Source organism: Lysinibacillus sp. NPDC098008 (assembly GCF_044760715.1).
Lineage (GTDB): Bacteria > Bacillota > Bacilli > Bacillales_A > Planococcaceae > Lysinibacillus.
Genome location: NZ_JBIWBA010000014.1, coordinates 1 through 57,671, shown reverse-complemented (window position 1 = coordinate 57,671; position 57,671 = coordinate 1). Strand labels below are relative to the sequence as shown.

59 protein-coding genes (1 of these 59 running past the window's edge) are annotated in these 57,671 nt (G+C 40.2%); 55 read left to right on the top strand and 4 right to left on the bottom strand.

Going from position 1 to position 57,671, the window contains the following annotated elements; all coding sequences use genetic code 11:
• A protein-coding gene (locus ACIQVU_RS12815; protein ID WP_402895873.1) for a DNA polymerase crosses the window boundary here: on the top strand, positions 1-1,220 show its 3' portion. The gene continues 715 nt to the left of window position 1, outside the view; 1,220 of the gene's 1,935 nt are visible here — the last part of the coding sequence; its start codon lies off the left edge, out of view; it ends in the stop codon at positions 1,218-1,220.
• A 286-nt stretch (positions 1,221-1,506) separates the two neighbouring features.
• On the opposite strand, the gene ACIQVU_RS12810 is transcribed toward ACIQVU_RS12815, so the two are convergent.
• Positions 1,507-2,106, bottom strand: a complete 600-nt coding sequence (locus tag ACIQVU_RS12810; protein WP_340807665.1) for a TetR/AcrR family transcriptional regulator — start codon at positions 2,104-2,106, stop codon at positions 1,507-1,509.
• Positions 2,107-2,209: 103 nt separating this feature from the next.
• On the opposite strand from ACIQVU_RS12810, the gene ACIQVU_RS12805 reads away from it, so the two are divergent.
• The 9 genes from ACIQVU_RS12805 (at position 2,210) to ACIQVU_RS12765 (ending at position 9,571) form a co-directional block, all read left to right on the top strand.
• Positions 2,210-2,923 carry a GAP family protein gene (locus ACIQVU_RS12805; RefSeq protein ID WP_015926217.1) on the top strand — a complete coding sequence of 238 codons (714 nt, stop codon included), beginning with the start codon at positions 2,210-2,212 and terminating at the stop codon, positions 2,921-2,923.
• 25 nt (positions 2,924-2,948) lie between these two features.
• A complete protein-coding gene (locus ACIQVU_RS12800; RefSeq protein ID WP_000658732.1) occupies positions 2,949-3,167 on the top strand; it encodes a hypothetical protein in 219 nt (72 codons plus the stop codon).
• Between the two features lie 384 nt (positions 3,168-3,551).
• Positions 3,552-4,304 (top strand): phage antirepressor KilAC domain-containing protein, encoded by a 753-nt coding sequence (locus ACIQVU_RS12795; RefSeq protein ID WP_074050011.1) that lies wholly within the window; start codon positions 3,552-3,554, stop codon positions 4,302-4,304.
• Positions 4,304-4,738, top strand: a complete 435-nt coding sequence (locus ACIQVU_RS12790) for a DUF7768 domain-containing protein (protein WP_340807661.1) — start codon at positions 4,304-4,306, stop codon at positions 4,736-4,738. Before ACIQVU_RS12795 ends, ACIQVU_RS12790 begins: the two co-directional genes overlap by 1 nt.
• A complete protein-coding gene (locus ACIQVU_RS12785; RefSeq protein WP_402895867.1) occupies positions 4,735-7,101 on the top strand; it encodes a virulence-associated E family protein in 2,367 nt (788 codons plus the stop codon). Before ACIQVU_RS12790 ends, ACIQVU_RS12785 begins: the two co-directional genes overlap by 4 nt.
• Positions 7,102-7,319: 218 nt before the next feature.
• Entirely contained in the window at positions 7,320-7,601 is a 282-nt protein-coding gene (locus ACIQVU_RS12780) for a VRR-NUC domain-containing protein (RefSeq protein ID WP_402895865.1), read from the top strand.
• Complete coding sequence (locus ACIQVU_RS12775) at positions 7,582-8,943, top strand: SNF2-related protein (RefSeq protein ID WP_402895863.1); 1,362 nt, start codon at positions 7,582-7,584, stop codon at positions 8,941-8,943. Before ACIQVU_RS12780 ends, ACIQVU_RS12775 begins: the two co-directional genes overlap by 20 nt.
• Entirely contained in the window at positions 8,940-9,161 is a 222-nt protein-coding gene (locus tag ACIQVU_RS12770) for a hypothetical protein (RefSeq protein WP_264371224.1), read from the top strand. Before ACIQVU_RS12775 ends, ACIQVU_RS12770 begins: the two co-directional genes overlap by 4 nt.
• On the top strand, positions 9,158-9,571 hold the full coding sequence (locus tag ACIQVU_RS12765; protein ID WP_340807655.1) for a DUF1492 domain-containing protein: 414 nt from the start codon (positions 9,158-9,160) through the stop codon (positions 9,569-9,571). Before ACIQVU_RS12770 ends, ACIQVU_RS12765 begins: the two co-directional genes overlap by 4 nt.
• Before the next feature lie 94 nt (positions 9,572-9,665).
• Here the strand turns inward: ACIQVU_RS12765 and ACIQVU_RS12760 are convergent, their stop codons facing one another.
• Together ACIQVU_RS12760 and ACIQVU_RS12755 are read right to left on the bottom strand one after the other, a co-directional pair.
• Positions 9,666-10,058 carry a DUF2178 domain-containing protein gene (locus ACIQVU_RS12760; protein WP_340807654.1) on the bottom strand — a complete coding sequence of 131 codons (393 nt, stop codon included), beginning with the start codon at positions 10,056-10,058 and terminating at the stop codon, positions 9,666-9,668.
• Complete coding sequence (locus ACIQVU_RS12755; protein WP_340807652.1) at positions 10,055-10,264, bottom strand: helix-turn-helix transcriptional regulator; 210 nt, start codon at positions 10,262-10,264, stop codon at positions 10,055-10,057. Before ACIQVU_RS12755 ends, ACIQVU_RS12760 begins: the two co-directional genes overlap by 4 nt.
• Before the next feature lie 390 nt (positions 10,265-10,654).
• Here ACIQVU_RS12755 and ACIQVU_RS12750 point away from each other — a divergent pair, with 390 nt between their 5' ends.
• The 41 genes from ACIQVU_RS12750 to ACIQVU_RS12550 all read left to right on the top strand — a co-directional run bounded on the left by ACIQVU_RS12750 (position 10,655) and on the right by ACIQVU_RS12550 (position 51,969).
• Positions 10,655-11,035 carry an HNH endonuclease gene (locus ACIQVU_RS12750; protein WP_445299983.1) on the top strand — a complete coding sequence of 127 codons (381 nt, stop codon included), beginning with the start codon at positions 10,655-10,657 and terminating at the stop codon, positions 11,033-11,035.
• A gap of 113 nt (positions 11,036-11,148) precedes the next feature.
• On the top strand, positions 11,149-11,700 hold the full coding sequence (locus ACIQVU_RS12745) for a P27 family phage terminase small subunit (protein ID WP_326172803.1): 552 nt from the start codon (positions 11,149-11,151) through the stop codon (positions 11,698-11,700).
• Between the two features lie 20 nt (positions 11,701-11,720).
• Complete coding sequence (metK, locus tag ACIQVU_RS12740) at positions 11,721-12,896, top strand: methionine adenosyltransferase (protein WP_402895858.1); 1,176 nt, start codon at positions 11,721-11,723, stop codon at positions 12,894-12,896.
• Positions 12,877-14,118, top strand: a complete 1,242-nt coding sequence (locus ACIQVU_RS12735; protein ID WP_402895856.1) for a site-specific DNA-methyltransferase — start codon at positions 12,877-12,879, stop codon at positions 14,116-14,118. Before metK ends, ACIQVU_RS12735 begins: the two co-directional genes overlap by 20 nt.
• Positions 14,111-16,270, top strand: a complete 2,160-nt coding sequence (locus tag ACIQVU_RS12730) for a DNA cytosine methyltransferase (protein WP_402895854.1) — start codon at positions 14,111-14,113, stop codon at positions 16,268-16,270. The genes ACIQVU_RS12735 and ACIQVU_RS12730 overlap by 8 nt, the downstream gene beginning before the upstream one ends.
• 100 nt (positions 16,271-16,370) lie before the next feature.
• Positions 16,371-17,063, top strand: coding sequence for a virulence protein (locus ACIQVU_RS12725; RefSeq protein WP_402895852.1), 693 nt, complete (start codon positions 16,371-16,373; stop codon positions 17,061-17,063).
• On the top strand, positions 17,060-17,287 hold the full coding sequence (locus tag ACIQVU_RS12720; RefSeq protein ID WP_055742201.1) for a DUF4314 domain-containing protein: 228 nt from the start codon (positions 17,060-17,062) through the stop codon (positions 17,285-17,287). The genes ACIQVU_RS12725 and ACIQVU_RS12720 overlap by 4 nt, the downstream gene beginning before the upstream one ends.
• Before the next feature lie 23 nt (positions 17,288-17,310).
• Positions 17,311-17,499 carry a DUF5049 domain-containing protein gene (locus ACIQVU_RS12715; protein ID WP_015926203.1) on the top strand — a complete coding sequence of 63 codons (189 nt, stop codon included), beginning with the start codon at positions 17,311-17,313 and terminating at the stop codon, positions 17,497-17,499.
• A 90-nt stretch (positions 17,500-17,589) separates the two neighbouring features.
• Positions 17,590-19,194, top strand: coding sequence for a terminase large subunit (locus ACIQVU_RS12710; protein ID WP_402895848.1), 1,605 nt, complete (start codon positions 17,590-17,592; stop codon positions 19,192-19,194).
• Positions 19,195-19,237: 43 nt separating this feature from the next.
• A complete protein-coding gene (locus ACIQVU_RS12705) occupies positions 19,238-20,482 on the top strand; it encodes a phage portal protein (RefSeq protein ID WP_402895846.1) in 1,245 nt (414 codons plus the stop codon).
• On the top strand, positions 20,483-21,172 hold the full coding sequence (locus tag ACIQVU_RS12700; RefSeq protein WP_402895844.1) for a head maturation protease, ClpP-related: 690 nt from the start codon (positions 20,483-20,485) through the stop codon (positions 21,170-21,172).
• A 19-nt stretch (positions 21,173-21,191) separates the two neighbouring features.
• Entirely contained in the window at positions 21,192-22,385 is a 1,194-nt protein-coding gene (locus tag ACIQVU_RS12695; protein ID WP_402895842.1) for a phage major capsid protein, read from the top strand.
• A 12-nt stretch (positions 22,386-22,397) separates the two neighbouring features.
• Positions 22,398-22,610 carry a head fiber protein gene (locus tag ACIQVU_RS12690; protein ID WP_053995422.1) on the top strand — a complete coding sequence of 71 codons (213 nt, stop codon included), beginning with the start codon at positions 22,398-22,400 and terminating at the stop codon, positions 22,608-22,610.
• Positions 22,611-22,636: 26 nt separating this feature from the next.
• Positions 22,637-22,957: a head-tail connector protein gene (locus ACIQVU_RS12685; RefSeq protein ID WP_039236518.1), complete on the top strand. Its 321-nt coding sequence runs from the start codon at positions 22,637-22,639 to the stop codon at positions 22,955-22,957.
• Position 22,958: 1 nt separating this feature from the next.
• Complete coding sequence (locus ACIQVU_RS12680) at positions 22,959-23,294, top strand: head-tail adaptor protein (RefSeq protein WP_039236515.1); 336 nt, start codon at positions 22,959-22,961, stop codon at positions 23,292-23,294.
• A gap of 5 nt (positions 23,295-23,299) precedes the next feature.
• Positions 23,300-23,731 carry an HK97-gp10 family putative phage morphogenesis protein gene (locus ACIQVU_RS12675; RefSeq protein WP_053995424.1) on the top strand — a complete coding sequence of 144 codons (432 nt, stop codon included), beginning with the start codon at positions 23,300-23,302 and terminating at the stop codon, positions 23,729-23,731.
• Positions 23,728-24,069, top strand: coding sequence for a hypothetical protein (locus ACIQVU_RS12670; RefSeq protein ID WP_402895837.1), 342 nt, complete (start codon positions 23,728-23,730; stop codon positions 24,067-24,069). Before ACIQVU_RS12675 ends, ACIQVU_RS12670 begins: the two co-directional genes overlap by 4 nt.
• 3 nt (positions 24,070-24,072) lie before the next feature.
• Positions 24,073-24,663, top strand: a complete 591-nt coding sequence (locus tag ACIQVU_RS12665; RefSeq protein ID WP_136832098.1) for a major tail protein — start codon at positions 24,073-24,075, stop codon at positions 24,661-24,663.
• 11 nt (positions 24,664-24,674) lie between these two features.
• Positions 24,675-25,061 carry a hypothetical protein gene (locus ACIQVU_RS12660; protein WP_402895835.1) on the top strand — a complete coding sequence of 129 codons (387 nt, stop codon included), beginning with the start codon at positions 24,675-24,677 and terminating at the stop codon, positions 25,059-25,061.
• Positions 25,062-25,108: 47 nt separating this feature from the next.
• On the top strand, positions 25,109-25,249 hold the full coding sequence (locus tag ACIQVU_RS12655; RefSeq protein WP_349204185.1) for a hypothetical protein: 141 nt from the start codon (positions 25,109-25,111) through the stop codon (positions 25,247-25,249).
• A 14-nt stretch (positions 25,250-25,263) separates the two neighbouring features.
• Positions 25,264-27,684: a phage tail protein gene (locus tag ACIQVU_RS12650; protein ID WP_402895831.1), complete on the top strand. Its 2,421-nt coding sequence runs from the start codon at positions 25,264-25,266 to the stop codon at positions 27,682-27,684.
• A gap of 13 nt (positions 27,685-27,697) precedes the next feature.
• Entirely contained in the window at positions 27,698-28,549 is an 852-nt protein-coding gene (locus tag ACIQVU_RS12645; RefSeq protein ID WP_402895830.1) for a phage tail family protein, read from the top strand.
• A gap of 2 nt (positions 28,550-28,551) precedes the next feature.
• Positions 28,552-30,489 carry a siphovirus ReqiPepy6 Gp37-like family protein gene (locus ACIQVU_RS12640; protein ID WP_402895827.1) on the top strand — a complete coding sequence of 646 codons (1,938 nt, stop codon included), beginning with the start codon at positions 28,552-28,554 and terminating at the stop codon, positions 30,487-30,489.
• Between the two features lie 17 nt (positions 30,490-30,506).
• The gene (locus tag ACIQVU_RS12635) at positions 30,507-31,010 is read left to right on the top strand and encodes a hypothetical protein (RefSeq protein WP_018664403.1); all 504 of its coding nucleotides are present in this window, start codon (positions 30,507-30,509) and stop codon (positions 31,008-31,010) included.
• Positions 31,011-31,026: 16 nt separating this feature from the next.
• On the top strand, positions 31,027-33,381 hold the full coding sequence (locus ACIQVU_RS12630) for a hypothetical protein (RefSeq protein WP_402895822.1): 2,355 nt from the start codon (positions 31,027-31,029) through the stop codon (positions 33,379-33,381).
• Between the two features lie 75 nt (positions 33,382-33,456).
• On the top strand, positions 33,457-33,897 hold the full coding sequence (locus tag ACIQVU_RS12625; protein ID WP_027625352.1) for a phage holin family protein: 441 nt from the start codon (positions 33,457-33,459) through the stop codon (positions 33,895-33,897).
• A gap of 31 nt (positions 33,898-33,928) precedes the next feature.
• Entirely contained in the window at positions 33,929-34,630 is a 702-nt protein-coding gene (locus ACIQVU_RS12620; protein ID WP_402895818.1) for an N-acetylmuramoyl-L-alanine amidase, read from the top strand.
• Between the two features lie 178 nt (positions 34,631-34,808).
• The gene (locus ACIQVU_RS12615) at positions 34,809-35,048 is read left to right on the top strand and encodes an SHOCT domain-containing protein (protein WP_079421704.1); all 240 of its coding nucleotides are present in this window, start codon (positions 34,809-34,811) and stop codon (positions 35,046-35,048) included.
• A gap of 61 nt (positions 35,049-35,109) precedes the next feature.
• Complete coding sequence (locus ACIQVU_RS12610) at positions 35,110-36,672, top strand: recombinase family protein (protein WP_402895815.1); 1,563 nt, start codon at positions 35,110-35,112, stop codon at positions 36,670-36,672.
• Positions 36,673-37,086, top strand: a complete 414-nt coding sequence (locus ACIQVU_RS12605; RefSeq protein ID WP_402895812.1) for a recombinase family protein — start codon at positions 36,673-36,675, stop codon at positions 37,084-37,086. It abuts the gene before it with no gap.
• 3 nt (positions 37,087-37,089) lie between these two features.
• A complete protein-coding gene (locus ACIQVU_RS12600; RefSeq protein ID WP_402895809.1) occupies positions 37,090-38,661 on the top strand; it encodes a recombinase family protein in 1,572 nt (523 codons plus the stop codon).
• Positions 38,662-38,813: 152 nt separating this feature from the next.
• Positions 38,814-39,326 (top strand): hypothetical protein, encoded by a 513-nt coding sequence (locus ACIQVU_RS12595; protein WP_402895806.1) that lies wholly within the window; start codon positions 38,814-38,816, stop codon positions 39,324-39,326.
• Between the two features lie 15 nt (positions 39,327-39,341).
• On the top strand, positions 39,342-39,917 hold the full coding sequence (locus ACIQVU_RS12590; protein WP_402895803.1) for a hypothetical protein: 576 nt from the start codon (positions 39,342-39,344) through the stop codon (positions 39,915-39,917).
• 22 nt (positions 39,918-39,939) lie between these two features.
• A complete protein-coding gene (locus ACIQVU_RS12585; protein WP_402895800.1) occupies positions 39,940-41,007 on the top strand; it encodes a hypothetical protein in 1,068 nt (355 codons plus the stop codon).
• Between the two features lie 72 nt (positions 41,008-41,079).
• Positions 41,080-41,985 carry an AbiJ-NTD4 domain-containing protein gene (locus ACIQVU_RS12580; protein ID WP_191708030.1) on the top strand — a complete coding sequence of 302 codons (906 nt, stop codon included), beginning with the start codon at positions 41,080-41,082 and terminating at the stop codon, positions 41,983-41,985.
• Between the two features lie 290 nt (positions 41,986-42,275).
• Positions 42,276-43,715, top strand: a complete 1,440-nt coding sequence (locus ACIQVU_RS12575; protein ID WP_402895795.1) for a hypothetical protein — start codon at positions 42,276-42,278, stop codon at positions 43,713-43,715.
• Positions 43,712-44,812 (top strand): hypothetical protein, encoded by a 1,101-nt coding sequence (locus tag ACIQVU_RS12570; RefSeq protein WP_342471848.1) that lies wholly within the window; start codon positions 43,712-43,714, stop codon positions 44,810-44,812. The genes ACIQVU_RS12575 and ACIQVU_RS12570 overlap by 4 nt, the downstream gene beginning before the upstream one ends.
• Before the next feature lie 424 nt (positions 44,813-45,236).
• A complete protein-coding gene (locus ACIQVU_RS12565; protein WP_340807620.1) occupies positions 45,237-46,532 on the top strand; it encodes a DUF262 domain-containing protein in 1,296 nt (431 codons plus the stop codon).
• Between the two features lie 14 nt (positions 46,533-46,546).
• Positions 46,547-48,343: a DUF262 domain-containing protein gene (locus tag ACIQVU_RS12560; protein WP_402895790.1), complete on the top strand. Its 1,797-nt coding sequence runs from the start codon at positions 46,547-46,549 to the stop codon at positions 48,341-48,343.
• 445 nt (positions 48,344-48,788) lie between these two features.
• Entirely contained in the window at positions 48,789-50,786 is a 1,998-nt protein-coding gene (locus ACIQVU_RS12555; RefSeq protein ID WP_340807617.1) for a methyl-accepting chemotaxis protein, read from the top strand.
• Between the two features lie 214 nt (positions 50,787-51,000).
• On the top strand, positions 51,001-51,969 hold the full coding sequence (locus ACIQVU_RS12550) for a tRNA dihydrouridine synthase (RefSeq protein WP_340807615.1): 969 nt from the start codon (positions 51,001-51,003) through the stop codon (positions 51,967-51,969).
• An 89-nt stretch (positions 51,970-52,058) separates the two neighbouring features.
• On the opposite strand, the gene ACIQVU_RS12545 is transcribed toward ACIQVU_RS12550, so the two are convergent.
• Positions 52,059-52,253: a hypothetical protein gene (locus ACIQVU_RS12545; RefSeq protein WP_340807613.1), complete on the bottom strand. Its 195-nt coding sequence runs from the start codon at positions 52,251-52,253 to the stop codon at positions 52,059-52,061.
• A 301-nt stretch (positions 52,254-52,554) separates the two neighbouring features.
• Here ACIQVU_RS12545 and ACIQVU_RS12540 point away from each other — a divergent pair, with 301 nt between their 5' ends.
• The 4 genes from ACIQVU_RS12540 (at position 52,555) to glpK (ending at position 57,284) form a co-directional block, all read left to right on the top strand.
• Positions 52,555-54,198, top strand: coding sequence for a glycerol-3-phosphate dehydrogenase/oxidase (locus ACIQVU_RS12540; protein ID WP_340807611.1), 1,644 nt, complete (start codon positions 52,555-52,557; stop codon positions 54,196-54,198).
• A 46-nt stretch (positions 54,199-54,244) separates the two neighbouring features.
• Positions 54,245-54,802, top strand: coding sequence for a glycerol-3-phosphate responsive antiterminator (locus tag ACIQVU_RS12535; protein ID WP_340807609.1), 558 nt, complete (start codon positions 54,245-54,247; stop codon positions 54,800-54,802).
• Between the two features lie 162 nt (positions 54,803-54,964).
• A complete protein-coding gene (locus ACIQVU_RS12530; protein ID WP_340807608.1) occupies positions 54,965-55,768 on the top strand; it encodes an MIP/aquaporin family protein in 804 nt (267 codons plus the stop codon).
• A 19-nt stretch (positions 55,769-55,787) separates the two neighbouring features.
• The gene (gene glpK, locus ACIQVU_RS12525; RefSeq protein ID WP_340807607.1) at positions 55,788-57,284 is read left to right on the top strand and encodes a glycerol kinase GlpK; all 1,497 of its coding nucleotides are present in this window, start codon (positions 55,788-55,790) and stop codon (positions 57,282-57,284) included.
• Positions 57,285-57,671 lie beyond the last annotated feature (387 nt).

The window sequence follows — 57,671 nt, the reverse complement described above, 5'->3', positions numbered from 1 at the left end:
AGAATCCGAACTCTGTACAACAAATGAAAGACTGGCTTGCCGATAACGGGCTAGAAACAGATACCCTTGGTAAAAAAGCGGTTGCTGAGATGTTAAAGACAGCACCTGAACCACTAGGCACTGTTTTGGAACTTCGGCAACAACTTGCAAAATCATCGGTGAAAAAATACACAGCAATGGAGAATGCGGTATGTAGTGACGGTCGTGCAAGAGGAATGTTTCAGTTTTACGGAGCCAACAGAACCGGCAGATTCTCTGGCAGGCTGATTCAGTTGCAAAATCTACCCCAAAACCATATGTCCGATTTGGAACAGGCTCGTGCTTTAGTTCGAAGCGGAAACTTTGATGCTCTTACTTTACTATATGATTCAATCCCAGAGGTACTGTCGGAGCTTATCCGTACTGCTTTTATACCACGAGAAGGTATGAAGTTCATTGTGGCAGATTTTTCAGCGATTGAGGCTCGCGTCATTGCTTGGCTTGCAGGTGAAAAATGGAGATTAGATGTATTCCAAAACGGCGGTGACATCTACTGTGCCAGTGCCTCTCAGATGTTTAATGTACCTGTTGAAAAGCATGGTGTAAACGGGCACCTTCGTCAAAAAGGGAAAATTGCTGAACTTGCTCTCGGTTACGGAGGATCTATTGGAGCATTAAAATCAATGGGTGCTTTAGAGATGGGAATTGAAGAAGAGGAACTTCAGCCTCTTGTAACGGCTTGGAGACAGTCCAATCCCAATATCACAAAATTGTGGTGGGATGTTGACCGTGCAGTAAAAACTTGTGTTAAGCAAAAAACTCCCACAGCGACACACGGCATTAAATTTATCTATCAAAGTGGAATGCTCTTCATTGTCCTTCCTTCTGGTAGACGGCTTGCCTATGTGAAACCCCGTATGGGAGAGAACGTGTTCGGCGGTGAGTCGGTTACTTATGAAGGTGTCGGTGGGACGAAGAAATGGGAAAGAATCGATAGCTATGGACCCAAATTTGTAGAGAATATTGTTCAGGCAATCAGTCGTGACATTTTGTGTCATGCCATGCAGACATTAAAGAATTGTTCTATTGTGGCTCATGTACACGATGAAATTATCATCGAGGCAGATATGGGAATGTCACTTTCCGCTATCTGTGAACAGATGGCTAAGATACCAACATGGGCAAATGGCCTGTTGCTTAGTGCTGATGGCTATGAGTGTCTGTTTTATCAAAAAGATTAAATTAATTAGTATTCGGATTATCGTGTGGGAGGAGGTTAAAAGACCTTCAATTTTTAAATAATGAAAACAGGATAGCACTTATTTTATGACCGGTACGTGCTATCTTGTTTGTTTAATAAACGCTCCATTTTTGTGGAATATAAAGGGTTAAAATTCGAATCTTGAAGAAATATAGTGAAAGAACCGATTTTGACTCCTCTCTCTATAAAGTTAATAATAAATCAAGGCGTAAGACTAAATCTATTAAAAACACATGGGACAATAATTGATACATCGACCGATTAGCTTAATTGATTTTATTGCAGAGTGTCTCTAAATGATAACGAATAACTTCCTTCACCTTTTCTGGAGAGTATACATCAGGTCTTAATAAAGCATGAATTGACAATCCCTCTATTAATGCCGTTAACCTACTCTTTTCTAATTCTGCATTCATTGAATCTGATAATACGCCTTTTAGAGCTAAGATTTCAATCATTGAATTTGCTAATTCATATGTACCGTCCGTCATTTCATCTTTTTTGTCCTTTATTGTATCACTTGTAAGTGAACGTAATGCAAGAATCCACCAAACACTCGTTTCAATTTTCTTTTCTTCATCTATTGGTACTAGCTCTAATAAAACTTCTTCTACTGCCTGCACTGGGTTTTCTGACCATTCTTTATTTTGAGAACGTTTTTTCCCTTCTTCTAAGTAGTAATTCATAATAAATAATAACATTTCATCTTGAGTTGAAAAATAATGTCTTAACGCACCAGAAGACATCCCTGCCTCAGCTGCAACTCTTCGTATAGACGCTTTCTCAACCCCTTCTTCCCTAATAATATTCCATGCAGCCTCAGCAATTTGTTTGCGCTTTTCATCATGATCAACAATTTTTGGCATTATAAAAATCACTTCCTTTATTTAGCACAGTGTGTTATTATCTTTTTATAGCACGGTGTGTTAAATAGATAATACCACAACATTTAAAGGAGGACTAGTTTGTTTGATCGAAACTATTGAAGCATTGATGCCTTCTTCATCATTAGACATTTCTTCAGCATTAATGATTATTTCTTTGTGTGCTTTAATTGATATTTTAAGTCCCGGTGTACTGACTGTAACAGCCTATTTATTACTGACACAACCGAATCAGTTATCTTCTCGTTTATTTGTGTTTTTATTCATCACGCAGTTAGGCTATTTCATCACGGGTTTATTACTCTACTTTGGTGGAAATTCATTATTGAAGAGAATAGAACAATTGTCTCAGTTTGACTTTATCAATTGGTTTTATATCCTACTTGGAGCAGTTCTTGTTCTAATAAGCTTCAGTAAACCAAAAGAGACTACAAAAAAACGTTTAATTTCATTTATCCCCAAAAATACAACAATTAAAGGGATGATTATACTAGGAATCATTGTTTTCCTAATTGAATTTGTAACGGCATTGCCTTACTTTTATTCAATCTTTTTAATGAATCATCAAACAATTGAGACTACACCTGCTATCTTAATAATAATTGGATACAATCTAGTAATGGTGCTTCCTTCTCTATTACTGTTAGGGGTTAATATTATATTTAAAGAAAGATTGCAACAATTTCTTATTAAAATCAGGTCAAAATTAAATGAAGCTCCAATCTCTTCACTCTTGGTAGCGACAGGAGTCATAGGTGCAGTTTTTTTTAATATCGGTCTTAGAGGCATATTAAATTAGAAAAAATATTAAAGAGGTGTTCATCATGAAAGAAATTATCAGTGGTCTCAGTCTACTTTTTATTATTCAGGGAATAGGCGGATTAATCAATCATTTGACTAATGGGGGAAAAAGTTGGTTTTTAGTAAATTATATTGATGCGTTTCAAGGGTTTGAAATCGTTTTGGACATTGTATTTATTGCAGTTGGTGGAATCATAGCTTTAGCCACTCGTAAAATAACATCAAGTAAAAGCAATAAGTGAATGATGTAAAATAAAAAATACAGAGTGAGAATTTCTCGCTCTGTATTTTTTATTTTAATTGATTCTCCTCGAGGCTCTACCAACCTTACTCATCCAGGTCATAGATAAAATATGATACCAAAATGATTGTTTTCCTCTTCTCTTATTAGCTCCAAATCCTATAGGCCTATTACAGTTTACGTTACCATTTTTTGTTCATCAATCTAGTCCGTTTGTAAAAGTAGAAAATTACTGAATCAGCTTTTAAATCTATTTTACATACACAAATTTCGAACAAAAATCCGGATGTATAATTTATTTTTTCAAAATCCTCAACAATCATTACCTCCTGTGGCTATTAGGTAGAGGAACTTTCCTCTGACTATATTGCAGGAGGTAATTCGTATGGACGAATTAGTAAAAATCAATTATGAAAATCAACGACCAACCGTACTCGGTCGTGATTTACATGAAGCCTTGGAAGTAAAGACCGCTTATAAAGATTGGTTTCCAAGAATGTGTGAGTACGGATTTGAGGAAGGGTCAGACTTTAGCTCATTTTTGAGCGAAAGTACTGGAGGCAGACCAAGCATAGACCATCAGTTAACAATTGATATGGCAAAAGAGCTATGTATGATACAGCGTACTCCAAAAGGAAAACAATGCCGTCAATACTTTCTTGAAATAGAAAGACGATGGAATTCCCCTGAGGCGATCATGGCAAGGGCATTACAGTTTGCCAATCAACAACTAACTCAAGTAAGGAATCAAAATAAAGTGCTTGAAGGTACGGTTGCTGTTCAGAATCAGCAAATTGCAGAAATGAAACCGAAAGTGTCTTATTACGATGTGGTTTTAAATTGCAAAGACCTCATTTCCACATCAGCAATCGCCAAAGATTACGGTAAGTCAGCTATTTGGATGAACCGCTATCTTAATAAAAAGGGCATCCAATTTAAACAAGGAGGCATTTGGCTCTTATATCAGAAGTATGCGGAAAAAGGCTACACCAGCACCAAGACACATAGCTATCTTGGCAGTAACGGCCAGCAACATACAAAGGTCCATACATACTGGACTCAAAAAGGCAGACTCTTCATTTACGAACTGATGAAGGCAGACGGTATTTTGCCACAGATAGAAATGGAGGGTGTGTAATGGGAATCAACAAATTCAATCACGAAGGATACCATGACCCAACTCCCCATGAAGCACTGACCAACATAATGAAAAAGGAAAAGGCAGAGAAAAAATCTGCCTTTAAGCCGCTTGTATATATCTGTTCTCCCTATTCCGGTGATGTAGAAGGAAACATTAAAAAGGCTCGCAGTTTTTGCAGGTTTGCTCTAGACCAAAACTGTATCCCGATTGCTCCCCATCTTATGTTTCCTCAGTTTATGGATGATGAAAATCCCGAAGAACGGGAGCTTGCCATATTTATGGACATCGTGCTTATGGGCAAATGCTCCGAGGTGTGGGTGCTGGGCAATACCATCTCAAAAGGTATGGCGAGGGAAATTGAAGTAGCCAAGAAACGCAGACAAACAGTCAGATATTTTAGTCCGGAGCATGAGGAGGTTGATAGCTTATGAAAATTGCAGTGGGCAATAGCCGGATGGACAGGAAATGGAAAAACAAAGATATCTCCTGGGAGGATTTTTGTTCCCGTGTAAAGACAACCCAACGTACTACAGAAACGGTAGAAGAATATCGAAAACTTAAAAAAGGTCAACAAGATGATATCAAAGATGTCGGTGGCTTTGTCGGAGGGCATTTAAAAGAAGGAAGGCGAAAGAAGGGCAATGTTCTCTGCCGCTCTTTACTTACCCTTGATATGGATTACGGTAGGCCCGATATTTGGGAGCAAATCAGTATGCTTTTCGATTTCAAATGCTGCGTTTACTCCACCCATAAGCACACACCGGAAAATCCAAGACTTAGACTTATCGTTCCACTTGCTCGTGAGATCAGCGAAGAAGAATACGCAGCCGTTGGACGTATGGTGGCAAAAGAAATCGGTATTGACCTTTTTGATGATACGACATATGAAGCGCATCGCCTAATGTATTGGCCATCCACTTCATCTAACGGTGAATTTGTCTATGAAGAGCAGGATGGAGTATTACTTGACCCGGATATTTATCTTGCAAAATATGAAAACTGGCGAGATACATCAACTTGGCCTGTATCAAGCAGGCAGTCTGAGGTTATTAATCGCAGTCTTAAAGAGCAAGCAGACCCGCTTTTAAAGGAAGGTGTGGTAGGAACATTCTGTCGTGCCTACTCCGTTCGTGAAGCAATTGATAAATTTTTAGGCGCAGTTTATGAACCCTCTGCTATGGAAGGACGCTATGACTATATTCCAGCTGACAGTAGTGCGGGTGTGATTATCTATGATGATAAATTTGCATACAGCCACCATGCTACTGACCCAGCAAGCGGCCTGCTTCTTAATGCTTTTGATCTCGTTCGTATTCATAAATTCGGTACTTTAGATGATAGAGCTTCCACTACTATAGCTCCTGGAAAGATGCCGTCTTTTGTGGCAATGTGCGAGTTTGCTATAAAAGATGAAGCGGTAAAAGCTGAGTTCGCAAAGAAGAGACAGGCTCAGGCTGAAGAGGAGTTTAGTGATGAGGATTGGCAGACAGGTTTGGAACTGGATAAGCAAGGTCGGATAAAAGACACTTTAGACAACATTGTCTTGATTATTCGGCATGATGAGGAATTACAACATATCGCTTTCAATTGCCACCGTGATGGGATTGATGCCAAAGGTGGTCTGCCTTGGGAACAGATCAAGGCTGGTTGGAATGATTCGGATAACGCGCTTCTTAAGGTGTACTTAAGCAGTAAATACGGAGTCTATTCTCCTACCAAGACCAAAGATGCTGTGTTAGCTGTAGCGTCAGAACGAGCCTACCACCCTGTTAAGGAGTATCTCGACTCACTGCCAAAATGGGATGGTATTAGTCGAGTAGAAAATCTACTCATTGATTATTTCGGTGCAACAGATAATTCCTACACAAAGGCAATTATTCGCAAAACGATGGTTGCAGCGGTAGCCCGTATTTATAGACCAGGCACAAAGTTTGATAGTGTTCTTATCTTAAATGGTCCTCAAGGCATCGGTAAATCAACTTTCTTTGCCAAGCTTGCCGGAGATTGGTTTTCAGACAGTTTAACTCTCACGGACATGAAAGATAAATCTGGGGCTGAAAAACTTCAGGGATATTGGTTGTTGGAACTCGGTGAGCTTGCTGGTATGCGTAAGACGGATGTGGAGATTGTGAAGTCCTTTATTTCTAGGGCGGATGATAAGTACCGTGCCAGTTATGGGGTCAACGTGGAAAGCCATCCCCGTCAATGCGTGATTGTAGGTTCTACCAATGCGGAAAGCGGTTTTCTTCGTGATATTACGGGCAACCGCAGATTTTGGCCAGTCCGCATTAGTGGTAACAGTAGAAAGAAAGCTTGGCAGATGACTAAAGAAGAAGTACAGCAGATTTGGGCAGAGGCACTAGTATTATATGAGAAGGGCGAAAAACTCTACCTTGAAGGTGATGATGTAACCATGGCAACTAGTGAACAGGCAGATGCTATGGAAGCAGATGAACGAGAAGGACTAGTTCGTACTTACTTGGATACGCTCTTGCCGGATGATTGGGACACGATGTCTTTGTACGAGCGTAGAAATTTCCTCGGCGGTAGCGAATTTGGTGGCGGCACCCGTGTTGGAACAGTAAAAAGGACTCTTGTCTGCAATATGGAGATTTGGTGTGAGTGTTTCGGTAAAGAGGCATCAATGCTAAAGCCTTCAGATTCCTATGCCATCGGTGCCATTATGAGAAAGATCAGTGAGTGGAACAAGTACACTGGGAACAAGAATGGTGTTGTGACGTTTCCTGTCTACGGAAAGCAACGAGCTTATTCCCGAGTCGAGGAACAAAACTAAGTTGTACCTTACCTTGTTCCCATACTGGTTCTTTCCCTAAAGCTAGTAACGATAAGGAAAATCAACGGTTCGGAACAAGTGGAACAAGAAGTATCCTATTTATTTATAAATAGTAAAAAGAAGTAATAGTAGCCTGTGCATACACGCATACGCGCGCGTATAGGAAAAATGGGTCAAAGTTGTTTTCTTGTTCCGATCCTTTTATATGGGAGGTATTTATGCTTGAAAAATATATCGAAAAGAAACTGGTGGCTGAGGTAAAAAAGATGGAAGGCATTGCGGTGAAGTTTGTTAGCCCAGGTTTAGATGGGATGCCAGACCGCATAGTGCTTTTACCACATGGGAAGATGGCTTTTGTAGAATTAAAGGCTTCCGGAAAGAAACCTCGTCCGTTACAGAATAGAAGAATAAAGCAATTACAGAAGTTAGGCTTTACTTGTTATGTCATTGATGATGTTAAGCAGATTGGAGTGATACTGGGTGAAATACAATCCTCATAAATATCAGACTTATGCAACGAACTTCATACTTGAGCATCCCATCGCTGCGGTGTTTTTAGAAATGGGTCTTGGCAAAAGTGTCATTACTCTAACGGCTATATTTGACCTATGTCTTGATCGTTTTGAAATTGGAAAGGTTCTGGTCATTGCTCCACTTCGGGTGGCGAGGGATACTTGGCCAGCTGAGATAAATAAGTGGGAGCATTTAAAAGGACTGGAGTTTTCGGTAGCCATCGGAACAGAACAGGAGCGGTTGGCAGCTCTTAGGAAACCTGCAAGTGTCTATCTTATAAACAGAGAAAATGTGGACTGGTTAGTAAATAAAAGTGGCATCCCTTTTGATTATGACATGGTGGTCATCGATGAACTATCATCCTTTAAGTCCTATGGTGCAAAAAGATTTAAAAGTTTACTAAAAGTAAGGCCGAGGGCAAAACGAATTGTGGGTCTTACGGGTACACCTTCCAGTAATGGGTTAATGGATTTGTGGGCAGAGTTTTGTATCCTTGACATGGGTAAAAGACTCGGCAGGTACATCACTCACTACCGCAATTCCTTCTTTACACCGGATAAACGTAATCAGCAGATTGTATTTTCATATAAACCATTGCCAGGTGCTGAAGATGCCATATATCGGCTCATTTCGGATATCACCATTTCCATGAAATCAGTGGATTTTCTGAAAATGCCAGAATGCATGATCAATGAAGTGCCTGTGTATCTAAATGACAAAGAACAATCAGTATATGATCACTTTCGTGAAGAGATGGTTCTTGAATTTGCTGATGAAGAAATAGATGCCATGAATGCAGCCGTCCTTTCAGGCAAACTCCTGCAAATGGCAAATGGTGCGATCTATGATGATGATAAAAATCCTCATATTATCCACGACCGCAAGCTAGATGCTCTTGAGGATTTAATTGAAGGTACTAACGGAAAACCTGTGCTTATTGCCTATTGGTATAATCACGATTTAGAGCGTATTAAGGCAAAATTCAATGTACGAGAAATTAAGACTTCCAAGGATATTAAGGATTGGAACAACGGCGATATTTCTGTAGCGGTTATCCATCCTGCATCAGCGGGACACGGCCTTAACTTACAAAGTGGTGGTTCAACGCTTATCTGGTTTGGACTTACTTGGAGTCTGGAACTCTATCAGCAAACCAATGCGAGACTTTGGAGACAAGGACAAAATGAAACCGTGGTTATCCATCACATTATTACTAAAGGCACGATTGATGAAGATGTTATGAATGCTTTGAAGAAAAAGGAAAAGACACAGTCCGACCTTATCAATGCTGTCAAAGCAAATCTTGGGAAAGAGAGGGATGCTGTATGATGGATGCATTTGAAAAACTGGCGAATGCCATTATTCTACAGGCAGTTAAAGATTATCGTTTTGCACTGAAAAGACTAGCAAAACACCCTCGCAATGATTCTGCTTTATATACAAAACGTGAGGTTGAGTGCTTCTTTCATTCTGAATTGTTCAATGTCCTCACCTCTCTAAACCCTGACATGTTAATTCAACAACTACAAGAGGAGGTGGTGCGATGATGACAGCTAAGGAATTCTTAAAACAGGCTTACCGTTTGAATGAATTGATTAACTCCGACCTTGAAGAGTTGCAAAACTTAAGGGATTTATCAAGAAGTGTTTCATCCCCTGTGCTTGATGAGAAAGTCAGTCGAACCAAGAGTACTGACCCACCCTTTGAAAAGTATGTGATTAGAATAGTAGATTTGGAGCAACAGATACAACAAGAGGTTGAACGGCTAGTAAAGCTTAAATCAGATATCCGTGAAGCAATTAACCAGATGGAAAACGTAGATGAGAAGCTGATTCTTCGCTACCGATACATTAACTTTCTTAACTGGGAAGAAATCTGTGTCAACCTTAATGTTTCTATGAGAACCGTGCATAGACTCCATTCATCCGCTTTGCAACATCTAAAGGTTCCAAAATAATCGGAAAATGAAAAGGCATTACATATTTCTGCTACCATGTAATGCCTTTTTTGTTTAAACAATTGCGCCCGATTGTTTAATATAAACATTATTATTACTTGTACTTCTTTGAATAAATAAATTCTGTAATTGGGACCGTAACAAATGTTAGACCTACCACTATAACCAGTGGATAATTATCAATATTATTGAAATTACCGGTTCCTTCAGAAATAAATAATATTAAACCAGATAGAATCATCAGTACATAATAACCTATTTTGGCACTTTGAGTTTCAATATGTCTATCTAATTCATCTTTCTCGCCACCGCCTTCATGATGCCCCCAATTAAGCCAATTAAAAAAATAGCTTAAAGCTAGAAAACTAAAGAATATACCAGCTGCATCTATAGTTCCAAAACTAACCCATTTGTATAAGGAAAACCCTACAATTGATAGAAAGGCAATAAAGACTAAAATAGCTACAATACTTTTAGTTTTATTCATTCCGTTCCCCCCCCATTCTCAGAGATAAATAAATCTTCCATAGTGACTCCCAAAGTCCTTGCTATATCAAATGCTAACTGCAAACTTGGGTCATATTTATTGTTCTCAATAGCGTTAATCGTTTGTCTACTTACATTGCATAATTCTGCTAATTTCCCTTGTGAAAGACTGCTTTTTTCTCTGTACTCCTTAATTCTATTTTCCATTTACTAAGCCACCTTTAGATTTAATAAGGTGTAAAAGGTTTTTTACATCTTAATTATAAAAAAAAGACAAATGAGATGTCAAACATATTTTACACTTCATTTGTCTTATAGTCTTATTCATTAGAATAAATATCTAATCCTTCCTCCACAATCTGGCCTGATTGTTGAAAACCAACTTCATAAATTTATTATTCTCAATTCTATTTTAACACACGTTTAAAGCAAGAGTTCCACAAGTCAATCGCGATAATTATAAAAAGTTGGCACACTTTGGCATAGTTTGGCATACGGTGACACTGTTTGTCCGTAGTGAAAGTTATATAATGGTAGTATGGAATATTAATAAACAGAAGCCTTCACGGGAGCATTTCTCCTGCGAGGGCTTTTTCTATGGGTAAAAGGAGGTGCCGTATGCCAAAGAAACCTAAGCGACCGTGCTCTTACCCTGGTTGCCCAGAGCTAACCGACAAGCGCTTTTGTGAAGAGCATGGCAAGAAGGAAGCTGCACGGTATGAGAAGTATGACCGTGACCCAGCAACCCGTAAGCGTTATGGTCGTGCTTGGAAAAGAATTCGTGACCGTTACATTGCAGCTCATCCTCTTTGTGAGGAATGCCATCGACAAGGAAAGCTGACCCCAGCAAATGAAGTCCATCACATTCTTCCTCTTGCAAGAGGAGGGACTCACGATAGGAGTAATCTGATGGCTCTTTGTACTCCTTGCCACTCTGCTATCACAGCAAGAGATGGAGACCGTTGGGGAAACCGGTAGGGGGAGTCAAATCTCTACAGCTTTTTCTTTGTGTAACGGGCGTGGGGCAACGCGTGAAAATTCGCGGTTTCAAACAGGGTAATAGGCGCCCATCGATGAAAAGAGGTGAGTGAATGGCCAAAGACGGAACAAATCGTGGAGGTGCCCGTATAGGCTCCGGTCAAAAGAAGAAACCGCTTGCTGACAAAATTGCAGAGGGAAATCCCGGTAAGAGAAAAATTGAAGTCGTTGAGTTCCAAAATACCGCTGACCTGAAGGGGCAAGAAATGCCAAAGCCAATGGCCATGCTCTCCGCAGTGCAAAAGGATGGGAAAACCCTAGTAGCAAGTGAAATCTATGAAATTACATGGAAATGGCTTGAGGAACGTGGCTGTGCCCATTTGGTACTTCCACAGCTTCTAGAGCGATATGCCATGAGTGCGGCCAGATGGATACAGTGTGAGGAAGCAGTAACTGAGTTTGGCTTTCTAGCCAAGCACCCAACCACCGGCAATGCTATTCAAAGTCCCTATGTAGCGATGAGTCAGAACTTTATGAGTCAGACAAATAGGCTATGGATGGAGATATATCAAATCGTTCGAGAGAATTGTGCTACAGAGTATTCAGGTTTAAATCCACAGGACGACGTGATGGAGCGACTGCTATCTGCCCGCAGAGGAAAATAAAGATGAGGAGATATGATGTAATGAGTAAAAGATATTTAACAGCCGAAAGTGTATGTGCTGGACATCCTGACAAACTATGCGACATCATAGCAGATAGCATTTTGGAAGCTTGCCTACGTAAAGATAGGGCATCACGTGTCGCTTGTGAGGTAATGGCAACCAAGGGGAAAATTATCGTGGCGGGCGAGATCTCCTGCAGCGAGAAAGTGAACATTAGAGACATTGTAAAAACTGTACTGAAAGATGTGGGATACAATCCTCTAAAATTTTTGATTTATGTATATGTACATAATCAAAGTGTAGATATTGCGGCTGGTGTGAATACCGCACTAGAAGCACGAAATGGCATAAACGAACAGTACGGTTCAATAGGTGCCGGAGACCAGGGAACAATGTATGGCTTTGCTACAAAGGAAACAAGAGAAATGCTTCCCCTACCCCTTGTACTATCTCACAGAATCGTAAAGAGACTGGATGATTGTCGCAAAGGAAAGCTGATCAAAGGGATTCTTCCTGATGGTAAAGCACAGGTAACGGTGGAATATGAGGATGACACTCCAGTGAGAATAAAGACGATTGTGATTTCTGTGCAGCATGATAAGAATAAAACACAGGAAGAACTTAAGGCGGATATTCTTAACAATGTCTTATGGCAATGCTTTGAGGATTTCCCTTTTGATGATGAAACAGAATTTCTCTTCAATCCCTCTGGTCAGTTTGTTCTTGGTGGTCCCGCTGCTGATACGGGTTTGACCGGTAGAAAAATCATGGTCGATACCTACGGAGGGCTTACATCTCATGGAGGTGGTGCTCTTTGTGGTAAAGACCCAACCAAAGTTGACCGAAGCGGTGCTTACATGGCTCGCTATATTGCCAAGCATATCGTTTGGTGTGGTTATGCAAAGAAATGTGAAGTGAGTATTTCCTATGCCATTGGTAAGGCAAATCCAGTAGCTTTTACTGTAAATACCCTTGGTACTGGCACTGTTTCTGATGAAATATTAACTCTTGCTGCCCAGGAGACTTTCAACTTAAGACCCGCGGCCATCATTGAAAAGCTACGTCTTAGAAATGTCATTTACTCTGACACCGCGGCTTATGGTCACTTTAACAGTTGTCTGTTCCCGTGGGAGGATGTAAATAAATACAGTGAATTTAGAAAGGCGGTGGAAAAGTATGTTGATAGAGAAGATTAAAACGAAACAACTCATCCCCGCTGAATATAACCCAAGGAAAGATTTAAAACCAGGTGATCCGGAATATGAGAAACTTAAACGCTCCCTTGAGGAGTTTGGATATGTAGAACCCGTAATATGGAATAAGACCACAGGCAGAGTCATTGGAGGTCATCAGCGTTTGAAAATCCTGCTGAGTATGGGCATGGATGAGATAGAATGCGTAGTTGTTGAAATGGATGAGCAAAAGGAGAAGGCGCTGAACATTGCACTAAATAAAATTAGTGGTGATTGGGATAAAGACAAATTAGCACTTCTTATCACGGACTTAAATGCTTCAGACTTTGATGTGTCTTTGACAGGTTTTGACCCAGGAGAGTTGGAGGATCTTTTCAAAGATTCCCTTAAGGATAATATAAAAGAAGATGATTTCGATGTGGACAGCGAGCTGAAAAAGCCCGCTGTTTCGCATTTAGGGGATGTTTGGCTACTTGGACAACATCGATTGGTCTGCGGAGACAGTACAAGGAAAGACACCTTTAATGTCTTGATGGATGGGAAAACTGCCAATCTGGTAGTTATGGACCCTCCATATAATGTTAACTATGAAGGCACTGCTGGAAAAATCAAAAATGACAATATGGCTAACGAAGCGTTCTACGATTTCCTGCTTGCAGCATTTCAGAACACCGAAGCAGCGATGGCAAAGGACGCTTCTATTTATGTATTCCATGCGGATACCGAAGGACTCAATTTTAGAAGAGCATTCTCCGATGCAGGATTTTATCTTTCAGGTACTTGTATTTGGAAAAAGCAGTCCCTTGTTCTCGGTCGCTCCCCTTATCAATGGCAGCATGAACCTATTCTCTTTGGGTGGAAAAAGAAAGGCAAGCATAACTGGTATTCCGATAGAAAGCAGACCACCATCTGGGAATTTGAGAAACCGAAGAAAAACAGTGATCATCCTACGATGAAGCCAGTTGCACTTGTGGCCTACCCTATTTTGAATTCAAGCCTTTCTAATTGTATCGTGCTTGATCCTTTTGGTGGTTCAGGAAGCACACTGATTGCCTGTGAGCAGACAGATAGAATCTGCTACACCATTGAACTGGATGAAAAGTACTGCGATGTTATTGTGAAAAGATATATTGAGCAAGTGGGAAACTCTGATGGTGTATTTCTATTAAGAGATGGCTTGAAATTCAGATATTGTGACCTGCCAGAGGTGAATGAGGATGAGTAAATTGACACTTGGTTCCCTCTTTGATGGCAGTGGTGGTTTTCCTTTGGGTGGTTTGCTTTGTGGCATCGAACCTTTATGGGCATCTGAAATTGAGCCGTTTCCTATACGGGTTACGACTAAACGTATCCCTCAGATGAAGCATTATGGAGATATAAACAAATTAAATGGTGCGGAGCTTCCGCCTGTAGATATCATAACCTTCGGCTCTCCATGCACGGATATGAGTGTGGCGGGTAAAAGAGCTGGTTTGGACGGGGAGCAATCCGTCCTTTTTTATGAAGCAATCCGAATTATTAAGGAAATGAGGTGTAAGACCAATGGACAATATCCAAGGTACGCAGTCTGGGAAAATGTCCCCGGTGCATTCTCGTCGAATAAAGGAGAAGACTTCAAAGCAGTTCTCGAAACGGTCATCAGTGTCAAAGAACCGAATACCTCGGTGCCTTTACCTGAAAAAGGACGATGGCCATACGCTGACATCTATATGGGAGACGGATGGAGCGTGTCTTATCGAACTATCGATGCGCAATATTTCGGAGTCCCCCAACGTCGTCGTAGAATCTACCTTGTCGCAGATTTTGCAGACGGATGTGCCGGAGAAATACTGTTTGAGTCCGAAGGCTTGTCAAGGGATTTTACGCCGAGCGGCAGCCCGTGGCAAAGAACTGCCGGAAATGCTAAAAACCGCTCTGGAAAAACAGGCGATAGCATAACTTGCCTAAATGACCAAGGCGGAAGAGTGATGTCTGTTTCGAAGGATATTACAGCAACACTTCGAGCAGAGGAACATGGACATCAGCCTTGCGTAATGCAGTCAAGCGGATTTTGTACTGAACACAGTGCCAAGAGCAGAAGTGTAGGATATGAGGAAGAACGTTCCCCTACACTTAGAGCAGGCGTTGTCCCGGGTACAGTCATGTCCTTTGAACCTGGTGCGGCTTCTCGCATTGGGGGACATACTGACGAAAACTTAAGTGGATCACTTCGTGCAAACATGGGAGATAATCAAACAGCTGTTGTAATAGAAAACCATCCAACCGATAGCCGTGTGAAACTCTCGGAGGATAATAAAGTACAGACGCTAACCTCTCGGATGGGAACTGGTGGCGGGAATGTACCCCTTATTATGAACACTCCTAAAACGTTAAAAATCCGCTCTGGCTGTGAAGGCGGTGGTAAGGGTGCATTGATACAAGATGATAAGTCTGCAACTCTTGGATGCAATAATGATCAAACCGTTTTTGTGCCTACCGCATATGGCATCTGTTCTGATAAAAGCAATTCCATGCAGTCAAGCAATCCACATAGCGGTATATATGAAGCAGATACTTCTCGAACCATTGATGCTAATGGAGGAAATCCAGGATGTAATCAAGGTGGTATTGCAGTAGTTGCTCTGCAAGGCTCGATGATTGGAAGAGAGGATAAAAACGGTCCCCAAGGAAGCGGTATAGATGAAGATGTTTCTTTTACGCTTAATACCGCTGATCGTCATGCTGTTGCCTATGCCATGACTACTGGAGCCTATGCACAGGTTGAAGAAGATAAAGCACCAACTCTATTGTCGAGAGATTATAAGGATGCCCCTGTAGTGACTCAGCCTTCTTACGGTATTGATAGAGCGGCTTTTAATCAAGGAAAGAATGCTCTATATAAACCTACTGTAGATGAAGAACAGCAACCTACGCTCACAGCAAAAGGTCCTGGAGCAGTGGCGCACCCAGCTTCGTTTTATCCTCAGATGAAAGCTGAAAGTCAATGCTACAGACAGGACGGTACATCAAATACGATTATCAATGGTACCAATCCAGGCTATCAAAATGGATTGGTTGAGCCGGACTATATTGTTCGAAGGCTTACACCAACCGAATGTGCAAGATTGCAAGGTTTTCCCGATGATTGGTGCGATGATCTTGGTACGGAAAATCCTACAGAAGATGAAATTTCATTCTGGACGGAGGTTTGGGAAACCCACCGCAAAATTATAGGTAAAAGTAAAAAGCCAAAAACAAGAAATCAGATTATAAAATGGCTTAACAATCCTCATTCTGATTCAGCTGAATACAAAATGTGGGGTAATGGTGTAGCACTTCCATGCGTTTGTTTTGTGCTGACTGGCATTGTGTTATCTACACAAAATACCGCCGATTAATGGAAACGTATTTTCTACAGAAAGATGCTCTAAATGACTTGATAATAACAGCTTTTAGAGTGATATATGTACGTACCGAAAGTAGAAAGGCGGTATGAAAATGCAGATTAACTATAATGTTACAGGACCAAAAAGAAAAGCACTGGTTAACGCAATCAGCCAAGAACTAAATGCCCCTGTAAAATATCTCGGAGCACCTACATTTGCATATGAGGTGGCAGACTACAATGTTAACAAAAACGGAGTTCTAAGTGGACCAGACAATAAGGAACTGGTCGATGATCTATTGAGATTTCACGATCTCAAAGCAATTTCAGAAGAATTTGACACACCACTTCCGAAAGCAGAAGTAAATGAAAGGGAAGAATCTATCAATCTGATAATTCAAATGCCACGGGCGGATTTTACCGACACGGCAATCGAGAACCTAAAAGGATTAGTAGAAAGTAAAGCTACTCTTATAAAGAAAGCACTTGATACGGACTCCATTCCCATCATTGAAGATGAGGAATATGTCACCTTCCCTTGGTTTCAAAGTAAGTGCGCCTCAGAGGAGGTTAAGGCATACACCCATTTTGTCACGGCACTTTGCGAAATGGCGAAAAAACACACCCGTGTCAATTCCACCGAGAAATCAGTAGAGAATGAAAAGTACGCTTTCCGTTGCTTCCTGCTAAGGCTCGGCTTTATCGGACCAGAATATAAGAGGGAACGAAAGATTCTCCTCTCGAGGCTTTCAGGTAGCTCCGCTTTCAAAAGCGGAACGGCCAAGCAGGAGGTGAGTGAACAATGAATATCATTCACCCAGAAATGCTAAAGCAACTTAGAAGCTATTACACTCCAGGAACACGTGTGATGCTACTTAAAATGAACGACCCTTATACTAAACTTCAGCCTGGATCTAAAGGTACGGTTACTAGTGTTGATGACATAGGAACGATTCATGTCAGTTGGGATTCGGGTGGTTCCCTTGGAGTAGCCTTTGGTGAGGATTTATGCAAGAGAATCGAAGAGTAAACATGAATCGGGGGAGGTAATAAATGAATGAGATAATCAAAGAACAAATCCTTTCCATCCGAGAAAGTGGAGTCACAAATATGTTTGATGCAAATCGAGTCCAGTATGAAGCAAATGAACGAGGGTTTTATGAATTGGTAGTCTATTTAATAGACCATAAAACGGAATATGCTCATTTCATACTGACGGGGGAAGTGGATGAAAAGAAGTAAAAAAAAATTTAACTAGGATAAGGAGAAGGGCTTCATCTATAGGATTGAGGCTCTTTTCTTTTGTCCTTTTTCATAAAAGGGGCGGTGTTTATGCGGAAACTGAAGAAATATAAGCCGACCGCCTTTATAGCTGATGGGTCATATTACGATAAGGATGCTGCTGATTACGCTGTAGCTTTTATCGAAGCACTCTCCCATACGAAAGGTTTATGGGCAGGTAAGCCTTTTGAACTTATCGATTGGCAGGAGCAAATAATCCGTGATTTATTCGGAATTTTAAAGCCAGATGGATATCGGCAGTTTAATACTGCTTATGTAGAGATACCTAAAAAGATGGGAAAAAGCGAGCTTGCCGCAGCAATTGCACTTCTCCTCACTTGCGGTGATGGTGAAGAACGGGCAGAGGTGTACGGTTGTGCCGCTGACCGCCAGCAGGCATCAATTGTATTTGAAGTAGCAGCCGATATGGTGCGGATGTGTCCGGCACTGAATAAACGAGTAAAGTTGCTGGCTTCAACTAAGCGATTGGTGTACCTGCCGACCAACAGCTTCTATCAGGTATTGTCGGCTGAAGCCTACTCCAAACACGGCTTCAATATACATGGTGTTGTTTTCGATGAACTTCATACTCAGCCAAACCGGAAACTATTTGACGTTATGACGAAAGGATCTGGGGATGCAAGGACCCAACCGCTGTATTTTCTTATCACCACAGCGGGAACGGATACTCAAAGTATCTGCTACGAAACACACCAAAAAGCGGTTGATATTATTGAGGGCAGAAAATACGATCCTACCTTTTACCCCGTAATCTATGGGGCGAAAGAAGAGGATGATTGGACAGACCCAAAAGTGTGGAAAAAAGCAAATCCAAGCTTAGGAATTACAGTGGGGATTGACAAGGTAAAGGCTGCTTGTGAAAGTGCAAAGCAGAACCCAGCTGAGGAGAACAGCTTCCGGCAATTGCGCTTGAATCAGTGGGTTAAACAGTCTGTCCGTTGGATGCCAATGGCAAAATGGGATGCCTGTGCATTTCCAGTTACACCAGAAAGTCTTGAAGGGCGGGTATGTTATGGGGGTCTTGACCTATCTTCTACAACAGACATTACAGCCTTTGTGTTGGTGTTCCCACCAGAGGATGAAACAGATAAATACATTGTTCTTCCGTATTTTTGGATGCCAGAGGACAACATTGACCTCCGAGTCCGAAGAGACCATGTGCAATACGATCTTTGGGAGAAGCAAGGGTATATTCTAACCACAGAAGGCAATGTAGTGCATTACGGCTACATTGAGCGGTTTATTGAAGAACTGGGCGAAAAGTATAACATTCGAGAAATTGCGTTTGACCGTTGGGGAGCTGTTCAAATGGTTCAGAACCTTGAAGGATTAGGCTTTACTGTCGTTCCTTTCGGTCAAGGCTTTAAAGATATGTCACCACCAACCAAAGAACTGATGAAATTGACATTAGAAGAAAGAATAGCACACGGTGGGCATCCAGTGCTTCGTTGGATGATGGACAACATCTTTATAAAAACTGATCCGGCGGGCAACGTGAAGCCGGATAAAGAAAAAAGTACAGAAAAAATAGATGGCGCGGTGGCAACTATCATGGCACTTGATCGTGCTATTCGTTGTGGCTCAGGTAATAGTGGAGATTCGGTGTATGACGAGCGAGGTTTGATTGTCTTTTAAACCTTAATGGTTAGCACAATGTTTATATTCGGAGGTGATGCCTATGAATCTAATAAAAGGACTGTTTCGTTCAAGAGACAAACCGCAAAATCGTGTGGGTAGTGCGTTCTCCTTCCTGTTTGGCGGTACGTCATCTGGCAAAATGGTTAATGAACGTACTGCAATGCAGGCAACAGCAGTGTATGCCTGCGTAAGGATATTAGCTGAAGCGATTGCCGGACTTCCACTTCATGTATATAGATATCGTTCTGATGGAGGTAAAGAAAGGATTCCTTTCCACCCGTTGTATTACCTTCTTCATGATGAACCAAATCCAGAGATGACTTCATTCGTGTTTCGAGAAACACTGATGAGTCATCTTTTACTTTGGGGAAATGCCTATGCACAGGTGGTCAGAAACGGTCGTGGGCAGGCAGTTGCACTTTATCCCCTACTTCCTAACAAGATGGAAGTTAGTCGAGCAACAAACGGAGAGCTGGTCTATACCTACTATCGTGATACTGATGAAAGTGGCCTAAACCCAAAAGGTGGCTATGTCACACTCCGTAAAGATGAAGTTCTACACATACCTGGCTTAGGTTTTGATGGACTCATTGGCTATAGCCCAATCGCTATGGCGAAAAATGCAATCGGTATGTCACTTGCTACTGAAGAGTACGGTGCGGCATTCTTTGCCAATGGTGCTAATCCCGGAGGTGTGCTGGAACACCCAGGAGTAATCAAAGATATACAGAGGGTCAAGGATAGTTGGAATAGTGCCTACCAAGGCACAGGCAATGCTCACAAAATTGCTGTGTTGGAAGAGGGCATGAGGTTCCAAGCCATTGGTATCCCGCCTGAACAGGCACAATTCCTAGAAACACGGAAATTCCAAATTAATGAGATTGCGAGGATTTTCCGAGTACCGCCCCATATGGTGGGAGATTTAGAGAAATCCAGTTTCTCCAATATTGAGCAGCAGTCTTTGGAGTTTGTAAAATACACCCTCGATCCTTGGGTCGTACGATGGGAACAAAGTCTCCAGCAATCGCTTATTTTGCCTTCTGAGAAAACTTCACTGTTTATCAAGTTCAATTTGGACGGTCTACTTCGTGGTGATTACCAAAGTCGTATGAATGGCTACGCTACAGGTCGTCAAAATGGCTGGATGTCAGCCAACGATATCCGTGAACTGGAGGACATGAACAGAATACCAGCTCAGGAAGGTGGCGATTTATATCTGGTTAACGGAAATATGACAAAACTGGCTGACGCAGGTGCGTTTGCCAAAACCGAAGGAGGTCAGTAAATGAGGAAGTTTTGGAACTGGGTGCGAGATTCTGATGAAGAACGTACCCTCTATTTAAATGGAGTGATATCCGAAGAAACGTGGTGGGGGGATGAGGTTACACCTAAGATTTTTAAAGATGAATTGCTGGCAGGCACCGGCGATATTACGGTGTGGATTAATTCCCCTGGCGGTGATGTGTTCGCAGCAGCCCAGATTTATAACATGCTGATGGAGTATACCGGAAAAGTCAATGTAAAGATTGATGGGCTTGCGGCAAGTGCGGCATCCGTTATTGCAATGGCAGGTGGAGATGTATATATGTCCCCAGTTTCCATGCTGATGATTCATAACCCATCAACGATTGCTATCGGTGACAGTGAGGAAATGCTACGAGCAAAAGCACTATTAGATGAGGTTAAGGAAAGTATTATTAATGCCTATGAGTTAAAAACGGGTCTTTCCCGAATAAAACTCTCCCATCTGATGGATGCAGAATCATGGATGAATGCAAATAAAGCAATTGAACTTGGTTTTGCAGACAAGATCATGTTCATGGAAAGTGAAACACCAGATTTGACGGATAGTCTTATCTTTAGCAGGATGGCGGTTACTAACTCGCTTATCAGCAAATTGCCAAAACAACCAAAACAGAAAACAGGTACACCCATTGAGTCGCTGGATAAGCGGCTTTCTTTAATTTCGCACTAATTTAAAGGAGGAAATAACAATGAGTAAAATTCTTGAATTGCGCGAGAAACGCGCTAAAGCATGGGACGCAGCAAAGGCATTCCTTGATTCAAAACGTGGCGGTGATGGACTGTTATCCGCTGAGGACACGACCACCTATGAAAAAATGGAAGCCGATGTGGTGGCTCTTGGTAAGGAAATTGAACGTTTAGAACGCCAAGCATCTATCGACTTGGAACTGTCGAAAGCAACCAGTAACCCAATTACCAACGAACCTACTAGAACTGGAGAGGAAAAGACCGGTCATGCAAGTGCTGAATACAAAAAAGCTTTCTGGAATGCGATGCGTGACAATGTTAGCTATGAAGTAAGAAACGCACTAAAGATTGGCACTGATTCTGAAGGCGGATTTCTTGTACCAGATGAGTTTGAACGTACTCTAGTAGAAGCTCTTGAGGAAGAAAATATTTTCCGTAGATTGGCTAATGTAATCACTACATCTTCTGGTGACCGTAAGATTCCTGTTGTTGCAAGCAAAGGTACAGCAAGCTGGATAGATGAAGAAGGAGCTATCCCAGAAAGTGATGACAGCTTCGGTCAAGTATCCATCGGGGCCTATAAACTAGCGACAATGATTAAAGTCTCTGAGGAGCTACTAAACGATTCTGTGTTTAATCTCGAAAGCTACATCACAAGAGAATTTGCCCGTCGCATTGGGAACAAGGAGGAGGAAGCCTTCTTTGTAGGTGATGGCACAGGTAAACCAACAGGGATTTTAAATGCCACAGGCGGCGGTCAAGTTGGTGTTACTGCGGCAAGTGCCACTGCCATTACTTTGGATGAGGTTTTAGATTTATTCTACAGCTTGAAAGCACCTTATCGTAATAAGGCAGTATTCGTAATGAATGATGCCACTATAAAAGCTATCCGTAAATTAAAAGACGGTAATGGTCAGTACCTATGGCAACCTTCCATCCAAGCGGGAACACCTGATACGATTCTTAACCGTCCGCTGTACACCTCATCCTATGTACCTACTATTGAAGCAGGTGCAAAGACTGTGGTATTCGGTGATTTTAGTTATTACTGGGTGGCAGACCGTCAAGGACGAGTATTCAAACGCTTAAATGAACTCTTTGCTGTCACAGGTCAAGTAGGATTTATTGCGACTCAACGAGTTGATGGAAAGCTTATCTTACCGGAGGCCGTTAAGGTACTCCAACAGAAAGCCTAACGGAGGTGCTTTATGAGTTATAACACGAAGAATTATACCGAACAAGGCGGAGAAAAAACTGTCATCGGAGGTGTTTTAGAAATTAAAGAAGGGGCCTCGGTTATGGGGCTTCCTATTGTAGAAAACCAGGCAGACAGCATAGCCACCGATGTTGCTGGTTTAGTTACGGACTTCAATTCCCTGCTTGCCAAACTAAAGGCAGCGGGGCTTATGGAGACGGACTAAGGTGGAATGTAAAGGAGGTTGGTAGTATGGCAGTGGCAGATAATCTCTTGCCTAAAGTTAAAGCGAACTTAATTTTAACGCATGATCAGGATGATTCCCTCCTTATTGGATTTATCACTGCTGCAGTTTCATATGCACAGAGCTATCAGCATGTTCCTGAAAACTATTATGAAACCCATGCCATGCCTCCAACAACAGAACAGGCAGTGATTATGTTGTCGAGTCATTTCTATGAAAGCAGGGATGGCTCGACGGCAGGTTTCTTTGCAGATAGTGTACAGGCGGGGCAACAAGTATGGAACACAGTGAACTTACTTTTACGACTTGACCGAGAGTGGGGTGTTTAGTATGAGTTTTGGAAAGATGAACACCTTCATCGATATCATCTGTACGGTACCAATAAAGGATGAGGAAGGCTTCGCCACAAAAGGTGACAACATACTCGCTAGTGTACTTGCTTATAAGGAAGATAGGCATGGCAGTGAACGGTGGACGAATATGGCATCATTTTCATCTGCAACTTCCCTATTCAGGTTCAGGAAAATCTTCGGACTTAAGGTGACGAATGAAATGGTCATCGTCTGTGATGATGGAAGATATCAGATTTTAAGTGTTGAGGATGTAAGAAATCGAGGAATGTATGTCGAGGTTTTAGCTGAAAAGCTAGAACCAACTGTGAGGTGATGGATATGGCAAAAGCGAATATAAAGATGCCAGAAGAATTCCTTTTAAAGGTATCTCGATTAGCTGACCAGACCGATGTGATTCTTCCTAAGGTTTTGGAAGTTGGCGGTGAAGTGGTGCTGGATAAAGTTAAAGGAAATCTAAGTAAGGTGGTTGGCAAGGGCACGAAATATCCATCTAAAAGTACGGGCGAGCTGCTATCTTCATTAGGACTCTCGAGTGCAAAGCAGGATAGAAACGGTAACTTCAATGTAAAAGTTGGCTTTGCTGAGCCGCGATCTGACGGTGAGAGCAATGCTAAACTTGCCAGCATCATCGAATATGGCAAACATGGTCAGCCTGCAAAACCCTTCCTAAAGCCTGCGAGGAATACATCCAGGAAACCTTGCATCAACGCAATGGTCGCCAAGCTGGAGGAGGAGATCGAGAAAATATGAATATTTTAGAGGAATTGAATACCCTTGTTTCCACTATACCGCTTCCCGTGGAAACCGGGGTTTTTTCAGGTTTGGCACCAGATGAGTATGTCGTGATTCTCCCTCTTTCGGATATTTTTGAAGTTCATGCTGATAACCGTCCAGGCTTTGATGTGCAGGAAGCGAGGATATCACTGTTCTCTAAAAATAACTATCTAAGGCGGAAAAGACAGCTCACAACTGCTTTAATAAATGCAGAGTTTACTGTGACCGAACGAAGATATATCGGTCACGAGGATGATACTGGATATCATCATTACGTCATCGATGTGGCTAAAAACTATAGATTGGAGGAATAACACATGGCAACGATCGGTCTTGATAGACTGTACTATTCAAAAATAACCGAGGACGCTAACGGTGAGGAAACTTATGCCCAACCTTCTGTACTTGCAAAAGCCATCACTGCTGAACTCTCGGTAGAACTGGTGGAAGCAATTCTGTATGCTGACGACGGTGCGGCTGAGGTTGTGAAAGACTTTAACAGTGGTACTCTCACTCTCGGTGTAGACGACATTGGTCCAACGGTCGCAGCGGATTTAACTGGCGCTTCTACTGATGACAACGGGGTACTAATCTCTGCTAGTGAAAACGTGGGTACACCTGTTGCAGTGGGGTTTCGTGCGCAAAGGGCTAATGGAACATATCGCTATTTTTGGCTGTATCGCGTTAAGTTCGGACTACCAGCAACAAACTTACAGACTAAAGCTGACTCCATTACCTTTTCCACACCCACCATTGAAGGAACCGTTATGCGCAGGAATAAGCTGGATGGATTGGGCAAACATCCATGGAAAGCTGAAGTTACAGAAGGTGATCCTGGTGTTTCATCGACCACCATAACAGGTTGGTTCACTGAGGTCTATGAACCTGTTTATACACCTGTACCATAGGAGGAGAAATCATGGATAATGAGAGAAGTGCCACAATTAACATAGGTGACAAAGAGTATGAACTGGTTTTAACTACACGAGCTACAAAGGCCATTGCCGGTCGTTATGGTGGTCTTGAAAATCTTGGAGAAAAACTGATGAAATCAGAAAACTTCGAGATGGCACTGGACGAGATTGTTTGGCTAATCACGCTGCTTGCAAACCAGTCCATTTTGATTCGTAATCTTAAGAATAAGAACGCACCAGAAGAATTGCTTACAGAGGAAGAAGTGGAGCTTCTTACCTCACCGCTTGACTTAGCGGCATATAAAACTGCAATTACCGAGGCGATGTTCAAAGGTACAAAGCGCAATGTAGAAAGTGAGGAGGAAACTCCAAAAAACGTGGAAGTCGGGTAACAGACGCTGAGGTCTTTACCCGGCTTCTTTATTATGGAACAGTTCAGATGGGCATGGACTCAGAGGAATTCTGGCTTATGCCAATTGGACTGTTTTTTGATTTATGGACTTGCCACAAGCAATGGCACGGCATTGAAAAACCAAAGAAAACTCGAACTATTGACGATATTATCCCACCAGGCATATAGGAGGAGGTGAAGGGATGGCGGACAATTTTGGATTAAAAATAGGTGTCGAGGGTGAGCGAGAATTTAAGAAGGCGCTCTCCGAAATCAATCAATCATTTAAGGTACTAGGTAGTGAAATGGCCCTTGTAACCAGTCAATTTGATAAAAACGATAAATCCATTCAATCGATCACGGCTCGAAATGCCGTTTTAAATAAAGAAATTGACGCACAGAAAGAAAAGATTTCTACCCTTAAAGCTGCCCTTGATAATGCCTCCTCCTCTTTCGGTGAAAATGACCGTCGTACCCAAAACTGGCAGATACAATTAAACAGGGCTCAGGCAGAACTGAACCTTATGGAACGTGAACTTGAGGAGTCTACAATAGAAGCGGATAATCTCGGTGAAGAGTTAGAGGATTCCGGTAAAAGTGCAGAGGATGCTGGTGGCAGGTTTGAAAAGCTTGGCGGTGTACTCAAGGGAATTGGTGTGGCGATGGGTGCGGTTGCCGTTGCCGCTGGAGCCGCGGCTATTAAGTTAGGTAAAGAGGTAGTTACTCAGTTCGGAGAATTAGAACAAAACCTAGGTGGATCGGAGGCGGTTTTTGGAGCATATGCTGCATCGATTCAGAAAACTGGTGAGGAAGCCTATAAAAATCTTGGTGTTTCCCAAAGTGAGTATCTTGCGACCGCCAACAAAATGGGGGCATTGTTACAAGGTTCTGGTATACAGCAACAGAGGAGTCTTGAGCTAACTGAAAAGGCCATGCAACGTGCGGCAGATATGGCATCTGTTATGGGTATTGATATGTCCTCGGCATTGGAGGCAGTCACTGGGGCGGCAAAGGGTAACTTTGATATGATGGATAACTTAGGTGTTGCGATGAACGCTACAAACATCGAAGCCTATGCTCTCGCAAAGGGTCTGGATTTTACTTGGAATACCGCAACACAAGCGGAAAAGGCTGAAGTGGCAATGCAGATGTTCTTTGAGAATACGGAGCAGTATGCTGGGAATTTTGCGAGAGAGTCAACCCAGACAATATCCGGTTCCATTGGATTGTTACAAGCTGCACTTGGCTCATTTACAGCCGGACTCGGCAATGCCAATGCAGATATGACAAATCTGACTGAGAATCTTGTGGATGCCTTTGAGGCGGTTGTCACCAATATCGTACCGGTTTTAGAGAATATCGTAGCCGCATTACCGACAGCGACAGGTGCAATTTTAACAGCTGTAGGTGACTTGCTTCCTATGCTTCTTGAATTAGTCACAAATATATTCACGCAAGTACTGGAAACAATTTTGAACCTTTTACCGGAACTTATTCCGGCTGCGGTCAGTGCTCTAATGACGATTGTCGGTGCATTAATTGATAACCTTCCACTGCTAATAAATGCAGCAATTGAATTAGTAACAGCACTTGTGGAGGGAATCGGCATAGCGTTACCACAACTCATCCCTGCGGCAGTTTCTGCAGTTATGCAGATTGTCCAAGGATTGATGGATAATCTACCTCTCATTTTGGATGCCGCATTGCAGTTGATTATAGGATTAGCAAAGGGATTGGTAGATGCAATACCTCAGCTTACTTCTGCGTTGCCTGTCATCATCAAAGCAATAGTGGATTTCATCATTGCATCTATTCCGCAGATTATTGAAGCGGGTATTCAATTATTGACCTCACTGGTTACAGCTTTGCCTACCATTATTACAGCAGTTGTGGAAGCAATTCCGCAAATTATCGATAGTATCATCAGTGCTGTTATTGGGTCGATTCCTTTGATTATTGATGCAGGTATCCGGCTTCTAATATCACTCATACAGGCATTGCCACAGATTATTACTACTGTTGTAGGTGCTATTCCCAAGATTGTTAGCTCGCTGGTCAATGCCATTATTGGTAACATCGATAAGATTATCTTAGCGGGTGTACAACTGTTTGTGGCACTGATTGCAAACCTACCAAGGATAATCGTGGAGATTGTTAAAGCAGTACCGCAGATTATCTCTGGACTGATCAAAGCCTTTACTGGCTATATCGGTCAAATGGCTCAAGTGGGTGGCAATCTGATTAAAGGTCTATGGCAAGGTATTTCAGACGCAGGGGCATGGCTATGGAGTAAAATATCTGGATTTTTCGGAAATGTTGTTTCAAGGATTAAAGACTTCTTCGGTATCCGCTCTCCTTCAACCCTATTTGCTGGAATTGGCCGCAACATGGGTGAAGGTATCGGTGTAGGTTTTGAGGATGCAATGACAGCAGTTTCAAGGGATATGCAAAATGCAGTGCCAACCAGCTTTGACTTTAATTACAGAGGTGTATCTGGGCAAGGCAATGCCACGGGTTCAAGTATCACTCAAAATATTTCAGTTGTGACACCTAAAGCTCTATCAGAAAAAGAATTAGCACGGGAGTTTAAGAACCTATCCCGTAAACTGGCACTTGAATTGTAAAGGAGGTACGGCAATGGAACTAACATATACCAATAGAGATGGAGAGAGTATTACGCTAAAGCAAAGCCGACCGTACTTTCTTACGAAGATAGATGGTACTGGCAACATCCGTCAAACTGTTAACACTTTCAAGGCGCCAGACCAAGATGGCGCTTTTTATATTTCCTCCACACTAGATATGCGAAACATAACGATTGAAGGTACGGTTGTTGCTGATACTCCCGATGAAGCCTTTAAAAGGAGACAACGATTCCTTCAAATATTCAGCCCAAAGCTACTAGGGACCTTTCAATACCGTGACCGACAGATATCCTGCGTGGTGGAGGAGGCAGGTTTTAGTGTTTCTAATCGGCAACGAATACCAAACTTCTTTGTCAGTCTACTCTGCCCATCCCCTTTCTTCGAGACATTAAATGAGGTGCGAGAGGAACTGGCATCATGGATACCGCTATTTGAGTTTGAATTGGAAATTCCTATGAGTGGGATGGAGTTCGGAATGCGTCAACCTAGCCAAATCATTACAGTGGAAAATATCGGGGATGTATCTTGTGGATGTGAGATTGTATTCCGAGCCTTAGGTACTGTGTCGAACCCTGAACTATTAAACATAGACACGGGAGAATATATCCGACTTCTCACTACAATGAGCGCTGGGGATGAACTTCGCGTATACACCCACTTCGCTGGTAAGCGTGTGGTCCAGATTAATGGGTCAACGATTACAAATGCTTTTTCACTGTTGGATACCAATTCGGTGTTCTTTCAACTCGCGGCAGGTCTTAATACACTGAGATACGATGCTTCTGTCAATATGGAATTGTTAGAGGTTAGTATTTACTTTCGTCCGCAGTTTCTGGGGGTGTGAAAATGGAACTGTATATCTACAATTCAAACCGGGAGCTTGCAGGCATTGTTGAATCCTTTGAGTACTTACGCTGGACGAGACGCTATTCCCAGTGTGGCTCATTTGAGTTAAAAGCGATTGCAACTTTGGAAAATACAGAACTATTAAAGGAAGGGAATATCATCTGGAAAAATGATGATGAGGAAGTCGGGATCATCGAACATCTGGAACTTTCTCAAACCGAGCATGAAATTATTACTGCAAGTGGTCGGTTTGCAACTTCCTTCCTCTCCCGCCGCATTGTTTGGCAAACGGAGAAACTGTCTGGTGACATATCTGTCTGTGTGGAGCAGTTGATAAATAATAATCTTATCAATCCTTCTGATACAGCAAGGAAGATTTCAAACATAACCTTTTCTGCTCCAAACTTAAATGTTCCCATCAGCACACAAATATCGTATAGAAATTTGATGGATGCGGTGACAGGACTATGTGTTGCTTCAGATATTGGCATTAAGACCGTGTTCTCTCCTGCGACAGGGGGATTTACCATATCGTTGTATAGAGGAAAGGAATCACAAGCAGTATTTTCTAAGGAATATGAAAATCTTACTGAACAGATTTATACGATAAGTGCAGGAGATTATGCCAACACTGCCCTTGTTGCTGGTGAAGGAGAAGGCACAGAGCGAACCTTTATTTCGATTACAGGTGGCTCAGGTGAGACAAGACATGAAATTTTTGTGGATGCTAAGGATTTGCGGGCGGAAGACTTTGGTTCGGATTACATTGATACACTAATCTTTCGAGGTCAAAGTAAGCTTAGTGAGCAGGCCATACGATATTCATTTGATACATCTATCAATCCACACGGTAATTTAACATATAAGATAGACTTCGATCTTGGGCAGACCGTCAAAGTTATTTCCAAAGCATGGGGTGTATCCATGACGACACGTATCACCGAAGTCGAGGAAACCTATGACGCAGACGGCCAGAGCATCAGTGTAGTGTTTGGAAAAGCGGAGTTAACGATAGCACAAAAAATCCGCTCTGACTTAAGCGAGGTTAAAACAGCGATATTTGCTCCAACGGGCATATCCGAAATTGCACAGGCTATAGGGACCGTGGAGGAAACGTTGGGAATTGTGGAGGAAACCTTAGGTGACTTGACTGAGGTAGATTCAGAGATTCAAGGAGACAGCGTAGCATCTACTATCAATAATCTGTATGGTAAACTACCAGCACTCGAAATCAATGTGGGCGGAGGTACTATATCCATTGGACAATATGCGTTGTACCATATGAACTCTGGGGATGCCTTTTATTTCACCTCATGGAGTGGCAATAAGTTTAGTGACCAGCCAAGTGATGACGGTCATGTCTTTTTGGTAAAGCATAACGGGGATAACACGGGGAATGGCTATCAGCGGGCAATGGGTTTCTTTATTTCTCGTAATACCATGACATTTTATGTGATTTCTGTTTTCGTATTTAACAACCCTTCTGGTCAAGCAAACTGGCTTAATATCAATAACGAACCTGTAACTACTGCAAGGATTGCCAATGGAGCAGTCACTGGCTTGAAAATTACAGACCGTACAATTACAGCCACTAAACTGGCTTCTTCCTTTAGCGACTACTCAACTACAGAACAAAACACAGGGCGGCTATGGATAGATGGCAAGACGATTTATCGTAAAGAGATAAATCTCGGTTCGCTTACGGATACAACACCAAAACATGTACCTCATGGTATAGCAAACCTCAGCACTGTTGTCAGTTTAACTGGTTTTGTCACGAATGGGAGTGTTTTCTTGCCACTGCCCCTTGCTCGTTACAACAACTTTGCATCTCAAATCGGACTCTTCGTGAATATGACCGACATTGTAGTCGAACCAGGCAATGATAGAACTGCATATACAGGCTATGTAGTTATAGAGTACACAAAAACCGTTTAGTAAGGAGGGAATAGTTTATGGAGAAAAGTGGATTTTTCAACTCATCTGATGGAGATAGAATCTATGACGCAACAGATTTCGCTGCATATTTTGGAAGCCTTGTCTCGAATGGTGTATTTTATTCTACACCAACAAACCTTCTGGTGTCTCCAGGGATTGGGTTGGTAGTGAGCATAGCAGCGGGCAGTGCGTGGATTAATGGTTATCGATATGAAAATACGGATGTTTTAAACAAACCACTTTCTACAGCAGACGGAAGCAATCCTCGCATAGACCGGGTTGTGGTTCGCTTAAGTCAAATTACGAGGAGCATTCAGCTTGCCATTGTCACGGGTACTCCCGCAGCAACACCCATAGCTCCAGAGTTGACAAGAACAAGCGATGTCTATGAACTTGGCATCGCTGATGTTTTAGTACCTTCGGCTGCCACATCGATTTCAGCAAATAACATTATAGATACCCGATTGAATACTAGCCTTTGTGGGCTGGTAAACTCGCTAGTTTCGGCTGTTTATGAATAGGAGGAGGTGAATGTAAGTGGCGGATATTAATGGCATCACTCTGCAGGCGGGTTCTAGCCCGACCGTCCATTACACAATTACTTATACCAAAAGCCGTCTAAATAATAGTCAGATGAGATACAATTTCACCATATCCGCTGCGTTGGGTTCATCAGGTTCCTTTATCCGTAGTGGTTATGCATTGCTTTGCACTATGACTGTAAATGGATCTTCTTCACAGGTACGTATTAAAGCGGCGGATGGAGATAACTGGGAAGGGACCACACCAAGGCTCAGATATGTTTCGGTAACCTGCGCTTCTACTACAGGTAATGCAACCCAGCCAGTCACATTCAAAGTGGTATCTGATGGACGATTGCCATTATCCTCTGGTGTAATTACCAATTCAAGCTATACGGTACTAAGTGCTCCATTGCTTACTACAGCTTGTGGAGCCCCAACATCTTGTACTGTTTCTCCAACACTTGCGGAAGGGAATGTGACTCTTTCTTGGAGCGGTGCTTCTGGAGGCATCAATAATATGATTTCCAGTTATGAGATTCAATATAGTGATTCCGCCGATAATGTCACATGGGGAGCATGGACAGCTCTGACAACGGTGACCACCACAGCGACAAGTGGTAGTATATCCGTTGCACCGCCTCCTACCCGAGGTAATTATCGTAGATTTCAGGTACGAACCCGTGGTACAGCAGGTGCTAGTTATTACTCTAGCTGGAAAGTATCCACAAACAGCGTCCGCAGAAATACGGTGCCAAAGCCAGCGACGACTGCTGTTGCCTCCCCGGCAGCATATAGCGATGAGACTATCACGCTTACTTGGAGCGGAGCATCTAACGGTACCAGTCCAATTAAGGGATATCAAATTGCCAGTCGCACATCTACGGATAATAGTACTTGGAGTGCGTGGAATGTGTTGACTACGTTGACACTTGCGGCAAGCGGAGGGAGCTATAACCCAATAGTTTCAAGGGCTCCAGGAACACATACTCAATTTGGTATTTGGACAATTGATACATTGGATGTTTATTCAATAGAAAAAGTCAGCAATAGTATCTATTGTAATGTCACAGCTTGTGCAGCACCGACCCTTTGCACGGTAAGTGCAACATTATCTGAAGGAAATGTCACTCTTTCTTGGAGCGGAGCATCTGGCGGTGCAGGTAACCCTATCACTTCCTATGAAATACAGTACAGTGATTCACATGATAACATCAATTGGGGTGCCTGGTTGGCATTGGCTATAGTCAATACTTCTGCAACAAGCAGTATTTTAAATGTCAGTCCACCTGCTACACGTGGCCATTATCGTCGGTTTCGAATAAGAACTCGTGGTACGGCTGGTGAGGATTATTACTCAGACTGGACTATTTCCAGCAATACTGTTCGTAAAAACATACTGCCCATACCACCGACTATTTTTGCCGCAAACCCTCCTATATATGAAGCTAATACAATAAATCTTTCATGGAGTGGGACGGTACCTGGAACCAGTGCGATTAAGCAGTATGTCATACAACAGTCTACATCGACAGATGGTGTGAATTGGTCGGCATACGTAGCACTGACGACTATTATTTCAAGCAATACCTCAGGTAGCCTTCAGGTAAATGCTTCACAAATAGCTGGTCGGTATACCCGTTATCGAATCAGTGTTACAGATGCACTTGATGCAGTTTCTGCCTTTGTAGTTAGCAACATGGTAAAGAAAAACAGCCCACCTGCATCACCAGTAGTGGACTGTCCAATGTCTGGCAATTTTACTTATAACTCTACACCACGTTTTATGATTACAACAGGGATTGAACCAGATGGACAAACACAAATAGTGGAGGTAAGGATTGACTCTGGTCCATGGCAAAATAGCGTGGACAATCCTGAGCGGTTTTCTGTAAGCGGCTATCTTGGTAATGGTGTCAAGACGATTTACCAAGCAGAACCTCTTTCTGTAGGAAATCATACCGTTACTTTTCGTTGCCTTGACAGTGATATCGAGTCAGCAAGCACAGAAGTTGTTCGTACCTTCACGATTTTAGCATTACCTTTTGAAATCATCACCGCTAATGTGACTCATGTAAAGGCAGCGCATATTAAGACGCTTCGAACTGCTATAAACAGGGTACGTAGCTATTACAATATGTCCCCTGCAACTTGGAAAGAGGAGATCATCGCAAGAAAGACCACTGTTAAGAATTGGCCATTCCATATCGTTGAAATGCGTAAAGCTATTGATGCGATTATTATGATGATTAATAGTTTCGATTCTTCCCATGCATTCGATACACCATCTGTCACATGGCTACCTATTGGTACAGGAAGACCTAGGGCAGATGTGATGCAACAAATTCATGACCTAATAAAAATAATGTAAAAATAAAATTCAGCGCTCTTGTCATTTGCAGGGGCGCTTTTCTATATGGAAATACACGAAACGGAGGTGTCTTTAATGAAAGAAATTTGGAATTGGATACAGCTGGCTATTGCCGCAGTCGGTGGATTTCTTGGGTGGTTTCTCGGCGGTTATGACGGATTTCTCTATGCACTGGTAGCCTTTGTGATCATTGACTACCTGACAGGTGTCTTTTGTGCAATTGCAAACAAAAAACTGTGTAGCGAAATTGGTGCTAAGGGGATTTTCAAAAAGGTACTCATCTTTATAATGGTAGGCATCGCTCATATTATCGATACACAAATTTTGGTTAGTATTGGAGAAAATAGTGGCATTTTACGAACAGCAGTAATCTTTTTCTACCTAAGTAATGAAGGAGTATCCATTTTAGAGAACGCTGGACATATTGGACTGCCTATTCCAGAAAACCTAAAATCGGTTTTACAGCAACTACATGGACGTGATGGGGAACCGCCTAAGCCTGGTGGTGGAAGATGATTGACTTAATATTTGATTAGAGGTGATTTTAATGAAGTTACGCAAACTATTACTTACGAACAATGCCTGCTATAAAGCGGGTAAAACCATAACGCCAAAGGGTATTATGGTTCACTCGACTGGTGCAAACAACCCATGGTTGAAGCGCTACGTTGGCCCAGACGATGGCTTGCTAGGAAAGAACCAGTATAACAACCATTGGAATCAAGACAAACCTGGAGGGCGTGAAGTCTGTGTCCATGCCTTCATTGGTAAATTAACAGATGGTTCCATTGCTACCTATCAAACATTACCTTGGAATCACCGAGGTTGGCATGCTGGCGGAGCTGCGAACAATACTCATATTGGATTTGAAATTTGCGAGGACGGATTGACCGATGCCTCGTATTTTTCTGCTGTTTACAAGGAAGCTGTGGAGCTTTGTGTACATCTTTGCAAACTCTATGGATTTAGCGAAAAAGATATCATCTGTCACAGCGAAGGTTATAAACGAGGCATTGCCAGTAACCATGGGGATGTGATGCACTGGTTCCCTAAACATGGGAAGAGTATGGACACCTTTCGAGCGGATGTGAAGAAATTACTAATCACAGAAAATAAGCCAGCAGAACCAGTGAAAAAGAAATATTACCGTGTGCAGATCGGTGCATATTCGGATAAAGCAAATGCTGAGGCACAGCTTGCCAAGGCTAAAAAGGCAGGCTTTACGGATGCATTTATTAAGTATGATTAACAAATTGAGCGAGTTAAAAATCATCGAGATTCCTAAATAAAATATTAAACTATTAATTTATCTAGCCTGCGGGGGTTCTTCCCTTGCAGGCTCTTTTTTTATGCCTTGATTTAATTAAATTCTACAAATCCTCAACTTCGACCTGTTCCCACGGCTATTAGGTAGGAGGTGATTCCTAGTGAATCAGCACGAGGATAAAAAAGTTACGAAGATCTCGGATGAGGTTATAGACAAAAGCACCACCGCACTTAAGAGAGTGTCACAGGAACAGTTACAACGTGAGTTTGATTATATTCAGGCAGAAAAATTGCTGAGAAAGATGCTCGAAAAAGGCTTAATAACTGAAGTAGAATTCAACAAGATAGATGCACTCAATCGCCAAACATTCTCCCCCTTTTTAGCTGAGATAATGCCATGAAACCGTTGATATATAAGGGTTTCAGAGGTAATATGTGACCTACCAAGAAGGAGGTGAGGCGATGAAAAAGATAACGAAAATAGAAGGGAATCTAGCCAACTCTTTTATTAAGCCAAAAACACGAGTTGTTGCCTACTGCCGAGTTTCGACAGATAGTAATGAACAGCTAGTCAGCTTGCAAGCGCAAAAGGCTCATTATGAGACTTATATAAAGGCGAATCCAGAATGGGAATATGCAGGCTTATATTATGACGAGGGAATCAGTGGCACGAAAAAGGAAAACCGCTCTGACCTGCTTAGAATGTTATCAGACTGTGAAACTGGAAGGATTGACTTAATTATTACAAAGTCCATCAGCCGATTTGCGAGAAATACTACAGACTGCTTGGAGATGGTTCGAAAACTGATAGACCTTGGGGTTCATATCTATTTTGAGAAGGAAAATATCAATACGGGTTCAATGGAAAGTGAATTGATGCTCTCCATTTTAAGTGGGCTTGCAGAAAGTGAGTCAATTTCCATTTCAGAAAATACTAAGTGGGCAATTCAAAGACGATTTCAAAACGGAACCTTTAAAATTTCCTACCCACCATATGGGTATCAAAATATTGACGGTCAGATGATAGTAAACCCCAAGCAGGCTGAAGTTGTGAAGTATATTTTTGCAGAGGTATTATCGGGAAAAGGTACACAGAAAGTTGCAAATGATCTTAATCAAAAGGGTATCCCTTCAAAAAGACGCGGTCGTTGGACAGCTACTACGATTCGAGGGATTCTGACCAATGAAAAATATACTGGCGATGTTATTTTACAAAAGACTTATACTGACAGCCATTTTAACAGGCACACTAATTATGGTGAGAAAAATATGTATCTAGTAGAAAACCATCATGAGGCAATTATCAGCCATGAGGATTTTCAAGCAGTAGATGCCATTCTTAATCAGAGAGCAAAAGAAAAAAGCATCGAAAAGCGCAACAGCAAATATCTAAACCGATATGCTTTCTCTAGCAAAATTATCTGCTCGGAATGTGGCAGTACCTTTAAAAGACGGATTCATTCATCTGGAAGAAAATACATCGCTTGGTGCTGCAGTAAGCATATTAGACAGATAACGGAATGTTCCATGCAGTTCATACGAGATGACGATATAAAGACTGCATTTGTTACGATGATGAATAAACTCATATTCGGTCAGAAGTTCATATTAAGAGCACTTTTGGAGGGGTTACGTAACCAGAACAATGCAGCGAGTTTTCATAGAATTGAAGAGTTGGAAACTAAGATTGAAAACAACATGGAGCAGAGCCAGGTGCTTACGGGTTTAATGGCCAAAGGATATCTGGAACCCGCTCTTTACAATAAGGAAAAGAACTCACTTGTACAAGAAAGAGAAAGGCTTCTTGCCGAAAAGGATCAACTTACCCGTTCCGTCAATGGCAATTTTGCAAAAGTGGAAGAAGTTGATCGACTGCTCAAGTTTGCCACTAAGTCTAAAATGCTTACAGCCCATGAGGATGAGCTGTTTGAAAATTACGTAGAAAAGATTATTGTTTTTTCACGAGAGGAAGTCGGATTTGAATTAAAATGTGGAATCACATTGAAGGAAAGGTTGGTGAATTAGATGGGTCACACACCCTATGGATATAGAATTGAAGATGGAAAGGCTGTTGTAGATGATATAGCAGCAGAAAAAGTAAGGGAATTATTTTCAGGGTACTTGGCAGGACTTTCTTTGAAGGATGCTGCTAAAAAAGCTGGGATAGACTGCTACCACGCCACAGCAAGTAAGATGTTGCAAAATAAGCACTACCTTGGCGATGAATTCTACCCTCCAATTATTGATGAGGAGACCTTTGAAAAAGCAAGAGTAGAAAAACGAAAACGAGCAGAAAAGCTAGGAAGGATATGGAAACCTAAAGATGAACCGGAAACGGATTATCCTGTAAAGTTCAAAGCAAAACCTCTAGTGCAAAAATATGACGACCCATACAAGCAGGCGGAATATGCCTACAGTTTGATAGAAAGCGAGGTGTAACAAGTGGCAGTGAGTAGGAATGTAACAGTCATTCCAGCAATTAAACGAATCGGAAATAATAAAAATAGTGAAAGCAAACCCAAAATACGAGTGGCCGCTTACTGCCGTGTTTCAACGGATAGTGAGGAGCAAGCTTCAAGTTATGACATTCAGATTGAACATTATACAAACTATATTAAGAAGAACAAGGAATGGGAATTAGCAGGTATTTTTGCGGATGACGGCATCACAGGTACAAATACCAAAAAGCGTGATGAATTCAACCGCATGATTGAAGAGTGCATGGCAGGCAGTATTGACATGATCATTACAAAATCTATCAGTCGATTTGCCAGAAACACATTGGACTGCCTTAAATACATCCGTCAGTTAAAGGATAAAAACATCGCCGTATTCTTCGAAAAAGAAAATATCAACACACTAGATTCCAAGGGCGAAATCATGTTGACCATCATGGCATCCCTTGCCCAACAGGAAAGTCAATCCTTAAGTCAGAACGTTAAGCTGGGTATTCAGTATCGATATCAGCAAGGCGAAGTCCAGGTCAACCATAAGCGTTTCCTTGGATACACCAAGGATGAAAACAAGCAACTAGTTATTGACCCAGAGGGTGCTGAGGTTGTTAAGCGGATTTACAGGGAGTACCTAGAGGGAGCCAGCCTTTTGCAGATAGCAAGAGGACTAGAAGCAGACGGTATTCTAACAGCGGCAGGCAAATCTAAATGGAGACCTGAAACACTGAAAAAGATACTGCAGAATGAAAAATACATCGGTGATGCCCTTCTACAAAAAACATATACGGTTGATTTCCTTTCTAAAAAGCGAGTAAAGAATAACGGCATCGTTCCGCAGTATTATGTAGAAAACAGCCATGAGCCTATCATTCCACGTGAGCTTTTTATGCAAGTTCAAGAAGAGATGGTTCGAAGGGCCAACCTTCATGGCGGAAAAGGCGGTAAAAAGAGAGTTTACAGTAGCAAGTATGCTTTATCGAGTATTGTTTACTGCGGACAGTGCGGTGATATTTACCGACGGGTACATTGGAATAACCGAGGATACAAGTCTATTGTTTGGCGATGCGTCAGCCGTCTAGAGGAGAAGGACTCTGAATGCACTGCCCCTACCATAAATGAGGAAACATTGCAGACAGCAGTGGTCAAGGCTATTAACGAACTTTTGGCTAACAAAGAACCCTTCATCCAAGCGCTACAGAAAAACATAGCTGCTGTATTTAATGAAGAAAAAGATAATACCACTGATGACATTGATAGCAAATTTGAAGAATTACAACAAAAGCTTCTTATCCAAGCAAAATCCAAGAATGACTATGAAGATGTGGCTGATGAAATTTACCGCCTTCGAGAATTAAAGCAAAATGCACTAGTTGAAAATGCAGAGCGAGAAGGAAAAAGGCAACGAATCGCTGAAATGACTGATTTCTTGAATGAGCAATCCTGCGAGTTGGAGGAATATGATGAGCAGTTAGTAAGGCGGCTTATTGAAAAAGTTACGGTGTATGATAGTCGAATTGATGTGGAATTTAAATCAGGCATTAGCATAGACATTGAAAATTGAAAAGAAGTTGTTATTAAGATCTAACACCTTGCTGAAATGCAGGGTGTTTTTCATATTTTTTCAATGAGTCAATACAAATTAGTTTATGAGTATTTACAAAATACAAATCGGTGGTATAATTTGTAATATAGTAAATAGTGGAGGTGTAAGCGGTGAATAAGAGCGTGACCTTTACCGTTGATGGAGATGTGTATGAGAAATTCTGCATCGCATTGAATTTAACAAATGAAACAAAAGATGCTGCAGTGGAAAGTTGTATGCGTTGGTATATTGCAAAAACTTTTGAAAAAGCATCACAAGTCTATAACCCAAAAACAGTAGCAAGACAGAATGAGGATACAAACAAGGATTTTTACGGAAAAGCAAATCAACGAATCCCAGTATGGGCTGTTAAGCCGAATCAATATAACCATAAAATCATTCGTGCTTATTTCAAGGCGGTTGCTGCCACAGGTCGTGCTACCATAGACATGATGGAACGCTTATGCAGTGACGAAAATAATCCTGAACTATACGTGCCGACTTTTAAGAATAATTACTCACAGATGAAGTTGGATGGACCTAAAAGTCACGGTAAAGTATTTGAGGATGACGGTGAAACGGTAACAATCTGGTATGAAATTGAAGATACGTTATTGAAATACAAATCAAGTTTTTGTGATTGAGAGAGTGGGTGGAGGATGGAGGTAGAGAGTTTGCTTGATTTAAGGAAATTTGTAGAAGACTTTTTCATGTACGCACAGGCTAATGAAGTTGAAATATATAATGAGTTTAGTCTTCAACATGAGCTGGGGATATTTTTACGTGAAGGACTTCAAGGGTATCGAGTTCAATTTGAAAGAAATGTGTCATATTTCACATCAGACAACAAAACCATTAAGAAGGAAATAGATATTACCATATTTAATGAAGATAAATCTGAGAAGTATGCCATTGAACTTAAGTGTCCATTAAATGGCCAGTACCCAGAGCAGATGTATTCATTCGTGAAGGATATTAAATTCATGGAAGAACTTAAAAGCCGGGGATTTACTAAAACAGCTACTGTTACCCTTGTTTCAGACAGGCCTTTCTACGAAGGGCGCAATAACGAAGGCATTTATAAATTTTTTAGAGAAGAGTATTCTGTTTATGGCAGTATTTTTAAACCTACCGGTGTAGGAAAAAATAAAGATAATGTTTCTTTATCTGGAAAGTATGATTTCAGATGGCAGAACTTAGGTGAGGGTCGTAAATATTACATAATTGAAATTTAACTTAAGGGGGATGGAATGGAAAATGAAGGATGATTATCCAACAGCGAAGGATTTGCATGATTATGAATATTACATGAAGAGCAGACCACACGTTGTTCTACTGGGCGCCGGTGCAAGCTGTGCAGCTATCCCAAATGGGGATAGGAATGGTAGGAAAATATCCGCAATGAATGGTTTCATTGAAAAGCTTGGATTGACAGATATATTAGAAAAAATAACTCTACATACTTCTTCTGATAATTTAGAAGATATTTATATGGAGCTTGATGAGCGCAGTAAAGCAGAACCTAATTGCATGGATGCCAAGCAAAAGTTAGAGGAAGTCATCCGTGACTACATGTTAAACTTCAAGTTACCTGATAGTCCTACTGTTTATGATTATTTGATTATGGGACTAACTTCAAAGGATTTAATTGCAACTTTTAATTGGGATCCACTTTTAGTGCAGGCTTATGCACGTGCTATGGCTTATACTACTAATTTGCCACAGTTAGCTTTTTTACATGGAAATGTTGCTGTTGGATATTGTTCAGAGGATAATGTCATGGGTAATGTAGGGATGCCGTGTAGATGTGGTGAACCCCTCGCTCCCACAAAACTTTTATTTCCAATAAAGAATAAAGATTATGCTAGTGATACAGCTATATCAAAGTCATGGAAATCATTGAATAATGCTTTAGAGGTAGCGTATATGGTTACTATTTTTGGATATAGCGCACCAAAGAGTGATGCAGAAGCTATTGGGATGTTGAATAAAGCATGGGGTGCGGTGAAAGACAGAAATCTTGAAGAAATAGAAATAGTTGATTTGCGTGATGAAGATGAGGTTATCCAATCGTGGGATGATTTTATTCATACGCATCATTATTCATACCATTCCAATCTTTTCACAACAACAATAGGGAGATGTCCAAGAAGAAGTTGTGAAGCAACGTTTGACAGATTGATGATGAATCATTGGTTAAAACCAGATAAAGGGTTTAAACCAGATATGGATTTTAGTGATATAGATAAATTGACTTGTGATTTAATAATTGATGAGGAAAATAAAAAAGGGACAAAGAAACTCCTTTTAGACCCATATGTGTAGATGATGTATTAAATCGCGAAATAAAAGTTACCTATTTAATAAATGGTAAATAGGAATTTAAGGAGATGGCTTATGAAATTATATTCTGAAAGACATGGTATAAGAGCACCACTGGAAAAGACATATTCTATTAACAGGGATATGTATTCATTACTTTTAGATTGCTGCAAAAGATATCAAAAAAACTTAACGCATATTTTCATTCTAAATTGTCATCATGACTTTACAGATAGTGACTATGTTGCATTTGATGAAAAAGGATTTATAACTAGAATTAAAATAAGAATCCCTTCTCTATTTCGGGATGAGTACGATAGAATTTGTGCCCCTGCATATGACGATGAATATGACCAGTATGCACTTTTAGACCTTATTGAGTTTTTTGCACAAAATATTAAGGATATCTCAGAACGATGGAATAATGAGAGATACCGAAACTATAAAACGATAGATTGCCATAACTCTTCAGATGTATTTGAAAATTTCCAGGAGGCAATAAATGAAATATTTACTGAGTCGGGGCTACTTTATGAACTTACAGATGAAAAAATTATAGAAAGAATTGTTGAAAACAGTCCACTTACAACGGAAATTGAAAATACTTTTGCAGCGGTACATGAGGTAGGCACAAGAGAGTTGTTGAAAGATGCTGTTGCATTATATAAGACACCAAATCCAACAGCACGACAAGATTCAGTGGAAAAGATATGGGATGCGTTAGAACGTCTAAAAACTTACTATACAACATTAGATAAGAAACATTCATCCAAAAAAATAGTAAATGATATGGCAAACGGAAATGATGATTTTGCCGATTTGTTTAATAATGAATTTAAGGTGTTGACGGACATTGGAAATAAATATCGCATACGGCATCATGAAACTGATAGGATTGATATTACTGATGTCCGTTATTACGACTATTTTTTCAATCGTTGTTTATCACTAATTGCACTTGCCATACAATATTTGAGGTAAAAGAAATACTGATTATGTACTATTCCTTTGAAAAAGGAAAATTCGGCAAAAAAACGTAGATGTGTTGTTAGGCTGAAATGAAAATCAAACTACATATTCTTACATTTACAATGTGATGACAATTGAATAAAGAAGCAGAAACCGTAATTGGAAAAATGAAAAGTGATTTAAAATGTCGGGTCTATTGACTTTCTCGGCTTTACCCTCAAGGAGATTGATAACCTAAAAATAAGATTCAACCAGATATTCGGATATAACGCAAACTAAAAAAAGGGAGGGAGTATAACAGCATGAATCAAGCAGAAGGAACAGACCGATTCGTTCTTAGAATGAGTGTTGCTGACGATGGGTTTAGCTTTTCATCTTCCATCGAAACAGCATTAATATCTGCGGAAACTGAAATTCAGAGTCTGAAAGAGACAATCATGTCAGTTGAGAGTCTCAGACCGAACTGTGATAAGTTGGATTATGCGTTGGCTGCAAGTTCAGGAGTTCTCTGTGGCATCATTGATATTTTCCTGGTTGGAAAACCTGGAGAGTCACCGGCTGGAGATGTTACTGATAAGTGGTTTGTAAATCGGACAACTGATTTCGCTAAACTTTGCGGATGGGAAGGCAAAGGAAATGATTCACTGTCATCAGCAATTGGCTTTCTTGAGAAGAAATTTAAAATTCCATATGACCAGCGCGGAGCCGGTGATGCTGGAAGTATAGTATTTGACTTGAATCCTTCAAATCATCATTTCAAATCACTTGGCCATAATCCGACTTTGCTTGGTTTGTTTTTTTCGATATTAGATCAGTTTACAAATCAATCGCACTTTGTTTCCGGTGGAGAACTGATATCTTTACAGAATGCTGATGGAAAATTTGAACTTCGCGGCAGTAATGTTCCAGAAAAATTATTTTGTGGGTTCGTCAACTGGTTTGGCCATTTGATTTCCGATATATCTGGATCATCCAGCAGTAAAGGTCGAGGTATGGGAATACCTTCTCCGTTTTGGGCATGGACGAATGATATTATTGCAATAAAGAGAAAACTGAACATTCCCGTTTCACAGTTTGACAACACAATAAATGAGTTGGCTCTGAGCATATACAAAGAAGGATACGATATCCGCTTTCAAGCCACCCAAGTCATTCCAGTCTTTATCAATGAAATCATTGTCAGGTTGGTATATGCGATAAGGCGATTGGTAAAATATTTCGTAACAACAGGGAAAGAAGAACGTTCGGCATCCGCTATGTGGATAGCTTGTGAGCCATTCTCAAATCCCACCGTAAAAAGAATGCTTACAATAGCGCACGGCACCTTCTGCATGATGGATCTCGGCGATGCAACCATACGGGCTTTCATAACCGGAGGTGGTACCTTCAATGCGACTGAATTTTTCCTTCGGCTTAACATAGTGGGGGTGGGCCGTTTCACGATTTCATTGTATGGCGAAGCAAAGCGGGTTGTTGTAATACGAAAAGCTGAGTCCGAAGCTCAGTTTGCAAGAAGAGAAATAACCATCGTAGAAAACTATCTGAACGGACTCTCATTATTATCGGAATTATACGATGATAAGGATCTTGTAGATTTTATTGATGACTTTAAGAATAGCGATATGTATGTTCAGGCATTCCAAAAATCTGTCCGATTGGCAGAACTCAGAAAGGTCCCTGATAATAATATACTCAGAACAAAATCCGATATAGATTTATATTTTGGGGGTAACAGACAATGAGCAAGAAAAAATCGAGGTTAAAACTTGCCCAAGAGCAGGCAGAATCGGCTATCAAGAAAACAAATGATAAAATTGGCGAGTTGGGCACACTCACAAGCCAGCTTTATGATGGATTGAACACCATACAAAAACTCTTTGACGAAATTAGAAATGTTCCAGGCGAGAAGCGATTAGAGTATGAAAAACTGAAAAAAATCCGTCTGAACTGGAAGCAGCAAGCAGAAAAGATTGAATCAGATTACAAAAATGCCGTCGCAAAAAATGCTGGAAAAGGTGCTGCTGGTCTAGGTGCCGGAATCGCAGTTGCGGCTCTTGGCCCTACTGCCGCAATGGGAATTGCGACAACATTCGGTATTGCTTCAACAGGAACAGCCATATCTACATTGAGTGGCGCGGCAGCTACCAACGCGGCATTAGCTTGGTTGGGCGGAGGTGCGCTTGCGGCCGGTGGTGGAGGAATGGCTGCTGGAAATGCATTCCTGGCCCTTGCCGGACCTGTTGGTTGGGCGATTGCCGGAGTTGCACTTGTGGGCAGCGGGTTTCTGCTATGGAAAGGGAAAAGTGATCAGAACCGTCTTGAGGAGATTTTCACCCTCATCAGCAAGCGTGATGTTAAATCATACGAACTTGCTATTGTAGAAATTAATGAGCGAATAAGCCGCATTAAAGATGAAAGCCAAAAACTAAATTGTGCAAGTGAAAGAACAAGAGCATTTGGCTTGGACTACAACTTAATGACAGAGGCACAGCAATATGAATTGGGTTCTTATGTAAATCTGATGAATTCCTCTACTCAATTGTTGGTTAATCCGATAACTGGATTGCAACCAAAATACGACATAGGTGATCTGAAGGAATACATAGCTTTCAGTAAAAAGAAGTTTGATGATAAGCAGAAATCTTTGATTGTTTCTCTCTCCAATCTCTTGTTTAAGATAAATTTTGATGAAAAAGATAAGACACTATTATGGAAGTCTTTCAAAGGAAACAAGAAGTTCTTGTCTTCGATAGAAATGTCAAAGCGGGATTTTGAATTTTCAATTATTGAAACAGTAACTGATGCTCTTAAGCATAAGTATCGTTCAGAAAAAGGTTGATAGCAATATTCAGATACTGAGAAAATACTTGCCTATAAATGTTTGGAGTGAGCCATTTAAATCGACAGAGCAGTAGTGAACATCCTTTATATTTTACGAGTGTAATGGATATGTTCCCGTCTACCGATAGTGACAAAAAAGCAGTGGATATGTTTCCGAGAACGGACACATTCAAATGACATTCATTCTGTCCTCTCGAGCCACTGTGAAGCAGTTACATGGTTGGAGCTAAGGCAGTAAATATCAAAATCAGCAGACGATTAAGGAAGTAATTTCAATTCCATAGTTGTCTGTTTTTTATTGATATTAGGAGATTAAAGCTCTCAAATATTGTAGAATTTTTTTAGTGTATCTAAAAAACATTGATAAAATGTCTTTTTAGCAGTTCAATCATAGCATTAGCTAAATAAATGGAAGGAATGGAATGATGGGTTTAATTGAAGAAGAACTTTCAGTTGTTTCATTAGAAAATTTACTTGGTTTGCAGTTATCTATTCCAGAATATCAAAGACCTTATCGTTGGCATGTAAGTTCAACGAATACTTTATTTATGGATACTTATGAAGCTTATCGAAAAGGGCTGGCTGAATATAGAATTGGTTCTGTCATTCTTCATAAGAAAAAACAACATTACTATATTGTTGATGGCCAGCAGAGAATTACTACATTGTCTATTTTACTGTACTGTCTTGGAGATACGAATGATGGTTTATTAAATGAACAGTATAGCTCGCTTTCAACAAACGCAATTATTTATAATTTTGAATTGCTATCCAAAAAGATATCTGAGCTTGAACCGAAAGAGCGTTTAGCATATAAATCATATTTACTTGAAAAGTGTACAGTTGTAAAAATTGTCACGGATAATGAGCAAGAAGCATTTCAATTTTTTGATTCTCAAAATTGCAGGGGGAAGGAATTAGCGCCCCATGATTTACTGAAATCCTATCATTTAAGAGAAATGAACTTAGAGGACGAGCATACCAAAATAAAAATCATTAATAGTTGGGAAAATAAAAATCAGCAAGCATTAGAAGATTTATTTAAAAATTATTTATTTCCAGTGACGCAATGGTATAAGAAGAAAGATGGTCTAGGTTATTCTAGCGATAAAATTGCCACATTTAAGGGAATTAAGCTGCGTAGTCCATACAATTATGCAATTTATCAAAAGGCATCAAATCTCTTCATTGAGCAAACGAATACGAATGGTAGTATAGAGCTGTTAGCAAATCAGCCACTAAATCAATTTCAATTAACACAACCCGTTTTAGCTGGTAAACGGTTTTTCAACTATACGCTGCATTACGCTGAATTGCTCGAAAAGGTTCAAAATAAAATAATGGATTTTCATAATAAGGATCAAATACCAGACGTTCGGTCGGGAGACATTTATATTAAGCAACTCTATGAAAGTGCATTATTATTTTTTGCTGACCGATTTGGTCTGGAATTTATTACAGATACAGTTATTAAACAATTATATACATGGTGTTACTCGCTTCGATTAGTGATGACAGCCGTATATCCACAAACCATTAACAAATATGCTTGCGGCAATCACGAGAGAATAAATTATGGATTAGACTTATTTACAAAGCTTAGTGAAATGAATGAACCTGAAGAATTAGCCTTTGTAATTTTTGAAAGTATAAATAAAGAGGATGTTAGTGCTAATCTAAAAAAATACTCAGAAATATGGAATTTTTTATACGGATGAATGGATGGTGAACTATGAATACTCAACCAGAAATTTTACAAGTTTCAAACTTATTTTTTCAGGCGAATTATGAAATACCTATTTATCAGCGAAATTATGCATGGAGAGAAGAACAGATTCAGCAATTGTTGGATGATATAAATACGTCTTCACATAATTATTTTTTAGGAACTTTAATTGTTAATCAAAAGGACCTCGATTCTTATGAAGTAATAGATGGTCAACAGCGTTTAACTACATTATTCTTGCTTCAAAAATATTTAAAAATGAGCGTTTTACAAGGTTCCTTGTATTTTGAGGCGAGAGAAAAATCAAATCACACACTTGCTATGCTAGGAAAAAATAATTTACCGGAAGAATTATTATCCCAAGAAATTATGCAAGGCTATAAAATAATTGAAACTTATTTTTATAATAAAGAAATCGATAAAAGTAAATTTATCGAAAGATTAGATAACGTACAGTTAATTCGTATACAGGTTCCTTCTAAAATTGACTTAAATCACTATTTTGAAATTATGAATACACGAGGTGAGCAGTTAGAATTTCATGAAATAGCTAAAGCGAAATTATTAAGTCCACTGTCTAGTATAGAAGATAAAAAAGTAGGTGCACTTATTTGGGAAGCTTGCTCAAAAATGGATACGTATGTTCAAATGAATTTTAATATACATATTAGAAAGAAGATTTTTTCAAGTGATTGGAATAAATTACGCTCAAGTGTAAGGGATTTTAATGAGGTCAAAGAAAAAATAACAAATATTCAACAAAACGAAGAAGATACAGCTCCGAAAACATTATTAGATATATTGAAGGAAAGAAAAAAGGTGAAAATAGAAACTCGTGCTGACATTGAAGAAAATGAAAGATTCGAGTCTATTATATCTTTTCCTAATTTCATTTTACAGGTTAATAAGACCCTATCTCAGTCCAATGAAAATGAGTCCTTGTTAGACGATAAAAACTTTTTACGAAATATACAGCACCATTGGGAAAGTGAAGAAAGCTGCAAAAACTTTTTATTTAACTTATTAAAATGTAGAGTTTTGTTTGATCAATATATTTTAAAAAGAGAGTTTGCAAAAGATTATAAGGAAATTGGAAAATGGTCTTTACAGCGTATTGAAGCATACGAAGATAGGAAAAAAGGAAACTTAAAACCAAAATATGTTGGAACTTATGACGATGGTAGTGACATAAATGATAATAAGACATTGAGGACACTTCAATCCTGTTTACGTATTACATATACATCACCAAAAACGATGCATTGGATTTCAATTGTTTTAAAGTGTTTGATGGAAAATGAAGATGTTAACGTTTTATCTATTTTAGAAGACTATTGCAAAGAGAAGGTGAAACAATCAAAATTCTTAGAGGCAAAAGGATTTGCTATCGAGCGTATTGTTTTTACTTATCTCGATTATATCTTATATAGAGATGGCTATCGGTATAATCAAATGCTAGTTATATCACCAATGAAAGATAACTGGCAATTCCAATTTAGAAACTCCATTGAGCATTTTTATCCACAGAACCCTTCTAATAGTGAATTGCTAAACAAATGGGCAGACGAGGACTTGAATAGTTTTGGTAATTTAGCACTAATTACGGTATCCGGGAATTCTAAATTTTCGAATTTGCCACCTAACGGAAAGGTAAGTTCTTATCCGAGTATTATTGAACAAAGTTTAAAGTTACTCATTATGAACGCTTTAATCAATTATAATGGCGGTGTATGGAATGAAAGCATTGCCGATAATCATAAAGAAGAAATGTTTGCGCTGTTAAAAGCAGAATGTAGTCTATAAATGAATAGCTATTAATGAACTTTAGCTGATATTAATAATGTAAAATCAATAAAGTTTGTGAAGGAATGGTCTTAATTAGTTGGTATTTAAGTGAAAAAACTGTGAAGACATAAAAAAGTAATGGTCAGGTCCAGAAACCCAGCACAGTACACCTCCTGCGTTGTCCCCACATGTAAAATGGTTGCACAGCTTATATGAACAGCAGAATAGAGCTTTAGAGCATCAAGTTCAGATGGCATTACTGAATTTGGTGCTTTCTTAATTTATAAAAATAAACAGCCTCTCAGAATATTTTATATTCGAATTTTTAGAAAATATGGTATTCTAAAAAGTGTGTGTAAAATGAATCATTTAATGCCGTAATTTAAGGAGGAAATTAGTAAATTAGACTAACTAAAAATTGTGTTCTACTGACTAAAATGAAAGTAAAGAGAGATGATTCAGTTTGTATAAGTCTATTAAAACAAAAATTATTTTCATTGTGATGGTGCTGTTCATTATTGGTGTTTTAACAATGAGCATTATCAGTATCACTGAAATGAAAAATAAAACAGAGGACAGCGTGATTGCGCAAAGCACTATCTTTGTTAATCAAATGTCTGACTCCATCAATAATTATCTACAGCAATATGAAAAAGGGCTTGATCAGTTATCAAATTCTCGTAATTTTGAGAATCTCATGGAGGTAGAAAATCCAGGAGCTCAAACTTTTCCAACTCTTGAGAATGAGCTATCCCAGTTTTTAGATACATACGAGGATGCTGCATTTATTTATTTTGCCTTTCCAACTAAGGAAATGATTCATATTCCGCATGTAGATTTAGGGGCGGATTTTGATCCAACAAGCCGTGAGTGGTACAAAGAAGCTGTTAGTAATCCTGATTCCGTGTATTGGACGAATCCATACATTGATGCTGCAACTGGAGATTATGCAATTACCGCAGCTAAGGCTGTGCAACGCAATGGGCAACTTTTAGGGGTTGTTGGAATTAGTATTGAGCTATCTGCGCTTACTGATACCATTCTTGAAATTGAACTTGGCTATGATGGATATCCTGTCCTATTAGACCCAGAGGGAAGTGCCATTGTTCATCCAACATTGAGTGGTGAAAACATGATGGAACAGCCTTTTATCAAGAAAATGTATACGGATGGCAAGGATAGTGGACACATTTATTATAATGATGAAGGTACTGACAAGTTACTGCTATTTACAACTCTGCCAGAGCTTAATTGGAAGGTTGCCACATTTTATGATAGTAAAAATATAAACGCAGCGGCAATTGAGCTACGAAATACGATATTGCTTGTATCCTTAGCCACTTTAGTTATTCTATTTATCATGCTTTATATCGTAATTAGTCGCACAATTAAACCGATTGAAACGCTAAAAACACTGATGAATTCTGTATCTCAAGGTGATTTGACGGTTCGTTCTGACATCAAAACAAAAGATGAGATTGGTGAACTTGGTGATAATTTTAATGTCATGATTGATAATATGAATACTATTATTGCAGTTGTAAATGATTCTGCGGAAAATGTCCGTGCGAACTCAGAAAGTTTAAGTGCGGTTGCCGAAGAAACAAGCGCTTCAAGCACCGAAGTTTCTCACGCAGTTGGTGAAATTGCACAGGGTGCTGCTAAATCGGCTGAAGACGCAGAAACTGCTACGGAACGTGTTGACTTACTTAGTCAGCAAATTAACGAAATTACAGTGAAGGCTAGAACTATGTCAGATATTGCTACAAAAACTGGCGACATGAACAAGGATGGGCAAGGTAGAATGCAAGAGCTGAAATTATCCTTCAATGATTGGGAGCAAAGCTTGCGATCGATGTTTGAAGTGATCAGCACATTGGAAAATAAAGTGAAGGCGATTGGTGGGGTTATGGAAACTATTACGGAAATCTCCTCACAAACGAATTTGCTTGCCCTGAATGCAAGTATTGAAGCGGCACGTGCAGGGGAGCATGGTAAAGGCTTTGCAGTTGTTGCTGAAGAGGTACGTAAACTTGCTGAGCAATCGGCACGCTCGACAGAAGAAGTGAAAATGACAGTTCAAGAGCTGCAAGTGGAATCCCAACTTGTTACACAGCAGATGAGCGAAACGCGTGAAAACTTCCTACGACAAGGCAACGTTGTCAATGCCACTGAAACAACCTTTGGTGAAATCTCGATGCTTATGTCAGAAATGCAGGATTCTATCGACTCAGTGTATGAAGAAATTCAAAAAGTAGCGGTACACAAGGATGATGTTACTGAAACAATTCAAGCAATGGCAGCAACTTCACAAGAAACAGCAGCAGCCTGTGAAGAGGTGAGTGCTTCAACAGATGAACAGCTTCGTGCCATCCAATCTGTAACAGATGCAGCTGGAACGCTAGTAGAATTAAGTGATAAATTAAGTGAGGCTGTTAATCAATTTAAGGTATCACAATAGTAGTCAAATCCGACAACCGACGCTACTTTAATATGTGAAAAGCTTAGCTCTTTGATCAAGCAATTGATCAGAGGGCTATTTTTCATGCAATTTTCTCAAATTATAAATATCCCATATACTTATATTTGATAAGAAGTGATGAAGCATGATATAAGAGTAAAAGAAGATGGGTATTTTTGACCTCGTACCCATAGTGAAAGGATTGGAATTGACAATGATAGATAATTTTTGGCGTGATTTGCCACGACCATTTTTTGTATTAGCACCGATGGAGGATGTAACAGATGTTGTTTTTCGTCATGTAGTCAGTGCTGCTGGACGACCAGATGTATTTTTCACAGAGTTTACAAACTCAGATAGCTATTGTCATCCAGAGGGAATGAAAAGTGTGCGTGGACGTTTAGCTTTTACAGAAGATGAACAGCCAATGGTGGCACATATTTGGGGAGATAACCCCGACTATTTCCGTCAAATGAGCATTGGCATGGCAGAGCTAGGGTTTAAGGGCATTGATATTAATATGGGCTGCCCTGTACCAAATGTGGCGTCGAGAGGGAAAGGCAGTGGTCTGATTCTACGTCCAGATGTTGCAGCAGAGCTTATTCAAGCAGCAAAAGCAGGCGGGCTGCCTGTTAGCGTAAAAACACGGCTGGGTTACACAAATGTGGATGAGTGGGAGGAGTGGCTCACACATATTTTCAAGCAGGATATTGCCAACCTGTCGATTCATTTGCGGACGAGAAAGGAAATGAGCCAGGTTGATGCCCATTGGGAGTTAATTCCGGAAATTAAAAAACTACGTGACCGTATCGCACCAAATACACTATTAACAATTAATGGGGATATTTCTGACCGTCAAATAGGGCTACAGCTTGCAGAGCAATATGGCATTGATGGTGTGATGATTGGACGAGGTATTTTTAAAAATCCTTTTGCCTTTGAAAAGGAACCAAAAGAGCATAGCAGAAAAGAGTATCTTGATCTTTTAAGACTGCAGCTTGATCTCCAAGATCAGTATGCAGAAGAGCTACCACGTTCCATCTCTGGGCTGCATCGTTTCTTTAAAATTTATGTCAAAGGCTTTCGCGGCGCTGGTGAATTAAGAAATCAATTAATGCACACCAAATCAACAGATGAAGTGCGTGCATTGCTGGATAGCTTTGAAGCCGATAATGCTGAATGACTAGTAAAAATGAAGCATAATTAATAGGAAAGGGGTGGAGATAAGCATTAACCACTCCTTTTCTCTGCTATAAAAGCTGTATTTTTATGTTAGAAAAAATCAAAAATACTACAAAGTGATCTACCTAAGGCTCTAAGTAACCAGAAGATGATTCTAAAAGGCAAGAAAATGAGTTCTGGTAGCCAAAATAGTACATCAAAAACGAAATCAAAAAATGTAGAATCGCTAGCATTCTTTTTGCTTTTTCGTGTTTTATTTTTTCTTCTTTGCCACCATTCCTTCATCTAACTCATCCTTCTTTACATAGTTATGATTTGTTAAGTAAGTTTACGTTCCAATATGTATTTAGTTTCAAATTATTGAAAAAACGACTTTGTTAGCTACTTTCGGAAGTTAGTAAGCGGGCATATTTCCTCCATTGCTTAAATAGCAACTTGCCTTTTTTAAATATGCATATTACAATAAAAAGTAAGTTAATAGCAGGTTTGAGTAACTGAGAGACCATTAAAAACATATGTGCCTAGTGTGCATATGCTTTTGATGGTCTTTTTTTATCTTTAAAAATGATGAAGGAGGAAATAACGTATGAGTACAGCTTCAGCGTTACAACGACAACAAATAATAGAGGAGCTACAGGGGAGAGAATATGATTTATTAGTAATTGGTGGCGGTATTACAGGCTGCGGTATTGCACTGGATGCTGTTGCTCGTGGTCTTTCCGTAGCATTAGTAGAGATGCAGGATTTTGCAGCAGGTACATCTAGCCGTTCAACAAAATTAGTACATGGCGGTTTACGCTATTTAAAGCAATTTGAAATAAAAGAGGTAGCAGAGTTAGGAAAGGAACGTGCCATTGTTTATGAAAATGGTCCACATGTGACAACACCTGTTTGGATGCTGCTACCTTTTCATAAGGGTGGAACATTTGGTAAATATTCTACAAATCTTGGTCTGCGTGTCTATGACTTTTTAGCAGGCGTCAAACGTGCTGAGCGTCGTTATATGTTAAATGCAGTGCAAACCATTGAGAAGGAGCCATTAGTAAAAACAAGGGGCTTACTTGGCGGTGGAATGTATGTGGAATATCGTACCGATGATGCGCGTTTAACGATTGAGGTGGCAAAGGCAGCGATAGAGAAAGGCGCAACATGTATGAATTATATGAAAGCTGAAAAATTTTTATATAATGAACAGCGAAAAATCAATGGCATTGTAGCAAGGGATATTATAACAGATCAGACAATTGATATTCGTGCAAAGGCAGTGGTGAATGCTGCTGGGCCATGGGTGGATGAAGTGCGTACAATTGAAGGTGAGCAAGCTGGTAAGCATTTAATTTTATCGAAAGGTGTGCATATTGTTTTTGATGAATTAAAATTCCCATTAAAACAAGCTGTTTATTTTGATACACCAGATGGTCGCATGGTATTTGCTATTCCTCGTCAAGGAAAAACATATGTGGGAACAACGGATACATTTTATGAGGGCGATGCTCGCAATATGGATGTTTACCAAGAGGATCGTGATTATCTTATGAATGCCATTCATTATATGTTTCCAAATGTAAAGGTGACAGATGCAGATATTGAATCGAGCTGGGCAGGTGTTCGCCCATTGATTCATGAGGACGGAAAAAGCCCGTCTGAAATTTCTCGTAAGGATGAGGTATGGGTATCGCCATCAGGTCTTGTAACAATTGCAGGTGGGAAATTAACAGGCTATCGTAAAATGGCTGAAACGGTATTAAATACGATTACACAAGAACTAGAGCAACGGTTTGGCATTAAATCTTCACCATGTACAACAAAAAAAATTCCGATTTCTGGTGGTAATATTGGCGGTTCAAAGAAATTATATGCCTTCTTATATGACCGTACAAGATTAGGCAAGAAAATAGGGTTATCTGAGAAAGAGGCGAAATTTTTAACACAGCATTATGGAAGCAATGTAGATATTGTCTTTAATTATGTAAAGGAAGGACATTCAATTTTACCATCATGGCTGTATGCACAATTAATGTATGGTATTTATCATGAAATGGTTATTCATCCGAATGATTTTATCATTCGCCGTACAGGATATATGTTCTTTCAAATTGCCATCGTTCAAAAATATAAAGAGGGTATTTTAGATGAGATGGCAAAGCAACTCAACTGGACAGCAGTGCAACGTAAACAATATGAAGAAGATGTCAATAAAGAAATCAGACGGGCGACAACTGCGCTATAATGAAACATTATATAGGATGACCACGAGTAAGGGAGGAGGGAACGGTATGCATTTTGATAATCAACAGGTAATTCCAGCTGCACGTACAGTTAAGCAGTTTGACGAAATAATAGCAAGCCCATTCACGTATATTGTTTTATTAGAGGTGCATATTAGCCTATTGATGTCTTTAAAGCGTGAGGCAACTCGGCATGGCAAAAAATTAATTATTCATGCTGATTTAATTCATGGTTTAAAAACAGATAATTTTGCAGCAGATTTTTTATGTAATGATATTCGTCCTGCTGGTATTATTTCAACGCGCTCCAATATGCTAATGAAAGCCAAGGCTCGTGGAATTATGGCGATTCAACGTGTGTTTTTGATTGATACGATTGCACTTGAAAAAAGCTATTCAATGATTGAAACAGCACAGCCAGATTATATTGAGCTATTACCAGGCATTATTCCGTCTATGATTCAAGAAATCTATGAGCGCACACAAATTCCTGTCATTACAGGTGGTTTAGTACGTACAGTGGACAATATTGAAGAAGCACTAGCTGGAGGTGCTATCGCTGTTACAACATCTAATAAAAAATTATGGGAAAATTTCAAAAAATAGTTGACTATGTATGTTTTTATCTCTAAAATGAACATAAGTTCATAAGCGCGTGGTTAGGAAAAGGAACCCACATTTGTTCATCTACATGTTTACGTGTAGTTTGATTAAATGTGGGTTCCTTTTTGTTTTCCATAGGCTATTATCACAAAGGGGGACTTAACTATGTCTACGTTTACAGCTGAGCTGGTCGGCACAATGATTCTTATTTTATTTGGCGGTGGTGTTGTAGCAGGAGCAGTGCTCAATAAATCGAAGGGCTTTGGTGGTGGATGGATTGTGATTACCTTTGCATGGGGTCTTGCTGTTGCAATGGCAGCCTATGCAGTAGGAGGAGTCAGTGGTGCTCACCTAAACCCTGCACTAACAATTGCCCTTGCTACGATTGGTAATTTTCCATGGGCAGATGTACCAGCATATATTGCAGCACAAATGATTGGTGCATTTTTAGGGGCAACACTTGTTTACTTTATGTATTTACCACATTGGCAGGCAACAGCAGATGCAGATACAAAATTAGCACCATTTTCTACAATGCCGGCTATTAAGCATCCGTTATCAAATCTATTATCAGAAATGATAGGAACATTTATTTTAGTATTAGGTATTTTAGCGTTAGGTACAAACACGATTACAGATGGTTTAAATCCGTTTTTAGTTGGTATGTTAATTGTTGTGATTGGAATGGCTTTAGGTGGTCCGACAGGCTATGCAATTAACCCAGCTCGTGATTTAGGTCCACGTATTGCCCATTTCCTGTTACCGATTTCGGGTAAAGGTGACTCAGGCTGGAGATACGCATGGGTTCCAGTGGTCGGTCCGATTATTGGTGGTACATTTGGTGCTTTATTTTTCCAACAAATATTTGAGGGAAAAAATAGTATAGCATTTTGGATTGTTGCAGTGATTGTTGTTACTATTTTTATAGGGGCACAAATAACTGTAAAGAATGTTCAAGTTGAAAATTAATTTATTTGGAGGGATTTCTATGTCAGAGAAAAAATATATTTTAGCGTTAGACCAAGGTACAACAAGCTCAAGAGCTATTTTATTTGATGAAAATGGCAAAATCGTACACACAGCACAGCAAGAATTCCAGCAGTATTTTCCGCAGGCAGGCTGGGTAGAGCACCATGCAGAGGAAATTTGGTCATCTATCCTATCTTGTATTGCAACCGTGTTATCAGAAAAAGATGTGGATTCAAGCAAAATTGCAGGTATTGGTATTACAAACCAACGTGAAACAACAGTAGTCTGGGATAAAAATACTGGTAAGCCTATTTATAATGCAATTGTCTGGCAATCACGTCAAACGAATGATATTTGTGAGCAATTAAAGGAAAGCGGTTACAATGATTTGTTTCGTGATAAAACAGGCTTATTAATCGATGCCTACTTCTCTGGTACAAAAGTGAAATGGATTTTAGATCATGTTGAGGGAGCGCGTGAAAAAGCTGAGGCAGGAGAGCTATTATTCGGGACAATTGATACATGGTTAATTTGGAAGCTATCAGGTGGTAAAGCACATGTAACAGACTATTCCAATGCTTCTCGTACATTAATGTACAATATTTACGATTTAAAGTGGGATGAGGAACTATTAGAAATTTTAACTGTTCCTGCCTCCATGCTACCAGAAGTACGTCCTTCCTCTGAAATTTATGGCTATACAGAGGAGGCATTGTTCTTTGGCTCTGCTGTTCCAATTGCAGGTGCTGCTGGTGACCAACAAGCTGCATTATTCGGTCAGGCTTGCTTTGAGGAAGGTATGGTGAAGAACACATATGGCACAGGCTGCTTTATGTTAATGAACACAGGTGAAAAGGCAGTGAAGTCAAACAATGGCTTATTGACAACATTAGCTTGGGGCTTAGATGGTAAAGTAACTTATGCTTTAGAGGGTAGTATTTTTGTGGCAGGCTCAGCGATTCAATGGCTGCGTGATGGCTTGCGTATGTTCCGTAATGCCAGTGAATCGGAGCAATATGCAGCACGTGTAGAGTCAACAGATGGTGTGTATGTTGTCCCAGCATTTGTTGGTTTAGGAACACCGTATTGGGATTCTGATGTGCGAGGAGCTGTCTTTGGCTTAACACGCGGGACATCAAAGGAGCATTTTGTACGTGCGACACTAGAATCATTAGCCTATCAAACAAAGGATGTATTAGCAGCGATGGAGGCAGATGCTAATATTCCATTAGCAAAATTGCGTGTAGATGGTGGAGCTGTAGCAAATAATTTTTTAATGCAATTCCAAGCAGATTTATTAAATGTTCCTGTTGATCGTCCAGTTATCAATGAAACAACAGCTTTAGGTGCAGCCTATTTAGCAGGCTTAGCAGTAGGCTATTGGCATTCGACAGAGGAAATCGGTAAGTATTGGAATTTAGATCATCAATTTACACCAAATATGAGTGATGAGCATCGTGACAATATTTATGCAGGCTGGAAAAAGGCTGTTGCCGCAGCGCAAGCATTTAAGTAAGCAAATTAATTGATAGAGATTTGCCTTTTTATTGAAGAACAAAGTTAATTTCCACTATTCAACCATTGCTTTTTCATTCGTAATCTTATAGAATGTAGAACGGTATAATTGAACGATATAAAATTTCCTTTAAGACGGTCCAGAGAGGCTGAAAAGGGCTAATTGGTATTTTCTAGACGAATGAATATCTTTGCTTTGGCATGCCCTTTTGTCCTCTGTGACAGAAGGGCTTTTATATTGTTACTCTTTTAATGGAGGTCCAGTGAGGCTCCAAAAGAGAATGGACAAGACAGTAAGCCCGAAATATAAAAAATAGCGCACCTTTACGGTACGCACGACGAATGGCCAACTATCCTAGATTTTTTTCGGATAGTTGGCTATTTTGCA

Coding starts and splice junctions, on each gene's coding strand:
- glpK (WP_340807607.1), top strand. CDS start 55,788: ATGTCAGAGAAAAAATATATTTTAGCGTTAGACCAAGGTACAACAAGC.
- ACIQVU_RS12750 (WP_445299983.1), top strand. CDS start 10,655: ATGGGTAAAAGGAGGTGCCGTATGCCAAAGAAACCTAAGCGACCGTGC.
- ACIQVU_RS12690 (WP_053995422.1), top strand. CDS start 22,398: ATGAGTTATAACACGAAGAATTATACCGAACAAGGCGGAGAAAAAACT.
- ACIQVU_RS12800 (WP_000658732.1), top strand. CDS start 2,949: ATGAAAGAAATTATCAGTGGTCTCAGTCTACTTTTTATTATTCAGGGA.
- ACIQVU_RS12565 (WP_340807620.1), top strand. CDS start 45,237: ATGATGGGTTTAATTGAAGAAGAACTTTCAGTTGTTTCATTAGAAAAT.
- ACIQVU_RS12745 (WP_326172803.1), top strand. CDS start 11,149: ATGGCCAAAGACGGAACAAATCGTGGAGGTGCCCGTATAGGCTCCGGT.
- ACIQVU_RS12575 (WP_402895795.1), top strand. CDS start 42,276: ATGAATCAAGCAGAAGGAACAGACCGATTCGTTCTTAGAATGAGTGTT.
- ACIQVU_RS12725 (WP_402895852.1), top strand. CDS start 16,371: ATGCAGATTAACTATAATGTTACAGGACCAAAAAGAAAAGCACTGGTT.
- ACIQVU_RS12650 (WP_402895831.1), top strand. CDS start 25,264: ATGGCGGACAATTTTGGATTAAAAATAGGTGTCGAGGGTGAGCGAGAA.
- ACIQVU_RS12590 (WP_402895803.1), top strand. CDS start 39,342: ATGGAGGTAGAGAGTTTGCTTGATTTAAGGAAATTTGTAGAAGACTTT.
- ACIQVU_RS12780 (WP_402895865.1), top strand. CDS start 7,320: ATGCTTGAAAAATATATCGAAAAGAAACTGGTGGCTGAGGTAAAAAAG.
- ACIQVU_RS12645 (WP_402895830.1), top strand. CDS start 27,698: ATGGAACTAACATATACCAATAGAGATGGAGAGAGTATTACGCTAAAG.
- ACIQVU_RS12810 (WP_340807665.1), bottom strand. CDS start 2,106: ATGCCAAAAATTGTTGATCATGATGAAAAGCGCAAACAAATTGCTGAG.
- ACIQVU_RS12660 (WP_402895835.1), top strand. CDS start 24,675: ATGGATAATGAGAGAAGTGCCACAATTAACATAGGTGACAAAGAGTAT.
- ACIQVU_RS12640 (WP_402895827.1), top strand. CDS start 28,552: ATGGAACTGTATATCTACAATTCAAACCGGGAGCTTGCAGGCATTGTT.
- ACIQVU_RS12795 (WP_074050011.1), top strand. CDS start 3,552: ATGGACGAATTAGTAAAAATCAATTATGAAAATCAACGACCAACCGTA.
- ACIQVU_RS12705 (WP_402895846.1), top strand. CDS start 19,238: ATGAATCTAATAAAAGGACTGTTTCGTTCAAGAGACAAACCGCAAAAT.
- ACIQVU_RS12765 (WP_340807655.1), top strand. CDS start 9,158: ATGATGACAGCTAAGGAATTCTTAAAACAGGCTTACCGTTTGAATGAA.
- ACIQVU_RS12585 (WP_402895800.1), top strand. CDS start 39,940: ATGAAGGATGATTATCCAACAGCGAAGGATTTGCATGATTATGAATAT.
- ACIQVU_RS12715 (WP_015926203.1), top strand. CDS start 17,311: ATGAATGAGATAATCAAAGAACAAATCCTTTCCATCCGAGAAAGTGGA.
- ACIQVU_RS12620 (WP_402895818.1), top strand. CDS start 33,929: ATGAAGTTACGCAAACTATTACTTACGAACAATGCCTGCTATAAAGCG.
- ACIQVU_RS12755 (WP_340807652.1), bottom strand. CDS start 10,264: ATGGAAAATAGAATTAAGGAGTACAGAGAAAAAAGCAGTCTTTCACAA.
- ACIQVU_RS12625 (WP_027625352.1), top strand. CDS start 33,457: ATGAAAGAAATTTGGAATTGGATACAGCTGGCTATTGCCGCAGTCGGT.
- ACIQVU_RS12530 (WP_340807608.1), top strand. CDS start 54,965: ATGTCTACGTTTACAGCTGAGCTGGTCGGCACAATGATTCTTATTTTA.
- ACIQVU_RS12785 (WP_402895867.1), top strand. CDS start 4,735: ATGAAAATTGCAGTGGGCAATAGCCGGATGGACAGGAAATGGAAAAAC.
- ACIQVU_RS12605 (WP_402895812.1), top strand. CDS start 36,673: ATGGGTCACACACCCTATGGATATAGAATTGAAGATGGAAAGGCTGTT.
- ACIQVU_RS12540 (WP_340807611.1), top strand. CDS start 52,555: ATGAGTACAGCTTCAGCGTTACAACGACAACAAATAATAGAGGAGCTA.
- ACIQVU_RS12545 (WP_340807613.1), bottom strand. CDS start 52,253: ATGAAGGAATGGTGGCAAAGAAGAAAAAATAAAACACGAAAAAGCAAA.
- ACIQVU_RS12760 (WP_340807654.1), bottom strand. CDS start 10,058: ATGAATAAAACTAAAAGTATTGTAGCTATTTTAGTCTTTATTGCCTTT.
- ACIQVU_RS12685 (WP_039236518.1), top strand. CDS start 22,637: ATGGCAGTGGCAGATAATCTCTTGCCTAAAGTTAAAGCGAACTTAATT.
- ACIQVU_RS12700 (WP_402895844.1), top strand. CDS start 20,483: ATGAGGAAGTTTTGGAACTGGGTGCGAGATTCTGATGAAGAACGTACC.
- ACIQVU_RS12670 (WP_402895837.1), top strand. CDS start 23,728: ATGAATATTTTAGAGGAATTGAATACCCTTGTTTCCACTATACCGCTT.
- ACIQVU_RS12730 (WP_402895854.1), top strand. CDS start 14,111: ATGAGTAAATTGACACTTGGTTCCCTCTTTGATGGCAGTGGTGGTTTT.
- ACIQVU_RS12580 (WP_191708030.1), top strand. CDS start 41,080: ATGAAATTATATTCTGAAAGACATGGTATAAGAGCACCACTGGAAAAG.
- ACIQVU_RS12665 (WP_136832098.1), top strand. CDS start 24,073: ATGGCAACGATCGGTCTTGATAGACTGTACTATTCAAAAATAACCGAG.
- ACIQVU_RS12770 (WP_264371224.1), top strand. CDS start 8,940: ATGATGGATGCATTTGAAAAACTGGCGAATGCCATTATTCTACAGGCA.
- ACIQVU_RS12550 (WP_340807615.1), top strand. CDS start 51,001: ATGATAGATAATTTTTGGCGTGATTTGCCACGACCATTTTTTGTATTA.
- ACIQVU_RS12535 (WP_340807609.1), top strand. CDS start 54,245: ATGCATTTTGATAATCAACAGGTAATTCCAGCTGCACGTACAGTTAAG.
- ACIQVU_RS12720 (WP_055742201.1), top strand. CDS start 17,060: ATGAATATCATTCACCCAGAAATGCTAAAGCAACTTAGAAGCTATTAC.
- ACIQVU_RS12790 (WP_340807661.1), top strand. CDS start 4,304: ATGGGAATCAACAAATTCAATCACGAAGGATACCATGACCCAACTCCC.
- ACIQVU_RS12735 (WP_402895856.1), top strand. CDS start 12,877: ATGTTGATAGAGAAGATTAAAACGAAACAACTCATCCCCGCTGAATAT.
- ACIQVU_RS12610 (WP_402895815.1), top strand. CDS start 35,110: ATGAAAAAGATAACGAAAATAGAAGGGAATCTAGCCAACTCTTTTATT.
- ACIQVU_RS12635 (WP_018664403.1), top strand. CDS start 30,507: ATGGAGAAAAGTGGATTTTTCAACTCATCTGATGGAGATAGAATCTAT.
- metK (WP_402895858.1), top strand. CDS start 11,721: ATGAGTAAAAGATATTTAACAGCCGAAAGTGTATGTGCTGGACATCCT.
- ACIQVU_RS12710 (WP_402895848.1), top strand. CDS start 17,590: ATGCGGAAACTGAAGAAATATAAGCCGACCGCCTTTATAGCTGATGGG.
- ACIQVU_RS12570 (WP_342471848.1), top strand. CDS start 43,712: ATGAGCAAGAAAAAATCGAGGTTAAAACTTGCCCAAGAGCAGGCAGAA.
- ACIQVU_RS12695 (WP_402895842.1), top strand. CDS start 21,192: ATGAGTAAAATTCTTGAATTGCGCGAGAAACGCGCTAAAGCATGGGAC.
- ACIQVU_RS12675 (WP_053995424.1), top strand. CDS start 23,300: ATGGCAAAAGCGAATATAAAGATGCCAGAAGAATTCCTTTTAAAGGTA.
- ACIQVU_RS12560 (WP_402895790.1), top strand. CDS start 46,547: ATGAATACTCAACCAGAAATTTTACAAGTTTCAAACTTATTTTTTCAG.
- ACIQVU_RS12655 (WP_349204185.1), top strand. CDS start 25,109: ATGGGCATGGACTCAGAGGAATTCTGGCTTATGCCAATTGGACTGTTT.
- ACIQVU_RS12680 (WP_039236515.1), top strand. CDS start 22,959: ATGAGTTTTGGAAAGATGAACACCTTCATCGATATCATCTGTACGGTA.